This is a genomic window from Pseudomonas sp. MLB6B (genome assembly GCF_054508135.1).
Window position 1 is genome coordinate 1,089,242 of sequence record NZ_CP199313.1, and the last position, 57,671, is coordinate 1,146,912.

Genomic DNA, 57,671 nt, shown 5'->3' on the forward strand with positions numbered 1-57,671 from the left:
CGCATCTTGATCCTGCAAGGCCTCGAGGACGTGATACGAAAATCAACCCTGCCGACCCAACAGCACGCTACCGTGAGAACACAGGTCTACGAGAGGACAGTATAGACCCGCGAAAAAATACGCGTGGGCAGGCGACGATTACAGCGTCCGAAGCCGAGGTTTTGCATGATTTCAATAAAGTGAGTACAAGGACCTTTAGCTACTTAGGTGTTAATAAAAGCCGACTCGCGCGCTTCATCGTTATCGAGGAAAAACTTAGTGGGGGAAATCCATATGAGTCGCTACGTAAGGCGTTCCCTAACATGCCCAACAGAGGAATTGAGCGAATAGCCAACACGATAGGACGTCAATTGGCCCAGATCAGATCGGGGCGGTAACAGTCTGGCATTCTTGGCATGAAACAACTCGGGCCGCGCGGGCTGCCAGACCGTATCGCGACGGCGTACGACCATGCAACACGAGTGAGCGGGCGGCGGGCAATTCCCTGTAACCGGCGGCGCGCCCTGGTGCGGCCGGCTGAATACGCTTCGAACAAGTTTGGCTCGAAACCTGTGAACGCGGTTTCGAGTCGATCGCCAACGTGCCGTGGGATTCTGTGACGCACACTGCTTTGAATGCTTAGCCTGTGTTCGGCCTGAATCAAGAGAACGCACGCACTCATAGGGTGCTACGGAGTATGCAGTGATCCGAGCGTTTAGCTGATTATTCAAAGAGTTTGAAAGATTCAGCCCCTGATCGAACCGGCTCAAGAAAAGCGAGCGTATGAACTCGTCTGGCCTCACCTTATTAAAAGCTTCCGCGCCTTACATCTGAGCTGCTTGCTTGAACGCTGGTGCCAAAAACCTGTAATTCATAAGCGCTTCCAAAGTCGGCAACGTTGTGCGACCGACTGTTATGGAGTTCTTTAAGAGCCTTCGCCGCAAGGTATGAGGGCGGTGCAATAGCTGTTTCGTAGTCGGGTAACGAGTCGAACCGTGCTACTTGAGCAGGTTGTGACGAATGACCAGCGGCTGTTTGAGCATCTTGTATAAGGCTCAATAACCTATTTCTGACTGGGGGTTCAGGTATGCGTGACCCTGTAAGATAGCGACCTAAAGCCTTAGGATGAATCAATCCCCCCACACCCATCAATCCGAGACCTACGCCGAGTAAAATTTTTGCTGCACTTTTCGAGTCCGACGAATAAGCAACCGTCGCTCCAAAAAGTGTTAAAAACCCCACGCCCATCATCGCCGCTGAGGCAATTTTAAGCTGCCGTCTCGGTAGGAGAAAGTGTCCAGACGGATCGGTTCTATTCAGCGGGTCACCCGCACAATAAACATAATTGTTCAAACCGCCTCGTCCGAACGGGCTCAAGCTGTCCGGGCTGCAGAATCGCCTCAGCGCAGGGCTGAACAGGCGATAACCGTTGCCCAGCAAATAGCCTTCGGCAATCAAATCCAGCCGTTGGCCGTTGAATGCCAAAGGCGCCTGCGACGTGTCCTGAGCGACCGGGTACAGGCCATAGGGGTCGTAGGTGCGTTGACCTACGCCGTCTTGATTGTATTCAGCCATGACCGAATCGGTATCGCTTACCGCCATGAGGGTAGATGAATGCAGATCGGCAAAGGTGCCTTGCGCCAATAGGCCATGCTTGTGGCGAAAAACGGAGCGTGCCGTCTGCCCATCGAGCTCGGTGATCAGATGATCGTGTTGGTAAAAGCGACGGGTCCGTACGAAGGTCACCGAGATGCTTCATGAGGGTCGGGATCTGTTGGAGGGAACCGCTTGAGGATCACAATCCTCGACACGTTTCAGTCCAATCTAGTGTGTGACCGATCCTGAACCGACCACAACTGGCAAAAGTGATGGGTACTCGATAGATTCGCTGCCTGTGTCGAATATTCTGGCGGGTTGGCCCCAGGGGCAGCGCGGCCATGTTTATCGAACCTTGAACCGGTGTGGCAGTCGCATGCCACGAATCTTTTGCGCGCAAACAAGGAGCGAGCATGGCGGTGATGCGTCCGTTGCTGGTCGTGTGCCTCGGGCTGGCGTTCACGCTGTCCGGCTGTGAACGGGAACCCGAAACTCCGCAGTTGCCCAGGGTGGGCGTCATGCGCGTCGAGCCGCAGAATTTTGCGGCCTCGGTGGTGCTGACGGGCGACGTGCAGGCACGGGTGCAGACCGACCTGTCGTTCCGCGTAGGCGGCAAGATCGTGTCGCGCAGCGTCGATGTGGGCGACCACGTCAAGGCCGGTCAAGTGCTGGCACGGCTCGACCCCAAAGACCTGAAGAACAACGTCGAGTCGGCCAAGGCCGAGGTCTTCGCCGCCCAGGCACGAGTCGCGCAAAGCTCGGCGGCCTTCGTGCGCCAGGAAAAGCTGCTGCCCAAGGGCTATACCAGCCGCAGCGAATACGATGCCGCGCAGGCGGCCGTGCGCGGCAACCAGAGCGGCCTCAAGGCCGCCCAGGCGCAGTTGGCCAACGCCAACGAGCAACTGAGCTACACCGCTCTGGTGTCGGCGGCCGATGGCGTGATCACTCAGCGCCAGGCCGAAGTCGGCCAGGTGGTGCAGGCCACGCAACCGATGTTCCGCTTGGCCGCCGACGGCGACCGCGATGCGGTGTTCAATGTCTACGAGTCGCTGTTGATGACCCCGGCCAGCAACGCGAACTTGACCGTGCAACTGCTGGAAAACCCCAGCGTGCAGGCCCAGGGCGCCGTGCGCGAAGTCACCCCGACGGTGTCGGCGCAGAGTGGCACGGTACAGGTCAAGGTGGCGCTGCACGACGTGCCCGCCGCCATGCCGCTCGGCGCGCCGGTGACCACCAACGCCAGCGGCCAGGGCCAGTCGAGCATCGAGCTGCCATGGTCGGCGCTGAGCAAGACCTTGCGCGAGCCGGCGGTGTGGATCGTCGGCGAGGGCGACAAGGTCGAACTGCGCCCGGTGCGCATCGCCCGTTATCTGACCGGCAAGGTGATCGTCAGCGCCGGCATCAAGGGTGGCGAAACCGTGGTCATCAACGGTGCGCAACTGTTGCACCCCGGCATGCAGGTCGAACAGGTCGCGGCCAAAGACGGAGGGGCGTTGCCATGAAACGGTTGCTATGCATGTTGGCGGGCGTATGCCTGCTGGCCGGTTGCGGCAAGGACGAAGAAAAGCCCGAGCCCGTGCGCCCGGTGCTCTCCACCGTGGTCGAGGAGCAGTCCCAGGCGCAGCTCGGGCGTTTTGCCGGCACCATCCAGGCGCGCTACGAAAGCACCCTGGGCTTTCGCGTATCGGGCCGTATCGCCCGTCGCTGGGTCGATGTCGGCGCCTCGGTGAAGGCCGGCGAGACCCTGGCCACCCTCGACCCCACCGACCAGCAGAACCAACTGCGCGCCGCTGAAGGCGACCTGGCGCGGGTGCAGGCGCAGCAGATCAATGCCCAGGCCAATGCCGGCCGCCAGCAGCAGCTGTACGACCGCGGCGTCGGCGCTCAGGCCCAGCTGGACATCGCCCAGACCGACTTGAAAACCGCCAACGCTTCCATGGCCCAGGCCCGCGCCTCGGTCAGCCAGGCCCGCGACCAGCTGGCCTACGGCACGTTGAAGGCCGACCACGCCGCAGTGGTCACCGCCTGGCACGTCGAAGCCGGGCAAACGGTAAGCGTCGGCCAGGAAGTGGTGACGCTGGCACGCCCCGACGTGAAAGAGGCGGTCATCGACCTGCCCATCGCCCTGGCCGAACGCTTGACGCCTGCCATGACCCTCACCGTGGCCTCGCAACTCAACCCGGCGCTCAACACCACTGCCAGCCTGCGCGAACTCGAACCCCAGGCCGACGCCACCACACGCACGCGCCGCGCACGCCTGAGCCTCACCTCCACGCCGTCAGGCTTCAACCTCGGTACTTCGGTGAGCGTCAGCCTGACCTCGGCGATCAGCGCCCGCAGCGAGCTGCCGCTGACCGCGCTGCTCGAACGCGACGGCAAAGCTCAGGTGTGGGTGGTCGATACCGAACAAAAAATAGTCAACTTGCGTGATGTGACCGTGCTCGAGCGCGGCGAGAAGTCGGCGGTGCTAGGCGCTGGGGTCAAGCCCGGCGAGCGGGTGGTGATCGCCGGCGTCAACAGTCTCCAGCCAGGCCAGAAGGTCACGTTCGACGAGGAAACACGATGAAAGGCGGCTTCAACCTCTCCGATTGGGCGCTGCGCCATCAGTCGTTCGTCTGGTACCTGATGTTCGTCGGCCTGTTGATGGGCGTGTTCTCCTATTTCAACCTTGGCCGCGAAGAAGACCCGTCGTTCACCATCAAGACCATGGTCATCCAGACCCGCTGGCCCGGCGCGACCCAGGACGAAACCCTGTACCAGGTCACCGACCGCATCGAGAAGAAGCTCGAAGAGCTCGACTCGCTCGACTACGTCAAGAGCTACACCCGCCCCGGCGAGTCGACCATCATGGTGTTCCTGCGCGACACCACCAAAGCCGGCGACATTCCGCAGATCTGGTACCAGGTGCGCAAGAAGGTCCAGGACATCCGCGGCCAGTTCCCCCAAGGCATCCAGGGCCCCTCGTTCAACGACGAGTTCGGCGACGTGTACGGCTCGATCTACGCGTTCACCGCCGACGGCCTGACCATGCGTCAACTGCGCGACTACGTCGAGCAGGTGCGCGCCGAAGTGCGCGAGGTGGAGAACATCGGCAAGGTCGAGGTGGTCGGCACCCAGGACGAGGTGCTCTACCTGAACTTCTCGGTGCGCAAACTGGCGGCCTTGGGCATCGACCAGCGCCAGGTCATGCAAGCCCTGCAAGCGCAGAACAAGGTGACCCCGGCCGGGGTGATCGAGGCCGGACCCGAGCGCATTTCAGTGCGTACCACCGGCCAGTTCGCTTCGGAAAAAGACCTGCAGAACGTCAACCTGCGCATCAACGACCGCTTCTTCCGCCTGGCCGACATCGCCACCATCGAACGCGGCTACGTCGATCCGCCCGCACCCATGTTCCGCTACAACGGCCAGCCCGCCATCGGCCTTGCCATCGGCATGCAGAAGGGCGGCAACGTGCAGACCTTCGGCGAGCAGCTCAAGCTGAAGATGGACGAAGTCACCGGCGAGCTGCCGGTCGGTGTCGGCGTACACAGCGTCTCCGAACAGGCCGAGGTGGTGAAGAAGGCCGTCGGCGGCTTCACCAGTGCGCTGTTCGAGGCGGTGATCATCGTGCTGGTGGTGAGCTTCGTCAGCCTCGGCGTGCGTGCGGGCCTGGTGGTGGCGCTGTCGATTCCGCTGGTGCTGGCGATGGTGTTCGTGTTCATGGAATACAGCGGCATCACCATGCAGCGGATTTCCCTGGGCGCGCTGATCATCGCCCTGGGCCTGCTGGTGGACGACGCCATGATCACCGTGGAAGTGATGGTCACCCGGCTGGAGGCCGGTGACAGCAAGAAAGACGCCGCCACCTTCGCCTACAAGTCCACGGCCTTCCCCATGCTGACCGGCACCCTGGTCACCGTGGCCGGCTTCGTGCCCATCGGCCTCAACGCCAGTTCCGCCGGTGAGTACACCTTCACCCTGTTCGCGGTGATCGCCGTGGCTTTGCTGGTGTCGTGGGTGGTGGCGGTGTTCTTCTCCCCGGTGCTGGGTGTGCACATCCTCAGCGATGCCAAGGGCAAGCAGCACGAGAACAAACCGGGGCGCATCGCTCGTGGTTTCGAGCATGGCCTGCTGTGGTGCATGCGCCATCGCTGGCTGACGATCATCCTCACCATCGTGCTGTTCGCATTGGCAGTGCTGGGCATGCGCTTCGTGCAGAACCAGTTCTTCCCGTCTTCGGACCGGCCGGAAATCCTCGTCGACCTCAACCTGCCGCAGAACGCCTCGATCGAGGAAACCCGCCGCACCGTCGACCGCCTGGAGGCCACGCTCAAGGACGACAAGGACATCGACCACTGGAGCACCTACATCGGCCAGGGTGCAATCCGTTTCTATCTGCCCCTCGACCAGCAGCTGCAGAACCCCTTCTACGCCCAGTTGGTGATCGTCAGCACGGGCCTTGAGCAGCGCGGCGAGCTCATCGCGCGGTTGAAGAAACGCCTGCGCGAAGACTTCGTCGGCATCGGCAGCAACGTGCAGTCGCTGGAGATGGGCCCGCCCGTGGGCCGGCCGATCCAGTACCGGGTCAGCGGCAAGGACATCGACCAGGTGCGCCGCCACGCCATCGAGCTGGCCGCAGTGCTCGACGCCAACCCCAACGTCGGCGACATGATCTACGACTGGAACGAGCCGGGCAAAGTGCTGCGGATCGACATCGCCCAGGACAAGGCGCGGCAATTGGGCCTGTCGTCCGAAGACGTGGCCAACGTGATGAACAGCATCGTCAGCGGCGCACCGGTGACCCAGGTCAACGACGAGATCTACCTGATCGATGTGGTGGCCCGCGCGCAAGACAGCGAACGCGGCTCGCCCGACACCTTGCAGAACCTGCAGATCCTGACACCCAGCGGCACCTCGATCCCGCTGCTGTCCTTCGCCACCGTACGCTACGAGCTGGAACAGCCGCTGGTGTGGCGTCGCGACCGCAAGCCGACCATCACCCTCAAGGCCTCGGTGCACGGCGACATGCAGCCCACGGACCTGGTGGCCGAATTGCAACCGAAGATCGATGAGTTCGCCGGCAAGCTGCCCACCGGCTACGAAGTGGCGGTAGGTGGCACGGTGGAGGAGAGCGGCAAGGCGCAAGGGCCGATCGCGAAAGTGATCCCGCTGATGCTGTTCCTGATGGCGACCTTCCTGATGATCCAGCTGCACAGCGTGCAGAAGCTGTTCCTGGTGATCAGCGTGGCGCCGCTGGGCCTGATCGGTGTGGTGCTGGCGTTGGTGCCGACCGGCACGCCCATGGGCTTCGTGGCGATCCTGGGGATTTTGGCGCTGGTCGGCATCATCATCCGCAACTCGGTGATTCTGGTGACCCAGATCGATGCCTTCGAGGCCGAAGGCTACACGCCGTGGGATGCGGTGGTGGAAGCCACCAACCACCGTCGCCGCCCCATCCTGCTCACTGCCGCTGCGGCCAGCCTGGGCATGATCCCCATCGCCCGCGAAGTGTTCTGGGGCCCGATGGCCTACGCCATGATCGGCGGCATCATCAGCGCCACGCTGCTGACGTTGCTGTTCCTGCCGGCGTTGTATGTGGCTTGGTACAAGATTCGGGAGCCGCAGAAGGCGTGATGTTCGAGGACGGCGGCACGGGTTCGGTGCTGCCATGACCCGCGAGACGGTAGATAGAACTGGAAGAAAAAAGAAGGAGCCGCCTGGCTCCTTCTTTAAAGATGCTGGGCAGTCAGCTTCACGCCCAAAGCATTCACCACTCTGAGCACTGTGTCGTACCTCGGCTTTGCGCCGGGGCCGAGGGCTTTGTAGAGCGACTCGCGGTTAAGACCCGAATCGCGTGCCAACTGGGTCATTCCCCGTACCTTGGCAACTTCCTGCAACGCGCGGAGAAAAACATCAGGGTTGGGATCTTCCAGCGAAATGCTTAAAAATTCGGCGATCTCGGCATCGTTGTTCAAGTAGTCGGAAGCTTCGAAAACCTTCAAATCATTCATTTACCGCCTTCCTTCTCGATCTCGTCGAGGACGGATTTTGCTGGCTTTTCAGCCAGGCGTCGATCTCGTTACAAGCAGTCGCTAGGGACTGAAATGTTTCGACTGGAAAATCTCACTGACCATGGCAGGCGCAGCGAACAAATCTGGGAGCCAACAGAACGGTTATATAAAAATTCTTAAACAGTATTTTTAAGAATAAATCCCGCTCATTACTATAGCCCCCACGCCAGGCGACATTTCCCTACGACACTGCCCGGCATTCACGACTGGAGAACGAGCATGAGTGCCAATCTGCGCAGCATCGACGGACAAGACGAAGCCACCCTTCTGCGGGAGATTCAGAACGCGTTGCGCAACCTGCGCTTCGGCGCGGTGGAGATCACCGTGCACAACGCCCAAGTGGTACAGATCGAGCGCAAGGAGAAATTCCGTTTGCAACAGCCCGGCGGCAAACCGAGCTGATCGCCAGTAGCCCTGCCTAAAACAACATGCACAACATGCCTATCGGGAGCTTCACCATGTCCATCCGCCGTTACGCCCTGGCCGCTCTGGCCAGTGCCGTGTTTGCCGGTTCCGCCGTCGCCAAGGATTACGAACTGCTCAACGTGTCATACGACCCGACCCGTGAGCTGTACCAGCAATACAACGCCGAATTCATCAAGCACTGGCAGCAGAGCCACCCGGACGACAAGGTGAAGATCCAGCAATCCCACGGCGGCTCGGGCAAACAGGCCCGTGCGGTGATCGACGGTCTGCGCGCCGACGTCGTGACCCTGGCCCTGGCCGGCGACATCGACGAAGTCGCCAAGCTCGGCAAGACCCTGCCGGAGAACTGGCAGACCCGCCTGCCGGACGCCAGCACTCCGTACACCTCGACCATCGTGTTCCTGGTGCGCAAGGGCAACCCCAAGGGCATCAAGGACTGGGGCGACCTGATCAAGAAAGACGTATCGGTCATTACCCCGAACCCGAAAACCTCCGGCGGGGCACGCTGGAACTTCCTCGCCGCCTGGGCCTACGGCCTGAAGACCGGCGGCAGCGAAGATAAGGCCAAGGCCTACGTACAGGAGCTGTTCAAGCACGTGCCAGTGCTGGACACCGGCGCCCGCGGCTCGACCATCACCTTCGTCAACAACGGCCAGGGCGATGTCCTGCTGGCCTGGGAGAACGAAGCGTTCCTGGCGCTCAAGGAAGATGGCGGCGCCGACAAGTTCGACATCGTCGTGCCGTCGCTGTCGATCCTGGCCGAGCCACCGGTGGCCGTGGTCGACAAGAACGCCGAGAAGAAGGGCAACACCGAGATCGCCACCGAGTACCTCAAGCACCTGTACAGCCCGGCCGGGCAGAAGATCGCCGCAGAAAACTTCTACCGCCCGCGTGATGAGAAGGTCGCGGCCGAGTTCGGCAAGCAGTTCCCGAAACTCGATCTGGTGACCATCGACAAGGATTTCGGCGGCTGGAAAACCGCCCAGCCGAAGTTCTTCAACGACGGTGGTGTGTTCGATCAGATCTACCAGGCGCAGTGATCGGCTGATCCAAGCCCACACCCTCCAGTAGCCTGCACCGGCCCGGGATCGTCCCCGGGCTTGGTGCGTTCAACCAGGGACTTTTATGTCGCGACGTATTTCCCCCGTCATACCCGGCTTCGGGCTGACGCTGGGCTACACCTTGGTGTACCTCAGTCTGATCGTGCTGATACCGCTGGCCGCCATGTTCATCCATGCCTCGCAGCTGACCTGGGAGCAGTTCTGGGCCATCGTCACCGCGCCGCGGGTCATCGCCGCGCTCAAGCTGAGCTTCGGCACTGCGTTGCTCGCCGCCATCCTCAACGGTCTGATCGGCACCCTGCTGGCCTGGGTGCTGGTGCGTTACACCTTCCCCGGACGTAAGATCATCGATGCGATGATCGACCTGCCGTTCGCCCTGCCCACTGCGGTGGCCGGCATCGCCCTGACGGCGCTCTATGCGCCGGCCGGCTGGGTCGGCCAGTTCGCCACCGACCTGGGCTTCAAGATCGCCTACACCCCGCTGGGCATCACCCTGGCGCTGACCTTCGTCACGCTGCCGTTCGTGGTGCGCACGGTGCAGCCCGTGCTGGCGGACATCCCGCGTGAAGTGGAAGAGGCCGCCGCCTGCCTGGGCGCCAAACCCTTGCAGGTGTTCCGCCACGTGCTGGCGCCGGCGTTGTTGCCAGCCTGGCTGACCGGTTTCGCCCTGGCTTTCGCCCGCGGCGTGGGCGAATACGGTTCGGTGATCTTCATCGCCGGCAACATGCCGATGAAGACCGAGATCCTGCCGCTGCTGATCATGGTCAAGCTCGACCAATACGACTACACCGGCGCCACCGCCATCGGCGTGCTGATGCTGGTGGTTTCCTTCATCCTGCTGCTGCTGATCAACCTGTTGCAGCGGCGCATCGAAACCCCGTGAAGGAGGCTTGCCCATGTCCGCTTCGTCCTTAGGCCACGGCGCCTCCGTCAACGCCAATGCCGCCCGCCGCGGCAGTGCCACCGCCCGCCGCGTGCTCATCGTCTCGGCCTGGCTGGTGTTCGCCCTGTTCCTCCTGTTGCCACTGTTCATCGTGGTGTCGCAAGCGCTGAAAAACGGCTTCGGCACTTTCTTCGAGGCGATCTTCGAGCCCGACGCCCTGGCTGCTCTGCGTCTGACCTTGCTGGCGGTGGCGATCTCCGTACCGCTGAACCTGGTGTTCGGCCTGAGCGCCGCCTGGTGCGTGAGCAAGTACGATTTTCGCGGCAAGAGCATTCTGGTCACGCTGATCGACCTGCCGTTTTCGGTGTCGCCGGTAATCGCCGGTCTGGTCTACGTGCTGATGTTCGGCGCTCAGGGCCTGATCGGGCCGTGGCTGCAGGACCACGACATCCAGATCGTCTTCGCCCTGCCGGGCATCGTGCTGGCGACCATCTTCGTCACCGTGCCGTTCGTGGCCCGTGAGCTGATCCCGCTGATGCAAGAGCAGGGCACCCAGGAAGAGGAGGCCGCGCGCCTGCTGGGCGCCAACGGCTGGCAGATGTTCTGGCACGTGACCCTGCCGAACATCAAATGGGGCCTGATCTACGGTGTGGTGCTCTGCACCGCGCGGGCGATGGGCGAGTTCGGTGCGGTGTCGGTGGTGTCCGGCCACATCCGCGGCGTGACCAACACCTTGCCGCTGCACGTCGAGATCCTCTACAACGAGTACAACCATGTCGCGGCCTTCAGCGTTGCCAGCTTGCTGCTGATCCTGGCGCTGTTCATCCTGCTGCTCAAGCAGTGGAGCGAATCCCGCATTAACCGTCTGCGCCATAACGCAGCGGAGGACTAATTCATGTCGATCGAAGTTCGCAACGTCAGCAAGCGTTTCAACAGTTTCCAGGCCTTGAACGCCATCAACCTGGACATCCACAGCGGCGAGCTGGTGGCGCTGCTCGGCCCGTCCGGCTGCGGCAAGACCACCCTGCTGCGCATCATCGCCGGGCTGGAAACCCCGGACGACGGCAACATCGTGTTCCACGGCGAGGACGTCTCGGGGCACGACGTGCGCGATCGCAACGTCGGCTTCGTGTTTCAGCACTACGCGCTGTTCCGCCACATGAGCGTGTTCGACAACGTCGCCTTCGGCCTGCGCATGAAGCCCAAGGGCGAGCGCCCCAACGAAAGCCAGATCAAGGCCAAGGTGCATGAGCTGTTGAGCATGGTGCAGCTCGACTGGCTCGCCGACCGCTACCCGGAGCAATTGTCCGGGGGGCAGCGCCAGCGCATCGCCCTGGCCCGCGCCCTGGCGGTGGAACCCAAGGTGCTGCTGCTCGACGAGCCGTTCGGCGCGCTCGACGCCAAAGTGCGCAAGGAGCTGCGCCGCTGGTTGGCGCGGCTGCACGAGGACATCAACCTGACCTCGGTGTTCGTCACCCACGACCAGGAGGAAGCCATGGAAGTGGCCGACCGCATCGTGGTGATGAACAAGGGTGTGATCGAGCAGATCGGCTCGCCGGGCGAGGTGTACGAGAAGCCGGCCAACGACTTCGTCTACCACTTCCTCGGCGACTCCAACCGACTGAGCCTCAGCGAGGGCCAGCACGTGCTGTTCCGTCCGCACGAGGTGTCGCTGTCGCGACACGAAACCGAGGGCCACCATGCCGCAGAGGTGCGCGACATCCGCCCGCTGGGCGCGACCACGCGCATCACGCTGAAGGTGGAAGGGCAGAGCGAGCTGATCGAGGCCGAAGTGGTCAAGGACCATGACAGCCTAACCGGCCTGGCGCGCGGCGAGACGCTGTTCTTCCGGCCCAAGGTGTGGCAGCAGGTGCAGGACGTCTGAGGCGGTCGAGCACCCAGTGCCGAGCGGCGGACTACCGAGTCGAACGCAGGTCAGGTGCTACCTGCGCTAGCGCGTAAGTCAGGGGCGGCCAACGTGAGGTTGCCTGTGCGGGGCTCGCCCGGTCGTCGCCAGCGACGGGACGTCGACTCGGTTGAAGCGTTACCGCAGCCATGAATACCAACGCCGGGGCCGCTCACACCGCCCTGGCGTTGGTGCGTTTGGGGTAGGTTCAGTCAGCAGGGGTTTTCGCAACGCTGCGGATTCTGCTTCACTTGACGGCTCATCGCCCACGGACGACAGCCATCATGACCACTGCCCTGCAGCGCATCCACTTCAACCATTCCCATCCGATCCTCACCCGCCCGCACGACCACGACCTGCACGGCCATGTGTCCGGCGCCTCGGTGCATGCCTATTTCGAAACCGCCTTGCAGGCCTTCCTGTTGCAGGAGGCCGAACTCGACCTGCGCGAAGGGCCGCTGGCGGCGTTCGTGGTCAGCTCGTCGGCGGATTTCTTCGCGCTGCCGGGCTTTCCCGATGTGCTGGAAGTGGCGTTGGGGGTGAGTCGATTGGCGGGGAGCACGGTGGAGTACCGTCTGGGCCTGTTCCGCCCAAGTGAGCCGGAGCCCTGTGCGGTAGGGCGGGTGGTGCAAGTGTTCGTCGAACGCGCCAGTGGCCGGCCGGCCAACTTGCCTGAGGCGTTGCAGCAGTTGTTGGCGGGTCTGCAGTTGCCCGAGCCCCTGTAAAAAGGCCCCGTCCGTGGGACAGGGCCTGATGGGTACGGCAATCGCCTTCGATCAGCGGTGATGGCGATGGTGCTTGGGGCCATGGTGCTTGCGATGGCCATAATGGCGACCCCGGTCGTGGCGGCGGTCGTCGTAACCGCGGCGGGCCTCGCGATCGTTGCGGTCGGCCCGATTGCCCATGTAGTTGCCCAGTGCACCGCCCGCGCCGCCGCCTGCCGCTGCGCCGATCAAGCTGCCAGTGCTGCCGCCTACGGTGCGGCCGATGACGTTGCCGCCGGCTGCGCCCAGGCCACCGCCGATGGCGGCTTCGCCGCGTTGGCGCTTGTCCGCGCCCACGGCGCTACCGGCGGCGCCGCCCAGGCCTGCGCCGATGGCCGAGCCCGTACTGCCGCCAACGGACTGGCCTACTACCGAGCCCAGTACGCCACCCAGTGCGCCGCCGATGCCGGCTTCGGTGTTTCCGCCAGCTGAGGCGGTACCGCTGAGCAGGCCCAAGGACAACAGGAGCATTACGCAGGACTTTTTCATCGATCTTGTCTCATAGGGATGACGGGGCCGAATGTGCCGCCGGCATCGACCCTTGGCAATGCAATTCCGACGAATAGCACGCAAGCTAACGATTTAGCTAAGTGTTTGTTTTTGCTATGAAACTTTGTTAGAGAAATGCTGTCATACGCTACTTGGGGAAAAGCCCTGGCCATTGCGGTCGGGGCTTTTTTGCAACCAGGCCAAAAGGCTCCCCTGGTAACGTCCAACGCTTCGGTTCGCGGCTCGCCTGCAGGCGCTCCATTGGAACCTTCCTCTGCAATCGACACAGCAGGTGCCAAAGCGGTCGCCCGGCTCCGTCGCAAGCAGAAAAAGGCCCCGCGATGCGGGGCTTCGTCATACAGCGACGGTACGTTATCCGATCAGAGAATCCGCCCGTTGTCCCGCGCCCGCTCCAGCTTGATCGCCACGAATTTCGAAGTCGGCGTATGGCTGCCGTCGCCCACGCTGTCCAGCGGCACCAGAGGGTTCACCTCCGGGTAGTAGGCCGCCGCCTGTCCCGCTGGAATGTCGAACGCCAGTAGGGTGAAGCCGTGCACACGGCGCACATGCTCGTCGCCCCACAACGACACGATGTCGACCTTCTGCCCCGGCTGGAAGCCCAGGCGGACGATGTCGGCTTCGTTGACGAACAGCACGTCGCGCTGGCCGCGCACGCCGCGGTAGCGGTCGTCCATGCCGTAGATGGTGGTGTTGTACTGGTCGTGCGAGCGCATCGACTGCATCACCAGGTCCGGTACTTGGCCGCTGGCCAGCACCCGTGGGTCGATCAGCGTGTCCGGCAGCAGGTTGGCCTTGAAGTTGGCGCGGCCGTTGGTCGTCGCCCAGGCTCGGCGCGCGGCGCTGTTGCCCAGATAGAAGCCGCCAGGGTTTTGCAGGCGCAGGTTGAAGTCGGTGAAGCCCGGAATGGTGTCGGCGATCAGCTCGCGGATGCGGTCGTAATCGGCCACCAGCCAGTGCCAGTCGACCGGCTTCTTGCCCAGGGTCGCGGCGGCGATGCCGGCGACGATGGCAGGCTCGGAGCGCATCTGCTTGGACAGTGCCTTGAGCTGGCCGTTGGAGGCGTGGACCATGCTGAACGAGTCTTCCACAGTCACCGCCTGCGGGCCGTCGGCCTGCAAGTCGATGTCGGTGCGGCCCAGGCACGGCAGGATCAACGCGTTCTTGCCGTGCAGCAGGTGGCTGCGGTTGAGCTTGGTGCTGATCTGCACGGTCAGGTCGCAGTTGAGCAGGGCCTGCGCGGTGCGCTCGGTGTCGGGCGTGGCCTGGGCGAAGTTGCCGCCCAGGGCGATGAACACCTTGGCGCGACCGTCGAGCATGGCCTGGATCGCTTCGACCACGTTGTGGCCATTGTGGCGCGGCACCTGGAAGCCGAAGCGCTGTTCGATGGCATTGAGCAGCGCCACCGGTGGGCGCTCGTTGATGCCCATGGTGCGGTCGCCCTGCACGTTGCTGTGGCCGCGCACCGGGCACAGGCCGGCACCTGGTACGCCGATGTTGCCGCGCAGCATCTGCAGGTTGACCAGTTCCTGGATGGTCGGCACCGAGTGGCGGTGCTGGGTGATGCCCATGGCCCAGCACATGATCACGCGCTTGCCTTTGCAGTACATGCGCGCGGCCAGTTCGATGTCTTCCAGGCTCAGGCCGGACTGTTCCTGAATGTGCGCCCAAGGCGTGGCGTCGACCACTGCCAGGTACTCGTCGATGCCGTGGCCGTGCTCGGCGATGAAGGCGTGGTCGAACACCGCCGGCTCGCCCTTGGCCTGGGCGTCGCGCTCCCATTGCAGGGTGAACTTGGCCATGCCGCGCATCAGCGCCATGTCGCCGCCCAGGGCCGGGCGCAGGAAGGCGGTATTGGTCGGCTTGTCGCTGTTGGTGAGCATTTCCAGCATGTGTTGCGGGTGCTGGAAGCGCTCCAGGCCACGCTCCTTGAGCGGGTTGATGCACACCACCTGAGCCCCGCGTTTCACCGCGTCGCGCAGCGGGTCGAGCATGCGCGGGTGGTTGGTGCCGGGGTTCTGGCCCCAGACGAAGATCGCATCGGAGTGCTCGAAATCGTCGTAGGTGACCGTACCCTTGCCGACGCCGACGCTCTGGCCCAAGGCCACGCCGCTGGCTTCATGGCACATGTTCGAACAGTCGGGGAAGTTGTTGGTGCCGAAGGCGCGCACGAACAGCTGGTACAGGTATGCCGCCTCGTTGCTGGCCCGGCCCGAGGTGTAGAACTCGGCCTGGTCGGGGCTTTCCAGGGCATTGAGGTGCTGGGCGATGAGGGCGAATGCGCCGTCCCAGTCGATGGGCTTGTAGCGGTCGCTGCCGGCGTCGTAGACCATCGGCTCGGTCAGGCGGCCCTGGTATTCGAGCCAGTAGTCGCTCTGCTCGCGCAGCGAGCTGACGCTGTAGCGGGCGAAGAAGGCCGCATCGACGCGGCGCTTGGTGGCTTCCCAGTTGACCGCCTTGGCGCCGTTCTCGCAGAACTTGACCATGCCGCTCTCGGGCGAATCGCCCCACGCGCAGCCGGGGCAGTCGAAGCCGCCATTCTGGTTGGTCTTGAGCATCGCGCGCAGGTTCTTCAGCGCGTTGTCGCTGCCGATCCAGGCCTTGGTCACGCTGATCAGCGCGCCCCAACCGCCGGCAGGGCCGGGGTAGGGCTTGTAGCGCGGGCTGGACGCAGGGGCGTTGTCGGGAATCTTTTGATGCGAGTTCACGATGGCTACTCCGACGCGGGGCTGTAGACCCGCGGTGCGCTGTGTTTGGGCAAATGGATCAGGTTGAGGTTGTGCTTGCGTGCCCATTGCAGGGCAAGGCCGGTGGGCGCCGAAAGGCTGACCAGGGTCTGGATGCCGGCGCGCAGCACCTTCTGGATCAGTTCCAGGCTGCAGCGGCTGGTGACGATGGCAAGGCCGCCGGCGGTGTCTAGGCGCTGGCGCAGCAGGGCGCCGATCAGCTTGTCGAGGGCGTTGTGCCGACCGATGTCTTCGCGGCCCATCAGCAGCTCGCCGTGGCGGTCCATGAACAGTGCAGCATGCACCGCGCCGCAGTGTTGGCCCAAGGGTTGGAAGGCGTCGATGCGCTTGCGCAGGTCGGCCAGCCAGGCCGCTGGCGGCAAGGGCGCGCCGGGCAGTACGTGCAGGTCGGGCAGCGCCTGCTCCAGGGCCTCGACCCCGCATAGGCCACAGCCGCTGGTGCCGGCCAATTGACGGCGTTGGTCCTTGAGCTGCCAGAAGGCGCGGCTGGCGATCTCGACGTCGGCATACAGCGCCGAGCCTGTGCCCGACAGCTTAATGTCGTAGATGTCGTCGGTACTGGTGACCAGCCCGCTGCCGATGCTGAAACCGACCACGAAGTCGTCGAGATCGGTGGGGCTGACCAGCATCACCGCCTGGTTCAGGCCGTTATAGGCGATGGCCAGGGCCACTTCTTCGGCCAGAGGCGTGGCGGCGCGGGTGCCGTCGTCGAGCTGGACGTAATCGTAGCCGTTGCTGGCGGAAGGCAAGGTGAGCGAGATGGATGCCGCGCAGACCGGAGGCTTGCTGTTCATCGAGGCGGATCACCGAGGGGATAGGCTTCCCAGCCTATGCCCATGGGCAGGAAGCGTCTAATCGCTAGATTCGATACCTTGATAGACCGCGTCGATCGGTCGCACCCCCTCGTCCAGATCGCTGCCTAAAGAGCCTCCACCAGCGTGCGGATCTGTTCCTGGCGCTCGCGCTGGTCCAGCCGTGGCTTGGGGTTGAGGATCGACCATTGCGGGTGGGCGCGAGCCTTGTGCAGGGCGGCGGGCAGCTTGCCTTCGCGCCAGGTGCGCTCGGCCGGCGCCGATAGCGCGATGCTGCCCTGCGCGGCGTGGCCGCGGCTGTCGAGGGCTTGCATCAGTTGCTGCTGACGCAAGGCCAGAAGGCGTAGCACGGTGTCGTCCACGGTCAGCTCGCGCTGGCCCTTGAGTTTGCCCATCAACCGCCCGCCGTAGCTGCGCGCGGTCTGCAACGCGCCGCCGGCGATGGCGCCGGCCAGGGCAGCGGCGCCCAGGGTCAGGCCGCCCATCAGCAGGTCGACGCCAGCACCGGCAGCGGCACCCGCGGCGACGCCGCCGCCTACACGCACGCCCAGTTGACGCAGGGTTTCGGGGTTGAACAGGTCGTCGCGCCAACGCCCGTCCAGCAGCGGCACTTCGTCGGCCGCCGCGTCTTCCCGGCGGAAGGCATACAACGCCAGCAGGGCTTCGACGCACTGCTGCTCGCGCTGGCGCACCGCCTGGCGCAGGGCGGTGGTCGCGGCCGCCTGCGCGGCGGGCTCGCTATCCACGCTGCGCCGGCACGCCGCACAGTCGATGAGCAGCTCGGCGATCAGCCGCTTGCCGTTGGCCTGACGCGCCAGGCGCTGGGCCTGCTGGTCGGCGACCAGCCGCTGCAAGGCAGGGCGGGCGTTTTCCAGCAGCAGGGCCAGGCTGTCGTAGAGACGCTGCTCGCCGTCCTGCGGCGGTGCCACGCTGTCGAAACGTACCAAGGCGTGCAGACCGAGGCGGGCCAGGGCCTCGCGCCACTGCGGCTCGCGGTGTTGTTCGCTGGCCACGAAGTTGAGCACCGGTAGCAAGGGTTTGCCGCAACTGGCCAGCACCTCTAACTCGTCGCGGTATTTGGCCAGTACCGGCTCGCGGGCGTCGATCACGTACAGCCCGGCATCGCTGGCCAGCAGTTGGCGCAACACCTTGGCTTCCTGTTCGAAACGCTGGCGCGCCTCGCTGCCCTGCAGGAAACGTTGCAGCCTCGCTGGGCCGTCGAGGCGCTCGCCGGGGCGCTCCAGACGTTCCAGGTGTTCGAGCAGGGCGATGGCGTCTTCCAGGCCAGGCGTATCGTACAGCTCCAGCAAGGGCTCGCCGTCCACCGACAGGCGCGCGCCTTCCACATGACGGGTGGTGCTGGGGCGGTGCGAGACCTCACCGAAGGTCACGTCGCGGGTAAGGGTGCGCAGCAGCGAGGTCTTGCCGACGTTGGTATGGCCCACCAGAGCGAGCTTCAGGGGTTCGGTCATGGGTAGGCTCCTGCGGGGCCATGGTCGGCGGCGGCGAGTTCGCGCCCAGGTCGGCGCAACCCGGAAAGAACAGTGGTGGGCCTGCTTTCGCCAGGTGGAAGGCCGCGCTGCGGCGGGCTCGATGTCGGTCGCTCAGTCATGGCCATGCTCCAGCCAGGCGAGCGGCAAGCGTTCGCTGTGGGCCAGGCCCAGCCGCTCGAGCGCTTCGTGCCAGTCGCCCAGGCGCGTGGCGTCCAGGGTTTCGCCGGCGACGGCCGGCAGCAGCCAGATGCGCGTGGCGCCTGCATTGCGCGCCAGTTCCGCGAGCAGCGCCAGGCTGCCACGGTCGGGCGAGCGTTGCGGGTCGCAGGCGATCAGCAGGCGCTCGGGCGGAAACCGCCCGAGCTGCTCGAGCAGGTGGTTGCGCGAAGCACGGTTGTCGAGCAGGCCGGCATCGCTGACCGTGGCGGGCAGCGTAGGTGGCCAGGCGCGTCGGTCATCCAGCTCCAGGCCGACCAGCAGGACGCCATGGCTGCCCAACTCGGGTGTGGACAACTCGGCCTGGGGCAGCGCTGCGGGGGCCGGGTCCTGTACGCCCAAGCGCTCGCTGCTGGGCATCAGCACGTCGCGCAACTGGCGGTAGGCGGGCAGTTCGAGGTCCAGTCCCAGGTGCGCGCGGCCCTGGCGCCAGCGCCACAGGCACAGCATCGCCAGCAGCAGGCGCGGCACCAGGCCGTACACCAGCACCACGCCCAGCAGCCAGCTGGCCCAGGCCTGGCGCGCCACTTCCAGCGCCGGCTGGGTCGCGCCGCTGGCGCGGATCATCGCCTCACTGGGAAGGCCGAAGCCAAGCAGGGCGGGCAGGGCGCCGAGGGTCTGGGTCAGTTCGATGAACGGCTCGGCGGCCAGCAGCGTCGTCTCCCAGACGAAGCCATAGCGTCGCCCGGCCAGCAGGACCAGCAGCATGCCCAGCGCGCTGAGCATCGCCAGCAGCCACAGGCCATGCACCCACAGCCCGAGCAGCCAGCGCGACAAGCGCCGCCGCTCCAGCATCACCAGCAGCGCCGGCGCCAATTGCGCGGCCTGGGCGTCGCGCGCCAGGCGCTCGGCGAGCCACAGCCACAGGCGGCCAAGCCCCGCGCCGTGCTCGCCCGACAGCCAGGAGCCCACGGCCCAGCCCAGCAGCATCAGCAGGTTCAGCCCCAGCAGGCTGCCCAGCGCCCAGAACACGTTGACCGGGCGCATGCCATCGCCTAATGCGGCAAAGGCAAGGCCTGCGCCACTGAGCACGGCGAACAGCATCAACCCCAGCAGCGCCAGGCGCGCGCCCTGCTTCCAGTGGCGCAGCGCCGTGACCATGCCGTCGCGCTCGGCCAGCCACAGGGCGCGGCGTTCGATGCGCTGGGCCAGGTCGCCGCCTTGCTGGCGGGCCTGGCGGTTGGCCGCTTGATCGTCCAGCAGGCCGGCGTGTTCCTCGCGCAGACGCACCACCTCGGTGAGCCAGCGCGTGTCGAATCGGGTCAGTCCAGTCACAGGCTCTTCCAGTGCGCGATTGAGGGGTGGAAGCATAACCCAGGCAGGGTTTGCTATCCTCGCCGGCATGACCACACCACTCCCCCTCAGCCTGATCGCGGCCCTCGCCGAGAACCGCGTCATCGGCATCGACAATTCCATGCCCTGGCACCTGCCGGGGGACTTCAAGTACTTCAAGGCCACCACCCTGGGCAAGCCGATCATCATGGGCCGCAAGACCTGGGATTCGCTCGGCCGACCGCTGCCGGGGCGGCTCAACCTGGTGGTCAGCCGCCAGGCGGGTTTGCAACTCGATGGCGCCGAAGTGTTCGCCTCGCTGGAGCAGGCGCAGCGGCGCGCCGAGCAGTGGGCACGCGAGCAGGGCGTCGACGAAGTGATGTTGATTGGCGGTGCGCAGCTTTATACCCAGGCGTTGGAGGAGGGGCTGGTCAGCCGCATGTACCTGACCCAGGTCGAACTGAGCCCGCTCGGCGACGCGTGGTTCCCGGCGTTCGACGAGAGCCGCTGGCAACTGACGTCCAGCGCGCCGCAGCCCAGCGACGGGCCGGGATATCGTTTCGAGGTGTGGGACAAGCGCTAGGTGGCTGTGTGAAGACGGCGGCGGTCGCACCTGGCCGATGCAGGGCGGGGACCGTATTCGATCACTACCGTTTAAGCGCGTGCGGCAGCCAGATGTATTCACACCGCTATTCAGCAAACATTGGTTACAGGATCGCCAACGGCGTATCCCGTAACCGGTGACTCGCCACAGGCCGTAGTTTCTGTAGGCATCGGCTGAAAAAAACGTATGCCAGAGGTATCGAGCTGAAATCGCTTCGCTGCCCCGACGCTAGTAATGCAACAAACCCCGCCACATACTCGATCCCTCGTTGACAGAGGGAGGGCTTTCCATGCGGCGCGCGGTGTTCAATCAAAAAGGTGGCGTGGGCAAATCCAGCATCGCTTGCAACCTGGCGGCCGTCAGTGCCCATGAAGGATATCGGACCCTGTTGATCGACCTGGACGCCCAGGCCAACTCCACCCAGTACCTCACGGGCCTGACCGGCGACGACATTCCCCTCGGCATCGCCGACTTCTTCAAGCAGAGCCTGGCCGGCGGCCCGGCCGCCAAGAAGCACAAGGTGGACATCTACCACACCCCCTATGGCAACCTGCACCTGATCACCGCCAACGCGGAACTGGCCGACCTGCAACCCAAGCTCGAGGCCAAACACAAGATCAACAAGCTGCGCAAACTGCTCGACGCGCTCGACGAAGACTACGAGCGCATCTACATCGACACCCCGCCCGCCCTGAACTTCTACGCCGTCTCGGCCCTGATCGCCGCCGACCGCGTGCTCATTCCTTTCGACTGCGACAGCTTTTCGCGCCAGGCGCTGTACGGCCTGTTGGCGGAAATCGAAGAGCTCAAGGAAGACCACAACTCGGGCCTGGTCGTCGAAGGCATCGTGGTCAACCAGTTCCAGGCCCGCGCCAGCCTGCCGCAACAGATGCTCGACGAACTGCTCGGCGAAGGCCTGCCGGTGCTACCGGTGTACCTGGCCAGCTCGGTGAAGATGCGCGAGTCGCACCACGCCAACCAGCCGTTGATCCATTTCGATCCCAAGCACAAGCTGAGCCGGCAGTTCGTCGAGTTGCATGATGTTTTGGAGCAGCACAGCTGATTAGCACACAACCACTTGCGAGGAAGACACGCGACATCTAGTATCTCCCGAGATGGGAGATTTTGATGGATGCGAGTCATAGCAAAAAGCACGTTGGTGAAATTTTGCCAGATACCTGGGAACGAAGATGCTTACGCTTCCTTACAAAGCTGGCATGACCTCCTGCTCAAAGCGAGTTGGACGACCCCTCAAGAGCTGAAGGCTCAGGTGAGAAACGCCAGCATTTGCGGGAATAACCGGGTGGTTTTCAACATCGCAGGCAATAAATATCGTCTTGTCGTCGAGATGCAATACCGATCTGGAATTGCTTGGGTGAAATTCATCGGTACTCATAAGCGCTATGACGAAATAGATGTGGAGACAATCAATGAATGTTAAGCCTATCCGTAACAACGTTGATCTGCAGCTAGCCTTCGAACGGCTAGAGCAGATTTTTCAGGCCGAAGCGGGAACACCGGAGGCCGATGAAATGGAGGTTTTGGTCACGCTCATAGAAGTGTATGAGTCCAAACATTATCCGATTCCTCCTGCGGATCCAGTCGATGCAATCAGGTTTTGCATGGATCAGCAGGGCCTTACACCTCGCGATCTTGAGCTTTTCATTGGCCCTAGTGGGCGAGTTTCAGAGGTTTTAAATCGCAAGAGGCGACTCACCTTGGGCATGATTAGACGCTTGCACGACGGGTTGCAAATTCCTTATGAGTCTCTGTTAGCAGGCGTATAGAGGGTCATGAGCTTAAACCCCCTCACTTCTCAGCCACTGGATCAACGCCTGCAACGGAAACGCCCCCGCCTGCCGCGCCGTTTCGCGGCCGTTCCTGAACAGGACCAGGCTGGGGATGGAGCGGATGCCCAGTTGCGCCGACAGCGTGCGGTTGGCTTCGCTGTCGAGCTTGGCCAGGCGGCAGCGGCTGTGCAGTTGCTGTGCAGCCTGGGCGAAGACCGGGGCAAAGGCCTTGCACGGGCCGCACCAGTCGGCCCAGACGTCGACCAGCAACGGCAGGTCGCCTTTGATCTGGCTGGAGTAGCTCTGCTCGCTCAGGTCGAACGGCGTGGCCAGCAGCACCGACTGCTTGCAGCGGCCGCATTTGGGCGCGTCTGCAAGGCGTTCGGCGGGCAGGCGGTTCAGGCCGTTGCAGTGGGGGCAGGGGATCAGTAGTAGGTCTGGCATGTTTAGTCTCCGGAGGCTGCGTGAGACGCCCCGATCGTTATTGACATACAGTGAAAGCCGCTGAAAAGCTGGTTCGAATGCTCTTTTGGGGTACCTCATGTGAAGCCCAGCGGCACACGCAGGTTTCCTCGCTGCGACAGCGTAGACATCTATCCGCCGCTCATCTATGCCAGGCAAGTAGAAATAATGATGCGTAGCCGGTTAAATGAAAAACTCTCGGGAGTCACGATTTTCTGATCGCCGATACCGTGGTTTTGGACGACGTACCCATGCCCGGAGGTGCATAAATTTTGATGAGGTCGTGATAGACGCTGTCGTGCGGAGCAAATGAATAAGTCCAGACAGAATCATCGTAACCTGAAACCTGCTTGCCTGTAATGCGCGCCAGATCCTGAATGAATGACCGGCCTGTTTTTGGATCAGGCACAGCGGACTGGCAAGCGAGTACATGCACATTTCTGTTTTTTAGAGAAATACCCTTTCGTTTTATTTTCCGATTGACGGTCGTTGCATCGAAAGCATGTTTCCCTTTGTAGATGACGCCCGGACTGCCGTGCGCATCGATGTACAACGTATCAGTGCCTGTAGGATCTCCGCTTCGGCTGAAGACGGTAAAATCATCACCCCCCATGAGAATACGTCCTTGATAGGACTTCTTTGTAACTGGCCACATCAGTGTCTTGAGGGTGTGGGTAAAAATTTTTTTGACGGTCGTTACGATTAAATCGATAGGTTGAGTGAATCTACCTGTCGGATCCCAGTGATTGACTGGATCGTTACCGGCAAATGCATAAGCGTTCACGCCACCTTCGAGAAAAGGGCTGAATCTGTCTGCCTGAAGAAAACGCGCCAGAGAAGGACAGTAAACTCGGTATCCATTGCCTAGATGATAACTCTGCAGCAGAACATCTCGTCGTTCCCCTTTGAATCCTTTTGTACAAAGTCCGGTGTCATGCCCGAACGGTTGAAATTTGAGAGTTGTATTGGATTGGGTAGATCGTATGGAGACGGGCGAGTGCTGACTGTCGCAGGCGTACAGCGCATGATGTCCTGACTCTTTTACACAGAGGGTATTTCTGTCGACGGCAACGTACGTGATGTCGATACCGTTACCCATGAGACTCACGAGGTTTTCACCTTTATAAAAGATAAGCATGTTTTTGGTGCCCCAAGCAGGATATTCATCCAATTTTTCAATCAAGGGGGTGTGTGGGTCAACTGTCAAAATTCTCAGTAGCGGTTTCACCAGTTGTGTGCTGATGCTCTAGCGCGCCTCTCGCTCGACAGTTTGCTAAGGGTGATTTGAAATGCGCATTGGTGCTCATGCCCACCCCATTATTTTTATAGGATCAAGATGGTATTCGTTCATCCGTATCCCGTGGGTCTGATAGTTAGGTCTGGATTTCGCGTTTTTGAGAGGCTTACTTTTTAGATGGACGTAATGATTACGACGTGATCGAGATCGCCGTGATGGTACCGACGTGCTTGGGCATCACGAAAGCGTGTCCAAATTGCGCTAGCGGTCCGAAGATTCAGGATAGGAAGTTTGAGCTGTAACGGTTCGCTGCGCTGAGGGCACAGGCGTTTACCCGGCAAGGTAGCTACGACGTTGCCAGACAATCGGTGATTGCGAGGAGCGACTGCTCACGACGAACAACTGATTTCCAGATGCTTGCCCCAATCCGGTGGCCGCTGCGCATAGGCCTGCATTCCGGGCTGCTCCTCGAAGGGGCGACTGAGCACCTGGTGCAGTTCGCGCACCACGCTGTAGTCGCCGGCCTCGGCCGCCTCGATGGCCTGCTGCGCCAGGTAGTTGCGCAAGATATAGAGCGGGTTGACCGCATGCATACGGTAACGCCGACCTTCGGCATTGTTCGGTTCGCGCGCGCAACGGGCGCTATACGCCTCGGCCCACTGGTCGAACGCCGCCAGGTCGACGAACTCGTCGCGTACCACCTGCAAGGCCGCTTCCACCGGCTGCTCGCCCAGGTGGCGGAAGAACAGTGTGTAATCGACCCCGCCGCGCTGCATGCATTGCAACAATTGCTCGACCAGCGCCATGTCGTCGTCTTCGGCCGTGGTCAGCCCCAGGCGGCGACGCATCAGGTCGAGGTAATGGGCCTGGTACAGCGGCAGGAACAGGCTCAGCGCCTCCTGCAAGGCTTCCACCTCGATGAAGGGTGTCAGTGCCTGGGCCAGCGCACTCAGGTTCCAGTGCGCAATGGGCACCTGGTTGCTGTAGCTGTAGCGGCCACGGTCGTCGGAGTGGTTGCAGACGAAGTTGGCGTCGAAGTCGTCGAGGAACGCGAAGGGGCCGAAGTCGAAGGTGATGCCCAGGATCGACATGTTGTCGGTGTTCATCACGCCGTGGCAAAAGCCGTAGGCCTGCCAGTGGGCGATCAGCTCGGCGTTGCGCTCGACGATGCTGCGGAACATCGCCAGGTACGGTAGCGAGTCCTCCTGGCAGTCGGGGTAGTAGTGTTCCAGCACGAAGTCGAGCAACTGCTGCGCCTGCTCCGGCTGCTTGGTGTAGTAGAAATATTCGAAGTGGCCGAAGCGCACATGGCTCTGCGCCAGGCGCAGGAGCATGGCGGCGCGCTCCTGGGTTTCGCGCCAGACCACGGTGCTGGAGCCGATCACGCACAGCGCGCGGCTGCTGGGAATGCCCAACGCATGCAGCGCTTCGGAACCGAGGAATTCGCGGATCGAGGAACGCAGCACCGCGCGGCCGTCGCCCATGCGCGAGAACGGCGTCTGCCCGGCGCCCTTGAGGTGCAGGTCCCAATGCTCGCCAGCCTCGTTGACCACCTCGCCGAGCAGCAGCCCACGGCCGTCGCCCAGGCGCGGGGTGTAGCCGCCGAACTGGTGGCCGGAATACACCATGGCCCGCGGCTCGGCTCCTTCCCAGAGCTTATGGCCGCTGAACAGCTCGGCGAACAGCGGCTGTTCGGCGACCGCCGGGTCCAGGTCGAGCAGGGCCATGGCGGCGGGGCTGGCCACCACTAGGCGCGGGTCGGCGATGGGGTCGGGCAGCACTTCGACCGAGAACGCATCGCCCAGGCGGGCGAAGCGGGTGTCGAAGTGGATTTCAGTAAGCGCGTGCACGCGGCGTCTCCTAGGTAGCGGAATCGGCATTCTGGCGTTGCTGTTCCTTGGAGTCTACCGAGCTCAGGGAGTGCTATAGCAAGTCGAGGTCACGTTACCCTCCTCTTTTTGCTGACTGTACGTACGGTCCATGGCTTATTTGAATGCATCGAGTTATCTGGAAATGGCGCCGGGAAACGCGACGCCGAAAAAGATAGGGGTTGGCCTACCACACACTGAATCAAGGACATCAACGTCGGTAATTTCAAACACACGCGATCCTCAGCGAGCCTGCGTATAAACGGGCAGTACTTAAATATCATCACTGGGGGGCGGGCTTTGTGATCCAATAGCCAAATGGCAGCTGGCTAGATCCTGGTTGGGGTTTCGGTTCTCTGATGAGCTGTACGAAATTCCTGTAGGGGCCAAGTTCATGCGCAACCTGATGCCTCAATGACTGCGGGTCTGGATATGCATGAATGGGAAAGAGAACGCCAAACGCGTCGTCTAGAGACATGTGATGGACTTGAGCATATTTCGCCATATTCGCAAACGCCTGCGCTTCGGGTGAAAGTTCGTTCCATGCGGCTTTGATGAGCGCTGATGCGTTCGACTGAGTTTGCGTTGGCAAAGAGGAACTGCTTGCCGCCATAGGTTGCGAAGGGCTAGGCGATAGGCGCGCAGGACGGGCAGGCGTATTTTGGCCACTAGTTCCTGGCCTGGGTGAATGCTCAGGTGGAACCGATCGAGGGCTGGCGGTGGGTCTTGGCCGAATACGGGGCAGCCGACGCAGTGTCAAATTCTTCGATTTTTTATTGATAAGAATGTTAGGGCGCTTCATCGCGCCGCTAGGGTCGGTAAAGTTGATGGGGTCATTATTGCAGTAAGCATAAGCGTTCAAGCCGCCCTGTGCAAAAGGGCTCAATCTGTCGGCCGTGGTGAATCGCATCAGGACAGCGCTGTAGTGTCGGTATCCGTGACCCAAGACATACGTCTGGGTCAAAGCATGCCACGCGTATCCTTTGAATGCGGCGAGGTGCTGTTCGTATAGGCACGCGCGATGAAAGGCGCCATAGGCTGTGAAAACGAGGCTGTGGTGAGCGCGTACTTGCATGAGCCTGGGTTCCGAAAAGAACGGTGAAGGTCGAGTTTCACAAGTGGCCAGTCAGACTGCAACTCTCAAAATTGCCAGTTGCTTGTGGTGGGATGCCGGATTCACCTGGCATGGAAGTTTTCATGTACCCACCTAATTGCTTTGGAACGCCGGAGCTGGACGAAGCCTGACCCATATGCGTGCAAAGCGTCCTGTGCAGGACATACCGACACGCTACGCATGTCGATATGTTCAAGTAGGCCCGATTTGCCCGACGTCGCCACCTCGTGCGATTAGCTGCTGCCGTGTGCCTTGTGTGTCCATCAGGAACACCTCCACCTGGCGCACGGAGATCTTGATGCCGTGCTCGCGGAACGCCTTGTCGATGTAACGGTTGACCTCGTCCAGCGTCGGGTTGCGGTCGCCCAGGTCGCGCACGTGCATGCGCAGCTCGTGCTCAAGGGTTTCGCCGAAGTTGAGGAAGTACACCAAGGGCTCCGGGTCCTTGAGCACCCGCGGGTTCTCTTCGGCGCCCTTGAGCAGCAGTTCGCGCACCAGATCCAGGTCCGAGCCGTAGTCGATGCCCAGCTTGAGGGTGACGCGGGTGATGGTGTCGGTCAGCGACCAGTTGATCAGCTGGCCAGTGATGAAGGTCTTGTTCGGGACGATGATGTCCTTGCGGTCGAAGTCGGTGATGGTGGTGGCGCGGATGCGGATCTTGCTCACCGTGCCGGACAGGTTGCCGATGGTGATCGTGTCGCCGATGCGCACCGGGCGCTCGAAGAGGATCATGATGCCCGAGATGAAGTTGGCGAAGATTTCCTGCATGCCGAAGCCCAAGCCCAGCGACAGCGCGGCCACCAGCCATTGCAGCTTGTCCCAGCTCACCCCCAGGGTGGCCAGGGTGCTGACGATGCCGACCCCGACGATCACGTACGACAGTAACGTGGTGATGGCATAGGCGCTGCCTTGGGCCAGGTTCAGCCGCGACAGCACCAGCACTTCCAGCAGGCCCGGCAGGTTGCTGGCCAGGGCGATGGTGATGCCGCCGATCACCAGCGCGCCGAGCAGATCGCCCAGGCTGATCGGCACCATGCTGGCGGCCGCGCCCGTGCCGCTGCTGTATTCGTAGAGAGTGAAGTTGTTGAGGTAGGCGAACACGCTGAGCAGGTCCGACCATACCCAGTACAGCGCAGCCATGAAGCCGCCGAGCAGCGCCAGGCGGATCAGGCGCAGCGACTGCTGGTTGACCTGTTCGATGTCCAGGGCCGGCTCTTCGATCACCACCTCGCCGTCGAGTCCTTCCTTGCTGGCCTGGCGCTTGCTGATCGCGCGTTGGTAGGCAAGGCGCCGCGCCGCCACCGACAGGCCACGCATGAACGCCGCTTCGATCACCAGCCAGAACAGCAGCAGGTAGAGGGTGTAGATCAAGCGGTCGGTGAGCTTCAGCGCGGTGTAGTAGTAGCCGAAGCACACCGCCACGAACAGGGCGATGGGCAGCGCGGTGAAGGCCACGCCCACGGCCTTGCGGAACAGCGAGGTGTCGCGGTGCGCCGGGCTGCTCAGCAGCAGGCGGCTGAGCAGCAGCGCCATCAGCGCGTAGCAGGCCAGGACCACGGCGATGCCGAACACGTCGTCGGCCAGCGCCGAGGGTTGGTGCTCGGCCACCGCCACCACGCCGACCAGGGCCAGCACCACCGTGCCCAGACGCCGCACCCAGCCGCGCAGGAACTGCACTTGCGGCTTGTACCAGCGGAAATGCACCTCGGCCACGCCGCCGGGGGAGAGGATGCGGTAGGCGGTATAGAACACCAGCCAGGCCTGCGCCAGTTGCCACAGGGCTGCGCCGAGGTTGCCGTTCTGTCCGCGGGCGTCGATCTGCAAGGCGTAGCTGCACAGCGCCAGGGCCAGGCTCAGCGGCATAGCCAACAGAATGTTGATCAGGATCGCCTGGGGCGTATGCCACTGGCTGTCGCGCTTGAAGTGGCCGATGTCCTGATGGACCTTGTTCAGCTGCTCGTACAGGTAGGTGCGCCGCCACAGCAGTGCGCCGATGGCCAGCAGCAGTGGCAGGAACAGCAGCGGGTGCTGGGCCAGGCCACTGCCCAGCTCGGTCACGCCGGAGGCCCAGGGCAGGCCGCCGATCTGTTCGACCAGGCGTTCGGGCGCATAGCGCAGCCATTCCAGGTCGAGCGCCTTGTTGCTGGGAATCCAGAACATCTGCTCTTCGAGGGTGGTGCGCAGGTTCTGCGCCGTGCTGAACAGTTGTTTCTGGTTGAGCTGCAGGGTGATCGATTCGTTGAGCACCGCCGACAGCTCGCGGTTGAGCCGTTCGAGCAGGTCGCTGCGGGTGATGGCCACTTCCAGCAGTGCTTTGCGCAGGGCGGGCGTGACGTTTTCCTGCGGCTGGTCGGCCAGCAGTTTCTCCACGTAGGCACCCGGTGTGCTCATCTGCTCGCGCTGCTGGTTAACCTCGAACTGGTACAGACGGATATCGGCGATCTGGTCGGCCAGGTCGCGGTCGAGCTTCAGGTGCGGCAGCGCCTGCTTCTGTTTGTAGAGGATCTTGGACAGCAGCAGGCTGCCCTTGAGCACGTTGATCTGCTCGTCCAAGGCCTGGTCGGCTTGGGTGACGTTGTCGAGCTGCTGTTTGACGCGCAGGTTCTGCTGGGTCAACTCGTTGAGGCGGTCGGTGCTCTTGAGCAGGTAGTCGGACAGCTCCAGGTTGTCGGCGCTCTCGCTGGCGAGCAGGGTACTGCCGCCGGCCTTTTGCGCTTCCAGGGACTGTTGGGTGACGGCCTGTTGCGACTGGGCCAGGCGCTTACCGTTGATCAGGGTTTGCAGGTCCTGGATTTCCTGCTCCAGGCGCGCGGCCTTTTCGATCAGCAGGTCGTGCTGGGCGTTGCCCAGGTCTTGCAGCAGGCCGTTGCCGGCCAGCTCCCGGCGACGCAACTGGGTCAGGGCATTGAGCGAAGCCAGCTCTGCGTTGAGCTGGTTGCGCTGGTCGGCGCTCAGGGTCTTGCCGTTGTCCTTGCCCTGCTTGAGCAGGTTGTTGATCTGCTGGGTGCGGCTTTGCGCGTTGCTGATTTCGGCCTGGGCGCGCTCGGGGCGGGTCTGCGAGTTGATGATCAGGCTATTGGCTTCGGACAGCGCCTTTTGCAGGTCACCCTGCTGAGTGCTGCGCTCGCTGAGCAGCTGTTCGAGCTGCGGCACGTCGAGCTTGCTGTAGCGCTGGGCCACCGGCGCCGGCTGGCTGGCCTTGAGCTGGTTGAGCTGCTGCTGGCTGTCGTTGATTTCCTTGGGCGCGTCGGCCAACTGCACGCGCAGGGCGTCGAGCTTCTGCTGGCTGTCGTCGCGGCTGTCGAGCCAGGAAAGGGTCTTTTCCAACAGCTGTTGCAGCGCTTTCTGATCGGCCTCGGGCAGTTTACGCTCGGCGATCTTGTCGAGGCTTTGCTGGACGCTGTCACTGGTGGGCGCTTCGGCGGCCACGCCAGCCAGGGGAAGGAGCAGGCACAGCCCGAGCAGGGCTGTGCGGAGTACGAGCGGGAACATAGGCAGAATTCTTGAAATGCCGGGGGCAATGGCGAAGGTTTAGAGGAACAACCCAGGACCGGGTCGGGCGCCCTCGGGGAATTTGACGCCGACTTTCATGATCTTGTTCCCCTCCATCAGGGCAATGGTCCATAGCGTGCTGTGCCATTCGATCTGGTCGCCCACCACCGGGGCGCCGCCGACCTTCTGGCGAATGAACTGGGCCAGCGGCATGCGGCTGTCCAGACCATCCAGTTGCAGGCCATACAGCGCGGCGACCGCGCCCAGCTCGGCATCGCCTTCGAGCACGAAGTCGCCGAAGAAGCGCAGATCCAGCCCGCGCTGCGGCGCCTGGCTGAACAGTTTGCCCAAGGCCGGCAGGTCGTGTTCATGGCCGATCACGCAGAGCATGTCGTCGACCTGCAGCACGGTGCTGCCCGAGGGGTGCAGCAGTTCCTCGCCACGGAACAGCGCGGCGATGCGCGTGCCCGGTGGCATCTTCAGCTCGCGCAGGGCCGCGCCGATGCACCACTTTTCCTGGCCCAAGCGGTAGACGAACAGCTCCCACTCGCTGGTGATGTGCACCTCCAGCGCGGAACGCGAGATCGGCGCCGGATCGGGCGGGACGGTGACTTTCAGCAGCTTGGCCATCCACGGCAGGCTGGTGCCCTGCACCAGCAGCGAGATGAGCACGATGAAGAACGCCAGGTTGAAGAACAGCTGCGCCTGCGGCAGCCCGGCCATCAGCGGGAACACCGCGAGAATGATCGGCACCGCGCCGCGCAGGCCGACCCAGGCGATGAAGGCCTTTTCGCGGTCGTGGAAGGCTTTGAACGGCAGCAGCGCGGCGAACACCGACAGCGGCCGCGCCACCACGATCATCCACAGCGCCAGGCCCAGGGCCGGTACGGCGATGGGCAGCAGGTCGTGCGGGGTGACCAGCAGCCCCAGCACCAGGAACATGCCGATCTGCGCCAGCCAGGCCATGCCGTCGAGCATGTGCAGGATGCCGTGGCGGCTACGGATCGGCCGATTGCCCAGCACCAGGCCGCACAGGTACACCGCCAGGAAGCCGCTGCCGTGCAGGGCGTTGGTCAGGGAAAACACCACCAGGCCGCCGGCGATCACCAGGATCGGATACAGGGCGCTGGCCAGGTTGATGCGATTGACCGCTTGCAGCATCAGCCAGCCGCCGCCCAGGCCCAACAGGCCGCCGATGCCGAATTCGCGCAGCAGATGGCCGAGCAGGCTCCAGTGCAGGCCGGTCTGGTTGCTGGCGATCATCTCGATCAGGGTGACGGTGAGAAATACCGCCATAGGGTCGTTGCTGCCCGATTCGATCTCCAGCGTGGCAGTGACCCGCTCGTTCAGGCCTTTGCCACCCAGCAGCGAGAACACCGCTGCGGCGTCGGTGGAACCGACGATGGCGCCGATCAACAGGCCCTGGATCAGACTCAGGTCGAACAGCCAGGCGGCGACCATGCCGGTCAACGCCGTGGTGATCAGCACCCCGACCGTAGCCAGCGACAGCGCCGGCCACAAAGCCACGCGGAAACTCGCCACCCGCGTGCGCAGGCCACCGTCGAGCAGAATCACCGCCAGGGCCAGGTTGCCCACCAAATACGCGGTCGGGTAGTTGTTGAAGATGATGCCGCCACCGTCGACGCCAGCGACCATGCCTACGGCCAGAATGATGACCAGAATCGGGATGCCCAAGCGCGACGACAGCGAGCTGACCAGAATGCTCGCACCCACCAGCAAGGCGCCGATCAGGAACAGGCTGTTGATGGTGCTTGCATCCAAGGGCGTGTACTCCAGCGTGTTGCGGGGAAAGGCAGACCTTGAGTGGGCTTTGGCTAGCAGGTCGCGTGCCAATCGATTCTAACCTGATGAATTGACAGCATGTAAAGCGTTTCTGGAGATGAAGAAATGCGTCCTCCAGGCGGTGGGGCGCTAAGTTGCGGGTGGGGCAACCGCCGGGTCGCTCCCCCCCAATTCGACCGGCGGCCGTTTCCCCGACCCATACCCGCATACGCGCAACCTCCCTTGGGCGGGGTTCTTCGCGTTGGGCGGTCGGTCTTCAGGCACAATCCGCAACGCGCTGCAAAAGGGCGCGGGTCTGATTCCAGCCAAGACAGCCGTCGGTGATCGATACGCCATACTGCAACGGGTCCGCTATATCCTGGCGACCCGGATTCAGGTTGCTTTCCAGCATCACACCGAATACATCCCGGTTACCCATCTGGCGTTGTGCCAATACGTCCTCGAGGACGCCGGGCTGACGGGTATGATCCTTGGCGCTGTTGGCATGGCTACAGTCCACCAGCAAGCGCGGAGCGATCCCTGCGGCCCGGAGTTGCTCCTGTGCGTCGGCAACGGCCTGAGCATGGTAGTTGGGGCCATTGCGGCCGCCGCGTAATACCAGGTGACCGTCCGCATTGCCGGCACTGCTGAGCAGGGCTGGCCGACCGTGCGGATCGATACCGAAGTAGCGGTGTGGGTGGGCTGCGCTGCGTATGGCGTCGCAGGCGACGCCCAGGCTGCCATCGGTCCCGTTCTTGAAACCCGCGGGCATGTGCAGGCTGCTGACCAGTTCGCGATGAATTTGCGATTCGCAGGTTCTGGCGCCTACCGCCACCCAACTGAGCAAATCGCTGAAATAGTGTGCGGCCAGCGGCTGCAGCATTTCACAGGCCAGCGGCAAGCCAAGGCCGACCAGTTCGAGCATCAGCGATCTGGACACCTCCAGGCCCGCTTGCAGATCGTCACTGCCGTCGAGGCCAGGGTCGTACATCAGGCCTTTCCAGCCGACAGTGGTTCGCGGCTTTTCCACGTAGGCACGCATGACGATCAGTAGGCGGTCGCCCAATGCGCTGGCCAGCTCCGCCAGTCTGCCGCCGTACTCGACTGCGGCCGGACCATGGTGCAACGAGCAGGGACCGACGATGACCAACAAGCGAGGATCGGTGCCCTGGACGATCTGACGAACCTGCTGGCGTTGTCGGTCGACCTGCCGTGCCAGAGATTCGTGCAGCGGCAGCACCGTCCTGAGTGCATGAGCGCTGGGCAGCGTCTGGATGACACCGTGCATGACGGTGTCGTCAGCGGCCTTCTGGGACGCGGGTGAGTGCAAGGTGACGGCTGTATTCATGGTTTGACATCCTGGTTGTCGTAGCGCGAATTCGCAGCAGGTTGCTGGGTGTCTCGCCGGCGCTCGGGCACGACGCGGCCTCGCGCACATCTGTGCGGTCGTCGTCGAGCGAAGTCAGGCGATTGCGTTTTATTCGGTGGGGTCGTGCAAGGACGCTGTTTCTCGGCTGCGCGGTTGGCCGACCCAGGCCAGGCCTGGATCGGACCTGGGCTTCGCGACGGCGAAGCCCGGTCAAGCGTCAGTCCACCTGAATGTCCTGGGTCAGCAGGTCGGCGAACGCGTCGATGCTGAGCGTACCGAGATCCTCGCCTGCGCGGCTGCGCACAGCGAGCGTGCCGCTGTCTTTCTCGCGATCGCCGATAACCAGCAGATATGGCACGCGCTGCAGGGTGCTTTCGCGGATCTTGTAGCCGATCTTTTCGTTGCGCAGATCGGCCTCGACCCGCAGCCCGCGCGCTCGTAGACGCTCGCGCACCTGCTCGGCATAGGCGTTCTGCGCATCGGTCACCGTGAGCAAAGTGGCTTGGACAGGCGCCAGCCAGGTGGGGAATACCCCGGCATGGTGCTCGATGAGAATGCCGATGAAGCGTTCGAGCGAGCCGACGATCGCCCGATGCAGCATGACAGGGCGGCGACGCTGCGAATGTTCGTCGACATATTCGGCGCCCAGGCGGTCGGGCATGTGGTAGTCGACCTGGATGGTGCCGACCTGCCACTCCCGGCCGATGGCGTCGCGCAGGTGGTATTCGATTTTCGGGCTATAGAAGGCGCCTTCGCCTGGCAGCTCCTCCCAGCTCACACCGCAGGCCGAAAGCGCCGAACGCAGCTGGTTTTCAGCCTTGTCCCAGACTTCGTCGCTGCCCAGGCGCTTACCAGGCTCGGGGCGCAAGGCGATCTTCACTGCCACGTCTTCGAAGCCGAACGCTTTGTAGACCTTCTGCGCCTGATGGTGGAAGGTTCGGATTTCCGCTTCGATCTGTTGCTCGGTGCAGAAAATATGGCCATCGTCCTGCGTGAACGCGCGCACCCGCATGATGCCGTGCAGTGCTCCGGAAGGCTCGTTGCGGTGGCAGCCCCCGAACTCGCCGTAACGAATCGGTAGTTCGCGGTGGCTGCGCAGGCCGAACTTGAAGATCTGGATATGTCCTGGGCAGTTCATCGGCTTGAGCGCGTACTGGCGATTCTCCGACTCGGTGACGAACATGTTTTCCTTGTAGTTGTCCCAGTGCCCGGAACGACGCCACAGCGCACTGTCCACGACCTGTGGCGAACGCACTTCCTGATAACCGCTGTCGCGGTACACCTTGCGCATGTACTGCTCCACGGTTTGCCAGATAGCCCAACCCTTGGGATGCCAGAACACCATACCTGGCGCTTCCTCCTGCTGGTGGAACAGGTCGTACTGCTTGGCCAGCTTGCGGTGGTCGCGCTTCTCGGCTTCTTCCAGCCGCGTCAGATAAGCCTTGAGCTGTTTGTCGTTCAGCCAGGCGGTGCCGTAGATGCGACTGAGCATGGCGTTGTCGGAGTCGCCGCGCCAATAGGCACCCGCCACCTTCATGAGTTTGAAGGCGCCAAGCTTGCCCGTATCGGGCACATGTGGCCCGCGGCACAGGTCGGTGAACTCCCCCTGGCTGTACACAGAAAGGGTTTCATCCACCGGAATGTCTTCGATGATCTTTACCTTGTAGGACTCACCCAAGGTCTCGAACAGGTCGATGCCCTGGTCACGCGACAGCTCCCGGCGCGTGATGGTGAAGCCGGCTTCGACGATCCGGTGCATTTCGGCTTCGATCAGCGGCAGATCGTCCTGGTTGAAAGGCCGTTCGGCCACGAAGTCGTAATAGAAGCCATTGTCGATCACCGGACCGATGGTGACCTGAGTCCCCGGGTACAGGCGCTGTACGGCTTGTGCCATCAAGTGCGCGGTGGAGTGGCGGACGAGCCCGAGGGCATCCTCGCTTTTGCTTGTCACGATCTCGACCGTGGTGTCACCCGTCAGCTCATGCGAGGCATCGACCAGGCGGTTGTTGACCTTCGCCGCGAGTGTCGCAGCGGCCAGACCGCTGCCGATGGACTGTGCCAGTTGCTGAACGGTGAGCGGCTCCGGGAATTCCCTGCGACTGCCATCCGGTAGAGCGATAGAGATCATGTTGTTCGCTGTCCTTTAATTTGACGTTGGCGTTCGAACGCCGGTGTTGAAAGCCTTGCGCGATCCTGCACAGGGCTTTGCAACGTTATCACCCTTCAAATGACCAAGTGCCATTTTGCAAATAAGGTTTCATCTTGTTGCTGGTTTCCAACCATTCACGATAAGGATCGCTTCCCTTGACGATGCCGCTGCCGGCGAACACGTGCACGTGGGTATCCGTGACCTTGGCCGTTCTGATCGCGAGCGCGAAGTTGCACCGCCCTTCCAGTGTCAGATAGCCCAGGCCACCGGTGAAGAATTCGCGATCGATGTATTCGAAACGACGGATGCGCGCTTCACTGAGTGCAAGGGGTTTGCCCCAGATGGTGGCCGGAGGATAGACGGCAGCCAGGGCGTCGAACGCATTCGCTCCGGATGCCAGTTCGCCTTCGATACGGCTTCTCAGGTGCTGTACGTAACCCAGGTCGATGACGTTTCGGGATTCGCGTACATCCAGCGAGCCAGGTCGACACACCTGCTGCAATTGCTCGATGAACAACTGGGCAGCGGTCTCGTGTTCTTCCAGTTCCTTGCTGTCCGACAGCAGTTCCTGGCGATAGCGATCGCGCTTGGAGGTCTCGTTCGAGCCCTTGCGTGTACCGGCCAGTGGCTCGACAACGACTTTGCTGCCATGGGTGCGAATCAGCGTTTCAGGTGAGATACCGATCCAGGCCGGTCCCTGGTCCCAACGGAACAGGTATTCGTAATGGGGGTTGGGCCGCGGCGCCACTTGTCCAAGCAACTGCAGCGGGTCGACCTTGTCGTGCATGCTCAGGCGTACCTCGCGGCCAATGACGACCTTGTCCGCTTCGCTATCGGCCATTTCAACCAGCAGATCGAGTAGGTTTCCCACATAGTCGATGCATGGCGGAATGAGTTCGCAACCGCTGACAGCAGGTAGGCAGGCAGGCGCTCGTGGTGCCAGGCAGAGGATCGCTGCTTCGATCAGAGGGGTCAGTTCGGCGGCGAACGTCGCGCCGCTGATGCGTCCCTGCTCGATCCACAGGAACACACTGGGCACGGTCATGATCAGCGGCTCATCGAGGCGCTCGGGGTGGGTTGCGCAACGCCAGCCTCCCAGCAACGGCACGTCGCCGGGCAGGTTGGCGAGGGTCGGCGAGGTGACGCTCAGGGTTTTCCAGAATTGCGCCACGCCTTGGAACAGTTGTGCGTGAAATGACCGTTGGCTGTCCACATGCAGTGTGTCGTGGTACAGCACACGCGTTTCATCGAGCCAATCTATGAGTAAGGTCTGCTCCCTGCGCGTCACGCGCAGATGGTATTGACTGCCGAGTCCGACCAGCGAGCGGGCGTGCCCGTCGGTATGCTCGCTGAATACGCAACTGAACTGCTCGGCGAGCGACTGCAGCACGTTGCTCAGCTCGGCCAGCAGTGCAGTACCGCTTTCGTGTACGTCAGGCGCCATCGTTGGCAGCGAGAAGTCTAAAGGGCTGATCATGGGTAATCGGGTTCCTTGAGTGCCTGGGCCAAATGGCTGCAGAGCTGCAGTCCGCGCTCGAAATCCGTTTGCGCAGGCAGTGGTGAGCGATTTGTACGGCTTGCGCCCTGCCAGTGATGGATTAGGCCATGGGGACGGCCATTCGGCGTCTCGGCGTAACCTGGCCGCCGCAGGTCGCGACGCGGGTTGAAAAGCCGGAGTTCGTTGTCGGACCGTGGCGTCCCGCCGCCCAGCCGCGCGAGGACGAGCAGGGTGTGCTGCGGATGGCTACCGCACGTGCGCAGAGTTACGGATACCGAGTCGAGCCCCGACATGGTCAAGGACAGCGACCGTGCCTGGTGCGACTCGCCTTCGAGCGAGTCGGGGTGGCCAGTCAGGCTGGGCGCGATCGCTGTGCCAACCGCCAGGCAGGTATTGGCAAGGCCTTGCAGGGCACCGGCCTGGCCAGGCGTGGCGTGCACGATGGTCAATACCGGCTCGCCGATCATCCACTGCAGGTAGTGGCGCAACCGCTGGTTGGTCAGCTCGAGGATGGGACGGTCTACGTGCGCATCGGTCGGCAGCTCGACCCAGTGGATGAAACCTTCGCCCTCCAGCGCCTTGTGCAAAAATCGATGCAAGGAGCCGTTCGCGGACTGCGCCAGCAGTGCCGGCGAATGGTCCAGGTCTTCACCGGAAGGGATCGAAATCGTCGAATTCATGGCAGTCTGCCTCGCATAGTCATGATGAGCGCTTAGCCAAAGGTGGCACCGCCATCCATGACCAGGTTTTGCAAGGTGATGTGGTTGGCGTCGTCCGACAGCAGAAAGACGATGCCGGCCGCGATATCCTGAGGCTCGGCGATCTTGCCCAGTGGAATGCCGATGCGGTGCAGCGCGAGATCACCCCGGACCACACGCTGCTCCAGGCCGTCGTCGTCGCCGGACAGTTGGTGCAACATGGCCGTACGGGTGGAACCGGGCGACACCACGTTGCAGCGCACGCCCTGCGCGCCGAGCTCGAGGCCTATGCAACGCGTCAGCATCGCTACGGCGGCTTTGGAGGCACAGTAGCCGCTCAGATTGACGCGCGGAGTGGTCGCCGCGTTGGACGCCACGTTGACGATCGCACCTCGACCCCGCAGCAGCATGCAGCGGGCGACCGCTTGGCAGACATGAAACGTCCCGTGCACATTGACTTCGAACAGCCGTCGCCAGGCCTGGGCGCTCAACTGCGCGAACGGCGCCGCGTCGAGAATGCCGGCGGCATTCACCAGGCCGTCGAGCGGATACTGCCGATCCATGCGGTCGATCAAGCTGGCGACCTGTTGCTGTTCGGTGATGTCGACGACGCAAGGCTTGAACGCTTGCGAGCCAAGGACTTGGGCAATGGCTTCCAGGCCGGCGCCATCCTGGTCCAGCGCGATGACCGTAGCGCCCTCGGCGAGCAGGCGCTCGGCTACCGCGGCGCCGATGCCGCGCGCAGCACCGGTGACCGCTATGGTTTTGCCGATGAAACGCTTCATGCCAGCGCTCCGGCAGCATGGGCATGCAGGCGCTGGTCGACCAGCGCTACCCAAGCACGCACGCTGCGACGCTCGAGCAGTTCCAGGAAGGTCACAGGCACCCCCGCTTGCTGCCATTGTTCGAAGAGCATCAGCAAACGCACCGAGTCCAGCCCCAGTTGCAGCGGGTCGTCCACTTCGTTCACCTGTGCCACTGGCAATTCCAGGCAGCGGGCGACATCCGCAGGCAGGTCGTGGGCTTTGCGAGCTGGAGCGAGCATGTCGAGCAGTCGCTCGGTCGACAGCACCACACTCGAACAATGCGCCATGTGCTCGAGAGCCAGTTGATGCCGCGCCAAGGAAAAATCACCCAGTGCATCGGCCACCACGAACGGCTGGATGTCCGCCATGAAGGCATCGGTGGCGGTGGTCAGGCAACCGATGTGCGCGTACACACCGCAGATGATCAGTTGGTCACGCCCGGTCGCCTGCAGCCGCTCGCGCAGATCGGAGCGGGCGAAGGCGCTGTAACGGTGCTTGACCAGTACCACGTCGCGCCGCGTATCAGGTTCCAGGCCGCCGACGATAGCCGGACTGACGCCATCCTCCGCCAGTCCCGGCCCCCAGAGGTCGCACAGCAGGCCACGTGAATCGGTCGGTTGGTCGCCAGGTTGGGCGGTATAGAAAACCGGAATGCCCAGGGTATGGCAGGCGGCGCGCAGCGATTGGATGCGCCCTACCAGCGAATCGACGAACGCCTGCGACGCATAGGGTTTGAGGAAGTGGTTCTGCATGTCATGGATCAACAGTGCGGCCCGCTCGGGCGTGGGCGTCCAGGGCAGAGGCGGCCGGTCCAGCGTTACGTGGTCGGGAATCGGATAGTGCGGAATCTGTGGGATTGCCATTGAAATGTCCTTGGAAGCTGTACGGTCGGATCACGCTGCGAATTGCTGACGCAGTACCTTTTTGTCGATCTTGCCCAAGGTGGTCTTGGGTAGATTGGGCAGCCATTGGAACTGGTCGGGAATACGTTGCAAGGCAATGCCACGCGCTTGCAGGTCGCGCTTGAGGTCCGCGGTGTCGCAGCGCATGCCGGGGGCAAGTACCAGCAAGGCGCAGGTGCGCTCGCCCAGGTGCGGGTCGGCAATGCCGATCACTGCCGCCTCCAGCACGCCGGGGTGGGCCAGCAGGTAGCCTTCGATCTCCTCGGCAGCGATCTTTTCGCCGCCACGGTTGACCTGGTCCTTGTGGCGACCGGTGACGACCAGATTGCCGTCCTCGCGTTGGCACACCACGTCTCCCGTGCGATAGAAACCATCGGCGGTGAAGGCCCGCGCGTTCTGTTGGGGCGCGTCGAGGTAGCCGCGAATGGTGTAGGGCCCACGTACCAGCAGATGCCCCGGTTGCCCGGTAGCGACCGGCTGATCGTCATCGTCGACGACCAGCACTTCATCCAGCGGGCTCATGGGCCGCCCCTGCGTGTGCAGCCTCTGGTCGAGGTCGCCGGTCAGATCGGTGTAGCAGACCAGCCCTTCGGACATGCCGTAGACCTGCTGCAGGGTGAACGTGAAACTATCGCTCAGGCGAGCGGCCACTTCGTCGCTCAAGCGGGCACCGCCGACCTGCAGGAAACGTAGGCTGCTCAGGTCGTGCTGACGTGGCGCGTGCAGCCAGGCTTGAGCCAGGCTCGGCACCAAGGCCGTGAAGGTCACCCCTTCGCGGGCGATGCTGGCGAAGCAGGCCGAGCCGCTGGGGTCGGCCTGCATCACGACCTGTCCGCCTGCCAGCAGCGTGCCGATGAAACCCGGTGAACTGAGGGTGAAATTGTGTCCTGCCGGCAGCACGCACAGGTACACGCTGTCCGGATCCAGTTGGCAGATTTCGGCACTGATTCGGATGCTGTACAGATAGTCGTCATGCCGGCGCAAGATCAACTTGGGCAGGGCGGTGCTGCCGCCGGACAGCGTGATCAGCGCCGGCGCTCGGCTGCTGACGGCGGGCACGGGCAGGTTCTGGCCGTACAGGTGGGCATAAGGCACGAACTCCGCCGCCTCGCCCAGAACGATCACATGCTCGATCGCCGTAGGCAGGGTTTGCAGTTCACGGGCAATGTCGCGGTAGTCGAAGCCCAGGGCATGGTCCTTGATCAGGTACGCCTTGGCCTTGCTGGCCTGCACGATGTGCGCGATCTCGTTGCGCCGGTCGGTCGGCAGCGCGAACACCGGAACCACGCCCAGGCGCAGCAGCGCAAAGGTGCACTCGACGAACTCCAGCACGTTGGGCAGTTGCACCACGATTCGATCGCCCGGGCGCAGGCCCAGATCAACGAAGCCGTTCGCCAGCTGGTTGCAGCGGCGGTCGAGCTCGGCATAGCTGAGGCGGCGCTCCCCCTCTACCACCGCTACCCGATCCGGCGTCTGGCGGGCATGCCGCTCGATGCAGGCGTCGAGGGTTTCGCCTGTCCACGCGCCCTGTTGGCGGTAGTAACGTTCGAAGCGCTCGGGCCAGTAAGGCGCATCCAGATCCGGCAGTTGCGCAGGTGCCGGGTGCGGATGGGCATGCAAGTGGTCCAGGCAGTCCTGGCGCGAGGCTGGACCGAACGCCACATTCCAGCCGTTCGGCAGCGGGCTGAAGCTAGGCCACAGCGAAGGCTGCAAGCGCTCGTTGCGCAACAGCACGAAACGGCCATGCACGGCATCGAACGGGTTGTTGAAATCGCGCAGCACCGGCTGCACGCGTCGTGCCTGGGGCTTGGCCAGCACCGCGTTGTGGCGCAACAGTATCTGCGCGAGGACGTCGGGTTGCTCGCTCACGAAGTAGTGGCCGCCACCGTCGATCACATCGAGCGTGACCTGCTCGCTATAGGCCTGCCAGTCGAGGTAGCGGCTGGCATATTCCGGTGTCAGCGGGTCGGCGCTGCCGACGATGACGTGGATCGGCGCCCGCAGCGTGCCGCGACGCTCGGCTTCATTGCTGAAGAATGCGGCGGTTTGCCCGGCATCGTGTTTGGTCATGCGGGCGATGGCAGCCAGACTTTGCGCATCCGGAACCTCTTTGAAGCCGCCCAGCTCCTGCAAGAACTCGATGATCTGCTCGCCCGAGCGCTGCGCTACCTGTTGTTCTACCGCGAGAGGCTCCTGATCGAGCAGCATGCCGCCAATGGTCAAGCCGCGCAGGTCAGCGCCGGCCTGTTCCAGGCGTCGGCTGATGTCCAACGCCAGCGCGTTGCCCGCGCAGTGCCCGTACACCAACAACGGTCCCTGCACATGGGACAGTACGTGCTCGACCACGCCAGCGGCGACGGTGGGGTTGTCGGCGAACGGCTCGTCGGCATTCACCACATCGTGGCCCGGCAGACGAACGCACAGGTAGTTGAAGGCGCTGCCCAGCTGTTCCACCAATTGCCGATAGGCGAACACGTTGCCGCCGGCGAAAGGCACCAGTAGCAGTGTGGCGCGATCGGCACGGGCGGCTGCACCCATGATCTGCAGCCAACCGCTGGCGGCCGCGTCAGTGCCGCTGGTACGCAGGTAGTCGGCGCAACTGCGTGGGGTAGGCTGTTCGAACAGTTGCAGGACCGGCAATCCCATGTCGCGGCACAAACCGATGGCTTTGATCGAATCGCCGCCGATTTCGAAGAAATCGTCGTCGATACCGATGTGCTGCTGGTCCAGATGCGTAGCCCATTGAGCCAGTACCTGCTCGTCGAGCGCATCACGGGCGGGTTCCAGATGCCGTGCGGCATGGGTTTCGATCGCCGGCAGGGCGCGCCGATCGAGCTTGCCGTTTGCGGTAATGGCGAATGCCTGCTGCACACCGATGGCTGCTGGCACCATGTAGGCCGGCAGGTGGTCGCGCAAGTGCGCGCGCAAGGCCTCAGTATCCACATCGCCTGGCGCATAGCCTGGCGCTGGCACCACATGAGCGATCAACCTGGGGTCGTTGGCCCGATCGCTGACCACCAGGGCCACGGCATTGGATACCGAGGCATGGACGCGCAGACAGCTTTCGATTTCACCCAGCTCGATACGGTAACCGCGTAGTTTGACCTGCTGGTCGGCACGGCCGATGTATTCGAGTTCGCCGTCGGCCAATCGAATCGCCACGTCGCCACTGCGGTACATACGTTGTCCCGGCGCGCCGAAAGGGTCGGCGACGAAGCGTGTCGCGTCCAGCTCGGGACGGGCGAGGTAGCCTTGGGCCAAGCCCTCGCCCCGCACATACATTTCACCCTGTGCGCCTTCGGCTACAGGCTGCAGGGCATCGTCCAGCACTAGGATGTCCATGTCGGCATAAGGCCGCCCGATCAGACTGCCGGCATTGGCCAGCACCTGTTCGCGGGTGATGAAGCGATGACAGGTGTTGATGGTCGTTTCGGTGATGCCGTACAGGTTGAGCAACTGCGTGTGGGCCGGCCTGGGCAGTTCGAACCAGGGCGCCAGGCGGCCCAGGTCGAGCGGCTCGCCGCCAAAGCACTGGTAGCGCAGCTTCATGCGCGCCACCAGTTCGGGGTGGTCGGCTTCGGCTTCCATAAAGCGGTAGAACGCCGACGGAATCTGTCCGAAGACGGTCACTTGTTCACGCACCACCAGCTCCAGCAGGGCAACCGGGTCGCGGGTGGTGGCCACTGGCACCACGACCAGGCGGCCGCCATGCAGCAGCGCGCCCCACATCTCCCAGACCGAGGCATCGAACATGTAGGCGTGGCAGGCAGTCCAGACATCGCTGGCGCGGTAGTCGAACCAGTGGTGGGTACTGTCGAACAGGCGCACCACGTTGTGGTGGCTGATGCACACACCCTTGGGCTTGCCAGTCGAACCCGAGGTGTAGATGACGTAGGCCATGTCCTGGGGCTGCGGACCAGACTCGGGCGCATGGGTCGCAGACCCATGCAGCGCCTGCTGAGTGGCCGGCGCGTCGATGCTCAGCAGTTGTCCCTGGCACTGGAGGGCGCGGGCTGTTTCCAAGGTCGCTTCGCAGCACAACAGATAGTCGGCCTCGCATTCGTCGAAAATACCGGCCAGGCGCTCCTGTGGAGCATCCGGATCCAGCGGCACATAGGCGGCACCGCACTTGAGTACGGCCAGGATGCTCACGATGGTTTCCAGCGATCGTTCCAGCAGCAGGGCGATGGTGCGTTGAGGCGAAGTGGCGCGTGGCGGCAGACGGGTCTGCAGCAAGTGGGCCAGACGATTGGCCTGGGTATCGAGCTCGCGATAGTTCAGCGAGCGCTCGCCCAATGTCAGCGCGATCGCGTCCGGTGTGTCGTTCACCCAGTGGGCAAAACCGTCGAGCAGCGTCGCCTGGCCCGGTTGGGCAGGTGGTAGCGGCGGGCAGACCAACTGCGGGTATGCGCTCAGCTGACCCAGCGGCCGCCCCGCATCAGTGGCGAAGGTTTCTACGAAGGCGATAAAGCGCTGCACATGGGCGGCAAGCACCTCAGGGTCATAGAGGTCGGGGTTGGCCATGCCGCACACCCGCAAACCTTGCCCGGGCACCGGTTGCACCAGTATGGACAAGTCGTCGGCCGCGCCGGCGCTGAGCACTTCGACTTCGGCGCCGAACGTGCCGAACGCCAGCGAAGGCGAATAGATATCGATGTTGATCTGCGGGCCGGTCAGGCGTCGGCCTTCACCTACCAGGTTGCAGTCGCGCCGAATGTCTTCTGCCCGATAGCGCTGGTGCCGACTCATGCGGGCAAGGGCGCTGGCGGTGTCTGCGACCAGTTCGCCAACGCTCGTCCAGGGATCGATCCGCGCTTGCATCGGCAGCACGTTGGCCAGGGTACAAGGGACATCGTGGGCCTGGGTGTCCAGGCGGTTCATCATCGGGATGCCGACCACCACGTCGCGCTGACCAGTGCTACGGCCGATGAAGGCGGCGAAGGCGCCAATCACCACGTGCAGCCAATGGCTTTGCGTTTGGCCGGCGCACTGGCGCAGGTGCGCAAAGGCCGTCTCGGACAATTGTCCACGGTGCAACAGGGCCTGGCGTGTGGGCAGTTTGGTCTGTGGGTTGAGGCTGGCCACGGTCAGACTGCTGTCGACCTGCCGCTGCCAGTAGTCGCGGTCCTGGGCAAAGTGCGAAGACGTCCGATAGACCTGTTCGGCGTCGAGCACCTTGGCCAGTTCGCCCAACGCCTCGCTGCCATGGTGTTCGCTGGAGCCCTGCGTGTAGAGCGTCGCCCAGCGTTTGAGGAACAGGCCAAGGCCCACACCGTCCAGGGCGATGTGATGGCTTTTCACATATAAACGATCAGGCTGCTCGGCGATGCGGATCAGGCTGGCTTGCAGCAAAGGGCCTTGCCCCAGGTCGATCGGAATCGCCAAATCGTTGGCCATCCACCGGCGTGCCTGGCTTTCGCTGGCAAAGGCATGCTCGGCCAGTGGCTGCGCCGCTACCTTGACGATGTGCTGGGCCAGCTGACCTTGCACTTCGGTGAAGCGTGCGCGCAGGCAACTGCTTTCTTGCACGGCCTGGGTCAGTGCGAGCGCCAGACGGTGCGGGTCCAACTGGCCCTGTACGTGCAGCAGACTGGCAATGTTGTAGGCAGCGCTGTCGCTGGCCAGTTGCTGCCCCAACCAGATCGAGTGCTGGGCGGCGGTGAGCGGGAGTGAAGTAACGACTTCCATTTCTAACGACTCCATTGAGTGGCCGGGTCACGGTTGCTCAGGCCTTGGGCAGGTGCTGCTGTTTCTGTACCGCGTCGAAGAACCGCTCACAGAGATAGGAGCGGGAGTCCGGCGCGACGCGGGCGTCGATCAGTACGGGACGGTCCATGGCCAGGGCTTCGGCGAGATGGACACGCAACTGTTCGGATGTGCGCGCAGTGAAGCCCTGTACTTTGTGGAAGCGCGCGATGTCGACGAAGTCCAGGTCGGGTTGCTCGGTCAGCGGGCGGTCCTGGGGTTTGCCCGAAAGCGAGGTCCAGCGCTGGTTGTTGAGGATCACTACGACCGGGCTGGTGCCGAAGCGGGCGGCATGCATCAGCTCGTTGCCGGTCATGTGGAAGGCACCGTCGCCCACCAGCACCAGCGGGCGCTTGCCGCTCGCCAACTGGTAACCGATCGCGCCAGGCACGGCCAGGCCCATGCTCATATAGAGGGACGAGGCCAGGACATCGCGGGGAAACATGCCGAGGGACATGAAGAAGGCGTCGCCACAGTCGGCGATGAGGTCGAGCTCGGGGTAGGCGCTGAAGACCCTGTTCAACTCATCGATGATCTCGTACGGGGTCAGGGGCGAGTCGGCGCACAGCAACTGCTCCGGCGCACTGGGACGAATGAAGGCAGCCTGCTCTGCATCCAGTGGCGCCAGGGTCTGTCCGTGGCGTCCGGCGCCGGCAGCCAGGCCAAGCAGCGCCCGCAGGAAGGCTTCGGTGCTCAGCGCATAGCGCTGCCGGCCCACCATCACCGAGCCGTCGTTGGCATGGATCAGCCTGCCGCTGGCGATCTGGCTGGCGATCCCCATGTTCACGTCGGAATTGGGTTCGCCCAAGAGCACCAGAACATCGCAGCCATCGACCAGCGCCTGGGTCATGCGCGAGGGGGAAGCCGGCCCGGCGTAGATGCCCCGATAATGGGCGTGCGTGGTCGGCAAGCCGCCGCGTGACATCGGTGTCTCCACCCATGGCAGACCCAGTGCCTCGCACAGCGCGAGGGCCTGGCTACCCAAATGTCCGCGCTTTACGTCCAGGCCCGGCACCAGTACCGGTTGACTGGCCTGATCGAGCAGTTTCAACGCCTGTTCGGCGGCTTGCAGCGCGTGCTCGTCGAACAGTGCGGGCTGGCGCTGCAACGGTGTGCGGCGTGGGGTGTGGCGGACCTTGTGCAAGAACAGATCGCGAGGGATTTCGATATAGACCGGGCGCGACTCGCGCAGGGCGATGGCGACGGCCTCACGTAACTGGTCCTGCGCCTGGTGAGGATCTTCGATGCAGGTCTGATGGACGGTCACTTCCTTCATCAGGCGCAGTTGCGTGCCATGGTCGACGATGGTGTGGTGGGCGAACATCGATCCCTGGCGTTCCTTGTGACCGGGCGAACCGGAAATCACCAGCAGTGGCAGACGCTCGACGTATGCCTGGGCGATGCCGTTGATGGCGTTCAGCGCACCTACCCCATAGGTGAAACAAACGGCGCCAGGTGCCTGCCCGCCGAGCGCGTAGCCCAAGGCCGTCAGGGTCGTGCTGTACTCGTGCGACATGGTGCGCAACGTCAGACCGGGCGTGCCGAGCATTTCCCGGGACAGCTGCATGGTGAAGTCGCCAGGAATGCAGAACAGGTCGCTGATATCGCTTTCCACCAGCACATGGCCGACGAGCTGCCCAAGGGTCATTTCCCGGGAGGTGGTAAACAATCGGGTCAGTACGTTCACCGTTGAATGCCCCGCTCGATGAGGTGGCGACGCGCTTCGTCGATCTGACCGTCGAACGAATAGGCAAGCGGTGCCAAGGGGAAATTGTCCAGCAGTGCCTTGACCCTGGCTGCAACGCGCGTAGGTTCGGTGCGCTTGAAGTAGAGGTCGGCAATAAGGTTCGCCACCTGGGCGAAGTCGTCTTCGCGCAGACCTCGGCGGGTCATGGCCTGCACACCCAGTCGGATGCCATGCACGCCGGGCTTGCCGGGAATCTCGATGTTGGTCGAACGGATGCCACCGGCATGCAGGCTGTCGACGCACAGGGTCAATGCCTGTTGCAGGGTGCCGACGGCAAAGTGCACCTGATGGGTTTCGGTGAAGCCGAAGGATTCGCCGGAGACCTCCAGGCCCAGCTCGTGCAGATGCGTGGCCAGGGCTTTGGCGTTGCGCACCATCTGCTGGGCGTAGGCCACGCCGAATACGTCCATTTCCTTGAAGGCTGCCCACATCGAGGGCAACAGTTCAGCATGGCAATTGCTTTGCAGGTGCGGACAGACCCACATCGAAGTCTCGACCAACAGAGGATGCTGGGCGGACTTGAAGGCGATATAGCCCTTCTGCGGCCCTGGAATGGTCTTGTGGGTGTTGCCGTGCACGACATCGGCGCCACAGGCCAGCGGCGAGTCGAATATGCCGCCGAGGATAAGCCCGCCATCGTGGCTCATGTCGTACGTCAGTGTGCAGGATTCGGGCAGGACGGCACGGATGTCGGCCAGCGGCTGCCAGCGCAACTTGAACGACTGATCGAGAATGACGATGCGGATGTGTGGGTTGCGCCGCACCATGTCATCGAGCTTGGCCACATCGATCAGCAGGCTGTGAGGGTCTACCGGCAAATGGAAAATCTCGATGCCCATCTTGCTTGCCAGTTGCTCAAGCGCGAAATGCCCGCCATCGCAGTGGGCGAAATGTACGAAACCCTCGCCCGGCTTGCAGGCCGCCAGCATCAAGGCCTGCTCTGCGGGCGATCCGCCATTGGGCCGCCAGTCGAACGCCTGAGCGCCCAGCATGCGTTTGGCCAGGCTGCGCAGGTCGTCGGCGATGGCGTTCATGTGTCCCGGTTCGGGAAAGTGCCATTCGCCCAGGGGTATCTCGAAGGGGAACGAGCAGTGGTAGAAAGCGCCGGCGGTGCTACCGGAGGTCAGGCGTACCAGCTCGCTCGGGTAGTTTTCGTTGGCGGTCAGGCTGAGCGTGTCTTGGCGGTATTGGTAGTCCTGGTCCATGGTCTGGGCCAGCCATTCGATGAGTGGACCGGGGTTTTGCTTATCCTGGTGCATGTTCAGCGGACTCCTGTCTGGGAAAACACTTCCGGTGTGACGGCCAGCAATGTCTCGCGCGGGCCGCCGATGACGTCGTACTCGATTTGGCAGGACTGCTCGATGATGGCGTGGTACAGCTGCTCGATCAGCTCCGCCGGTACGTCGAGGGGCGCTCCGCGCGCTGTGCAGCGCGCGACCACCTGCCTGACCCGGTCGGGCTGCATCACGGCGGTAGCGCTGCCCTTCTTGGCGTTGGCCACCTCGCGAACGATGTCCAGCCGCTGGGCGAGCAAATCGATCAATCGATCGTCGATACGATCGATGCGCGCACGTTGGCTGACCAACGCGGTGTCCTTGGGCGGTGCCTCGCTCGTGGAGGTCTGAACCACCTCGAACAGCTGTCGGCAGTGGGCCGCCAATTGGGGTTGGACGGGGTCGAGGTAGCCGCGCAAGGTGTTCGTGGCAGCCAGGAATTCGTCATGGGCCTGGGCGGCGGCCTGCTGCTCCAGATGCTGCAATTGCGCACGTGCCTGCTCGCGCGCCGCACTCGAGGCGTGATTGCCGGCCTGTATCTCCCAGTACACATCCGGGTGGTTGCTCATCATGCGCGCCACCAGGCAGAGCATGACCTTGAAAGGCGGTGGCGCCAGTTCGAGCAGTTGCGTCAATGGCACCGCACTGGCTGCCAGCGTGTGACCGAAGGCGAGCACCAGCGAATGGCCGACGGTTTGCAAGAGCGCCATGGTCTCGTCGTGCTGCTGTGCCGTCAGTGTGAACAGGCGCATGCCGCAGCCAGCAAGGCGCTCGGTCAGCTCGTCGAGTGCCGGGCTGGTCTGGTAGGGCACCACCACCACGGGGCGTCCCTGGGGCGACAGATCGCCGGAGAACATCGGATTGAGCCCGGCCACGCTCTGTGGCAGCGCAACGTCGCGCACCAGGGTGGCGAAGTTGCTCTTGATCGAGAGCGTCTCGACCAGCAGACAGTCCAGCGGCAGGTGCGGCATCAGGGCCGGCAGCGCCTCGAAAAGCACCTGCTCGGAGACAGCCAGTATCAGTGACTGTGCGCTTGCCAGACGCTGGCACAACTCCATGGAAGGCGTACAGATATCACCTTGCCAGGCTTCGTAACGGTAAGGTGCCTGAGCCTGGACCGGTGCCAGGTCGATGCCCAGCACATCCAGACCGGTAGCGCTCAATTGCTCGCACAGCATGCGCCCGATCGATCCGGCCGCACCGACGATGATCGTTTCTCGGGTCTGCAGGTCGGCACGGCCACTCATGCGCCCACCTCGTTGAGCAAAGCGATTGCCTCGACGACACCGCTTGCCTTGACCACCGTTTCTAGGTACTCGCTTTCCGGATCGGACAGGGCGGTGATGGCGCCACCGACCCCGAAGCGGGCACAGGCGTCGTGCACCGAGACACTGCGGATCAGAATGTTCAGATCGCAGGCGCCGCCGAGCGACAACCATCCCAGCGAGCCGGAGTAGGCCCCACGCGCGCCTTGCTCGAGCTCACCGATGATCTGCATGGTGCGTTTTTTCGGCGCGCCGGTCATCGAACCGCCGGGGAAGCTGGACTCGATGCAATCGAGCGCCTGCAGACCCGGCTTGAGCTGGCCCTGAATCGTCGAAACCAGCTGATGCGCGTGGGAGTAGCTCTCCACGACAAACAGGCCCGGCACGCTGACCGAGCCGATCTGGCAGACCCGGCCTAGATCGTTGCGCAGCAGGTCGACGATCATCAGGTTCTCGGCGAGGTCCTTTTCGTCGTGGCGCAGCTCATCGCGTTGGCGCTGGTCTTCGACGGCATCGTCGCTGCGGGGGCGGGTGCCTTTGATGGGCTTGGCTTCGACCTGCCCCTGGCGATCCACTTTGAGGAAGCGTTCGGGAGATGAGCTGGCCATCTCGAACCCTGGAATCGCGAAATAGGCCGCGTGTGGCGCCGGGCTCAGCTCGCGCATGATCCGGTAGAGCGCGTAGGCACAATGCTCGAATGGCATCTCGACCAGGTTGGTCAGACACACTTCATAGGTTTCGCCATCGACGATCTGACGCTGCGCTTGAAGAATCTTCTCGATGTAGGCCGGCTTTGCGTGACGTGCGGTAGCATTGGCCTGTATCCAGTCTTCCACCTGGGCCAGCGACATGCGGCGCGCACGTCTGGACAACGGCTGGGCTGTGGGGAGCGCCAGCAGGCGATCGCTGGTGCGATCGAGCCAGGTTGCAGCCAGCGCTTGATCGTCTTCGTCCTTGATCAGGTAAAGCAGGTAGCTGCGCTGCTCCAGGTGGTCGATGACCAGCATGCGCGTGGCGAGCATGAAGCAGGCATCTGGCGCCGAGGACGACCACGCCGGGTCGGCCAGGGACGCGACCTTCAATTCGTAACCCAGAACACCGACGTAGCCGAGGTTGAAGTCGAAAGGCAATTGCGCGGGGCAGGGGGTGTGCTGCGTACGCATGCGTTCGCCTAGCCAGGCGAGAAAGTCATCGGTAGGCGCTTGTACGGTGTCCTGCGCGCGGCAGATCTCGACACTGGCGCTTGACTGCTTGTAACGCAGCACCTCGGCCCAGCGGCCTTGCGAGTCACCCATGAAGGTAAAACGAGAAAATCCCGGTATCACTACGCTGCTTTCCAGCAGGAAGCGTGCCGGCGACTGGGCAAATTCCTGCTCGAAGGCCGCCAGGGTATCGGGCACATGGTCGAAGGCCCGGTATGCGACACGATTGTCGTTCATCTGAAATCTCCGGAAAGGCGGGCGCGAGGTTCAGCGCAGGCCGCGCTGATGGTGCCGCGCGAGGTCGCGGAAGTTGCCGAGCATGTGCAGGCCTGCCTCGGTACAGATGGACTCGGGGTGGAACTGGATGCCATGCAACGGCCGATCCGTGTGGCGGATCCCGTGGATCATGCCGCTCTGGTCCCAGGCGCTGACAACGAAGGGCGATTTGATCTGACGCACCACCAGAGAGTGGTAGCGGACCACGTCCAGCTCGCTGGATAACCCTGCGAACACGCCTTGGCCGTCATGCTGAATGCGGCTCAGGCGTCCGTGCATCGGTTCGGGCGCATGCACGACCTCCATCCCGTGCAGGTGAGCCATGCACTGGTGCCCCAGGCAGACACCCAGCACAGGCACCTGGGCGTCGCGGATGACGTCTTCGCTCAGCCCGACATCGGCCTTGCACGCAGGGGTTCCAGGGCCGGGTGAGATGATGATGGCCGCGTAGCGATTGAGGTCGATGTCTGCTGGCAATACGTCATTGGTGAAGACGTCAGGCTCTTCGCCACAGACCTGACCCATGAATTGGAAAAGGTTGTAGGTAAACGAATCGAAGTTGTCGATGATCAGGGTTTTCACAGGCGTTGAACTCCACTCAGGCGCTGACGTAATCGCGGTCGGCGAAGGCTTCCCTGACCTGTGGTAAGTCGAGAATGCCCATCTGCCGCAACAGTCGGTACAGGCGTTGCAGAATGGATTTCTTCATGCGTGCGTGGTCGGCATGGAAGGTCGGGTCGGACTCGTGTATCACCTGTTCGGCCTGCTCTGGGGTCAGCCCGCAATGCGCGAGCATGCGGCGCTCGAAGCGTCGTTCGGGGTCCAGGTCGAGGAAGTCGTCAAGGTAGGCGGGCAGCATCAGGCCGAAGCGTTCCCGGGTGCTTTCCGGCAGCGTGGGCCAGCGCTTTTTCATTACATCGGCAAAGAAGCGCGAGTGTCGGCCTTCATCCCGCACATGATCGACCATCAGGGTAGTGAACGACTTGCTCAGTTCGCGCTCGCGGCCCAGATTGGCCACTTCGTCGGTCAGCACGTTTTCTGCAATGGTCACGGCCAACAGTTGAAACTCGGTACGCAGCGATTCGGGCAACTGGGCATATGCACGGGCCGTGGCGTCGAGCTTCTGGTTGGTCTGCGGCACTTCGATAGCGTCGATGCCACTCTTTTCGTTCATCTGCGTCAGGTAATCCAACGCCACATGGGCGTGGTAGCCCTCGTCGATGATCACGGTGAGCGCTTGCAGTTTTTCGGACTCTCCAATACCGGGAAATTTGTCATGCAGCATGTCCAGGCAACACTGGATAATGAACTTGGTCTCGAGCAATCCGACGTTATAAAGAAATTGATAAGCGGCTTGCGTCAGAAGGTAGTTTTTAATGCTTTTGCCGTGCATTTGAATCAACGGGTGTTCGCACATCGCGCAGCGGGACACCGGGTAGATAAGTTGCTCTCCATCGTACTCCGGTACGATGATTCGTGGCGTACCGCGCACGGTCGCTTTCGCGTACCAATGATCATTGATCTGGTTCAGGCCCATGTTATTTCCAGTCAGGTAAGAGGAAGAAAATAGCGACGTGCTCGCCCATCAACTCACGGCAATCCACGAGGCATACAGCGGTTGACCGTATTTACTGCAGACCTTGCCTGCACGTGAAGCGTCTATGCCGACCTTGCGCAACAGGCGTTCGATACCCAGCGGCGACACCGTTATGAGTTTGCGCGCTCCGTATTGCGCAGCGCAGCGCAGAGTTTCACGCATCAGGGCGATCGCATTGGGCGAGGAGATCTGCCGCTTCTCTCGGCAGGGCGAATCGCCTGCCGCCGCGAAGCGGGACAGTTCCCAGACCTGTTCGCTCGCCGGCATCGGCTGGCCCGCCATCAGTTCGGGAAAGACTTCGCTGAGCAAATAAGGCGTGGCAGTACTTAATAATCTTGCTACGCCAATGACGTGTCTGTCTTCGTCCAGGGCAATGATATAGACCGTGTCGTCTCGATCGAATTGATCGAATTCCGAATCTTCTTCACAGTCCAGCTCCCATCCTAACTGACGGACGAATACCTGATACCGATACTGCGCCATGGCGGCACGCACGCTGGGGTCCAGCATGCCCAGCGTTCCTGTAACGAATTCCATTCCTTGAACTCCGCAGACTGTCCTTAGCGGCGCTATTAGATACACGTGTTGCTAAATGTGTAACCTACTAAAATAGGTAGTTGATGGTGCGTCTGTTTGTCAAACGTACAGCGTTGCACTGTTCATCGTCCCGCCAAATAGAGCAGGACGATCTTTTGACGTCCGGAAGATAAACCTTGTTTTAGAACAATAGTCCCAACATGGCCGCTCGCACGACGGCGGCTGTTTTGTTGGCGGTTCCAAGTTTGCGCACAGCATTCTTTATGTGGAAATCGACGGTATTCTTGGACAATCCCAGCACATCGGAAATCTCGCTAGCGGACTTGCCGTCTGCGGTCCATTTGAGCACTTCCCGTTCGCGTTCGGTCAGCTCCGGGGCGACTGCGCTTCTATGTTGTGTGCTGAGTATCGGGCTCAGTGAGGCGTGAGCGATATGGGCGAGCCAGCGTAACTTTTCGCCCTTCTGGCACAGCTCGCGCGCACTGATGTCGGTGCCGTTTCGAGCCACGGTGAGCATTGCGCAACTACCGCCTTTGTTGAGCATCGATTGCGACAGGCCACTACGCAAACCGTGCGCCTGCGCTTCTTCCCACAGTTCGGGCGTATCGGCATAGAGCCGATCGTTCCAAAGGATGGGCTGCTCGGACTTGCGCCCGTGCAGGATCGTGGGATCGGTTTCCAGGTATCTGGCCTGCGTGTAACGCTCCTTCCACGAGGCGGAGTAGTTGTTCATCACGATGGCTTTGGGACTGGATAGCGGATACGGCATCTGCAGGCCATAGGCGCAGTAATCGAAATCCAGAGTCAGGCTGGCGCCTAGGATGAGTGCGAATACGGTATTTTCATCGCCAGCACGTTCAAGTGCTTGCAAGAGCTCGAGTTGCCAAACGTCCATGTATGTTCTCGTTATCGTCTGCATAGGCTATCACAGGGACCACGCTGGCCTCCTGCAGGCGAAGAGTATGGCATTCGCTACAAGGGGCCAAATTAAACATGGATGATACGTTTGTAACCCAAGACAGGGCATGCGCACGCTGTCGTTGTGTAAGGGATTTGTCGTGAACCAGGGGGGCGGGAGAACGACTGCGGCCTCAGGCAGTGCGTTCTGGCATCGCGGCGATGGCGATAGCGATACGGTTACGGCAATCGGCAGGTCAGCCGGCAGTACGCCAGCCGACCTGCACGAAGGGGAGGTTTAGCTTTGCTTGACCTCACGCATCGCTTTACCTTTGACCGGCGCGCCATTGGCCACGTGGTAGGTCGCGGTGCTGCGCGGCAGCGGGGCGCGGTTGCGGATCTTGTCGGCGATTTTCTCAGCGATCATGATCGTGGTGGCGTTGAGGTTGCCGGTGATGATGATCGGCATGATCGACGCATCCACCACGCGCAACCCTTGCATGCCATGCACGCGGCCCTGGCCGTCGACCACCGCCATGTCGTCGTCGCCCATCTTGCACGAGCAGGACGGGTGGTAGGCCGTTTCGGCGTGTTCGCGGATGAACTTGTCCAGCTCTTCGTCGGTTTGCACGTGCTCGCCCGGGCTGATTTCGCGGCCGCGGTACTGGTCCAGCGCAGGCTGGGCCATGATCTCGCGGGTCAGGCGGATGCCGTCGCGGAATTCCTGCCAATCCTGCTCGGTGGCCATGTAGTTGAACAGGATGCTCGGGTGCTGGCGCGGGTCTTTGGATTTGACCTGCACGCGACCGCGGCTAGGGGAGCGCATCGAGCCCATATGCGCCTGGAAGCCATGCTCCTTCACGCCCTTGCTGCCGTTGTAATTGATCGCCACCGGCAGGAAGTGGTACTGGATGTTCGGCCACTCGAACTCAGGACGGCTGCGGATGAAACCGCCCGCTTCGAACTGGTTGCTCGCGCCGATACCGGTGCCGTTGAACAGCCATTCGGCGCCGATGGCCGGCTGGTTCCACCACAGCAGCGACGGGTACAGCGAGACCGGCTGGGTGCAGGCGTATTGCAGGTACAGCTCCAGGTGATCCTGCAGGTTCTCGCCGACGCCCGGCAGGTCGTGCACCACAGGGATGTCGTGGCTTTCGAGCAGCGCGCGCGGGCCGACGCCGGAGCGTTGCAGCAATTGCGGGGTGGCGATGGCGCCGGAGCTGACGATCACTTCCTTGCGCGCGCGCACTTCGATGCGCTCTTCGCTGTCGCCGTGCAGGTAGGTCACGCCTACGGCACGCTTGCCGTCGAACAGGATGCGGTCACTCAGGGCATGGGTGACGATGGTCAGGTTCGGGCGCTTCTTGGCCTGGTCCAGATAGCCACGGGCGGTGCTGGAACGGCGGCCGTTCTTGGTCACCGAGCGGTCCATCGGGCCGAAGCCTTCCTGCTGGTAGCCGTTGAGGTCGTCGGTGCGCGGGTAGCCAGCCTGCACGCCGGCTTCGACCATGGCGTTGAACAGCGGGTTGTTGCCGGGCTTGGGCGTGGCCACGCTCAGCGGGCCGTCGCCGCCGTGGTAGTCGTTCGGGCCGATGTCACGGGTTTCGGCCTTGCGGAAGTACGGCAGGCAGTCGAGGTAGGCCCAGTCTTCGAGGCCGGGCAGCTTGGCCCAACCGTCGAAGTCCATGGCGTTGCCGCGGATGTAGCACATGCCGTTGATCAGCGACGAGCCGCCCAGGCCTTTGCCGCGGCCACATTCCATGCGGCGGTTGTCCATGTGCGGCTCTGGATCGGTCTCGTAGGCCCAGTTGTAGCGACGGCCTTGCAGCGGGAAGGCCAGCGCGGCCGGCATCTGCGTGCGGAAGTCGAAACGGTAGTCCGGGCCGCCGGCTTCGAGCAGCAGCACGGTGGTGCCGGCGTCTTCGGTCAGGCGGGTGGCGAGGGTGTTACCAGCCGAGCCGGCACCGACGATGATGTAGTCGTATTCCATGAACAAGCTTCCTCCGGAAGCGATGGCGGGCTTCGCGCTTCAAGCTTCCCGTGGAAGCGGCGCGAAGCTCGCGCAATGAATAGGGATCAGGCGGGTTGCAGGCTTTGAGCGGTGCGCAGAGAGGTCGGTTCGAAACCTTCGCGCCCCAGAGCGCGCACTGCTCGACAGCCGTTACGCACGCCCTGCAAGGGCCGGCGGCAATACGCCGCCGGCGCGCGCTTGCAGGTGGCGATCGGTCAGAACACCGACGCGTAGTCGCCCAGTTCGACCTGCACCGACTTGATACGGGTGTACTGCGCCAGGGAACTGATGCCGTTCTCGCGGCCCACGCCCGACTGCTTGTAGCCGCCGACCGGCATTTCCGCCGCCGACTCGCCCCAGGCGTTGATCCAGCAGATGCCGGCTTCGAGCTGGTGGATGATGCGGTGCGCGCGGCTCAGATCGTTGGTGCACACGCCTGCGGCCAGGCCGTAGTCGGTGTCGTTGGCGCGGCGGATCGCTTCTTCTTCGGTTTCGTAGCTGAGGATGCTCATGACCGGGCCGAAGATTTCTTCCTGGACGATGGTCATGTCGTCGCGGCAGTCGGTGAACACGGTCGGGGCCACGAACGCGCCCTTGGCCAGGTCGCCGTCCTGCAGACGCTCGCCGCCGCAGAGCAGGCGCGCGCCTTGCTCTTTGCCCTTGGCGATGTAGCCCAGCACGCTTTCCATGTGGGCGAAGCTGACCAGCGGGCCGAAGTTGGTGTTCTCGTCTTCGGGGTTGCCGACGCGGATGCGCGCCACACGCTCCAGAATCTTGGCTTCGAAGGCCTGCTTGAGCGCAGCCGGCACGAACACGCGGGTGCCGTTGGTGCACACCTGACCGGAGCTGTAGAAGTTGGCCATCATGGCGATGTCGGCGGCGCGGTCGAGGTCGGCGTCTTCGCAGACGATCAGCGGCGACTTGCCGCCCAGCTCCATGGTGACTTCCTTGAGCGAAGAGCTCGAGGCGCTGGCCATGACCTTCTTGCCGGTGGTGGTGCCGCCGGTGAAGGAGATCTTCTCGATGCCGGGGTGCTCGGTGAGCAGGCCGCCGACGTCGCGGCCGCTGCCGGTCAGCACGTTGAACACGCCAGCCGGCACACCGGCTTCGGTGTAGATTTCGGCCAGTTTGAGGGTGGTCAGCGAGGTGACTTCGCTCGGCTTGAAAATCATCGCGTTGCCGGCTGCCAGTGCAGGTGCGGACTTCCACAGGGCGATCTGGATCGGGTAGTTCCACGCGCCGATACCGGCGGTGACGCCCAGCGGCTCGCGGCGGGTGTAGACGAAGGAACTGTCGCGCAGCGGAATCTGCTCGCCTTCGATGGCCGGCACCAGGCCTGCGTAGTACTCGAGCACGTCGGCGCCGGTGACGATGTCGACGTAGCGGGTTTCGGAGTACGCCTTGCCGGTATCGAGGGTTTCCAGCATGGCCAGTTCGTCGTTGCGCTCGCGCAGGATGTCCACGGCGCGGCGCAGGATGCGCGAACGCTGCATGGCGGTCATGGCGGCCCAGACTTTCTGGCCGCGGGCGGCGCTTTCAACCGCTTTCTCGACGTCGGCGCCGTTGGCGCGCTGTACGTGGGCGAGCACTTCGCCGTTCGCCGGGTTGACGGCTTCGAAGGTTTCACCGGAGCTGGC

The 57,671-nt window shown here is 62.9% G+C and carries 44 protein-coding genes and 1 pseudogene (2 of these 45 running past the window's edge); 14 read left to right on the forward strand and 31 right to left on the reverse strand.

Features of this window, described 5'->3' with window-relative positions; all coding sequences use genetic code 11:
• Positions 1 to 377, forward strand: partial view of an RHS repeat-associated core domain-containing protein gene (locus ACSMEV_RS04630; protein WP_459207441.1) — the final stretch only. The gene continues 409 nt to the left of window position 1, outside the view; 377 of the gene's 786 nt are visible here — the last part of the coding sequence; its start codon lies beyond the left edge, outside the window; its stop codon occupies positions 375 to 377.
• 409 nt (positions 378 to 786) lie between these two features.
• Here ACSMEV_RS04630 and ACSMEV_RS04635 read toward each other — a convergent pair whose 3' ends face one another.
• On the reverse strand, positions 787 to 1,725 hold the full coding sequence (locus ACSMEV_RS04635; RefSeq protein WP_459207442.1) for an RHS repeat-associated core domain-containing protein: 939 nt from the start codon (positions 1,723 to 1,725) through the stop codon (positions 787 to 789).
• A gap of 263 nt (positions 1,726 to 1,988) precedes the next feature.
• Between ACSMEV_RS04635 and ACSMEV_RS04640 the strand changes: the two genes are divergently transcribed.
• From ACSMEV_RS04640 to ACSMEV_RS04650, 3 genes are read left to right on the forward strand one after another with little or no spacing between them, the layout of a single operon-like run.
• Entirely contained in the window at positions 1,989 to 3,077 is a 1,089-nt protein-coding gene (locus ACSMEV_RS04640; protein ID WP_459207443.1) for an efflux RND transporter periplasmic adaptor subunit, read from the forward strand.
• Positions 3,074 to 4,141: an efflux RND transporter periplasmic adaptor subunit gene (locus ACSMEV_RS04645; protein WP_459207444.1), complete on the forward strand. Its 1,068-nt coding sequence runs from the start codon at positions 3,074 to 3,076 to the stop codon at positions 4,139 to 4,141. The genes ACSMEV_RS04640 and ACSMEV_RS04645 overlap by 4 nt, the downstream gene beginning before the upstream one ends.
• Positions 4,138 to 7,188 (forward strand): efflux RND transporter permease subunit, encoded by a 3,051-nt coding sequence (locus ACSMEV_RS04650; RefSeq protein WP_459207445.1) that lies wholly within the window; start codon positions 4,138 to 4,140, stop codon positions 7,186 to 7,188. Before ACSMEV_RS04645 ends, ACSMEV_RS04650 begins: the two co-directional genes overlap by 4 nt.
• Positions 7,189 to 7,283: 95 nt before the next feature.
• Here the strand turns inward: ACSMEV_RS04650 and ACSMEV_RS04655 are convergent, their stop codons facing one another.
• Entirely contained in the window at positions 7,284 to 7,565 is a 282-nt protein-coding gene (locus ACSMEV_RS04655; RefSeq protein WP_296269126.1) for an addiction module antidote protein, read from the reverse strand.
• A gap of 279 nt (positions 7,566 to 7,844) precedes the next feature.
• Here ACSMEV_RS04655 and oscA point away from each other — a divergent pair, with 279 nt between their 5' ends.
• The 6 genes from oscA (at position 7,845) to ACSMEV_RS04685 (ending at position 12,626) form a co-directional block, all read left to right on the forward strand.
• Positions 7,845 to 8,027 (forward strand): sulfur starvation response protein OscA, encoded by a 183-nt coding sequence (oscA, locus tag ACSMEV_RS04660; RefSeq protein ID WP_296269125.1) that lies wholly within the window; start codon positions 7,845 to 7,847, stop codon positions 8,025 to 8,027.
• A gap of 56 nt (positions 8,028 to 8,083) precedes the next feature.
• A complete protein-coding gene (locus tag ACSMEV_RS04665; protein ID WP_459207446.1) occupies positions 8,084 to 9,091 on the forward strand; it encodes a sulfate ABC transporter substrate-binding protein in 1,008 nt (335 codons plus the stop codon).
• 85 nt (positions 9,092 to 9,176) lie between these two features.
• Positions 9,177 to 9,995 (forward strand): sulfate ABC transporter permease subunit CysT, encoded by an 819-nt coding sequence (cysT, locus tag ACSMEV_RS04670; RefSeq protein WP_296269123.1) that lies wholly within the window; start codon positions 9,177 to 9,179, stop codon positions 9,993 to 9,995.
• A gap of 13 nt (positions 9,996 to 10,008) precedes the next feature.
• Complete coding sequence (gene cysW, locus ACSMEV_RS04675) at positions 10,009 to 10,887, forward strand: sulfate ABC transporter permease subunit CysW (RefSeq protein ID WP_459207447.1); 879 nt, start codon at positions 10,009 to 10,011, stop codon at positions 10,885 to 10,887.
• Positions 10,888 to 10,890: 3 nt separating this feature from the next.
• Entirely contained in the window at positions 10,891 to 11,880 is a 990-nt protein-coding gene (locus ACSMEV_RS04680) for a sulfate/molybdate ABC transporter ATP-binding protein (RefSeq protein ID WP_459207448.1), read from the forward strand.
• Positions 11,881 to 12,185: 305 nt separating this feature from the next.
• Positions 12,186 to 12,626: an acyl-CoA thioesterase gene (locus ACSMEV_RS04685; RefSeq protein ID WP_296269120.1), complete on the forward strand. Its 441-nt coding sequence runs from the start codon at positions 12,186 to 12,188 to the stop codon at positions 12,624 to 12,626.
• A 51-nt stretch (positions 12,627 to 12,677) separates the two neighbouring features.
• Here ACSMEV_RS04685 and ACSMEV_RS04690 read toward each other — a convergent pair whose 3' ends face one another.
• The 5 genes from ACSMEV_RS04690 to ACSMEV_RS04710 all read right to left on the reverse strand — a co-directional run bounded on the left by ACSMEV_RS04690 (position 12,678) and on the right by ACSMEV_RS04710 (position 19,727).
• Positions 12,678 to 13,154 carry a glycine zipper domain-containing protein gene (locus tag ACSMEV_RS04690; RefSeq protein ID WP_296269119.1) on the reverse strand — a complete coding sequence of 159 codons (477 nt, stop codon included), beginning with the start codon at positions 13,152 to 13,154 and terminating at the stop codon, positions 12,678 to 12,680.
• Positions 13,155 to 13,534: 380 nt separating this feature from the next.
• Entirely contained in the window at positions 13,535 to 15,862 is a 2,328-nt protein-coding gene (locus tag ACSMEV_RS04695; RefSeq protein WP_459208289.1) for an FdhF/YdeP family oxidoreductase, read from the reverse strand.
• Positions 15,863 to 15,885: 23 nt separating this feature from the next.
• Positions 15,886 to 16,713, reverse strand: coding sequence for a formate dehydrogenase accessory sulfurtransferase FdhD (fdhD, locus tag ACSMEV_RS04700; RefSeq protein WP_459207449.1), 828 nt, complete (start codon positions 16,711 to 16,713; stop codon positions 15,886 to 15,888).
• 125 nt (positions 16,714 to 16,838) lie between these two features.
• On the reverse strand, positions 16,839 to 18,203 hold the full coding sequence (locus ACSMEV_RS04705; protein ID WP_459207450.1) for a GTPase/DUF3482 domain-containing protein: 1,365 nt from the start codon (positions 18,201 to 18,203) through the stop codon (positions 16,839 to 16,841).
• A gap of 132 nt (positions 18,204 to 18,335) precedes the next feature.
• Complete coding sequence (locus ACSMEV_RS04710) at positions 18,336 to 19,727, reverse strand: DUF2868 domain-containing protein (protein ID WP_459208290.1); 1,392 nt, start codon at positions 19,725 to 19,727, stop codon at positions 18,336 to 18,338.
• A 55-nt stretch (positions 19,728 to 19,782) separates the two neighbouring features.
• Here ACSMEV_RS04710 and ACSMEV_RS04715 point away from each other — a divergent pair, with 55 nt between their 5' ends.
• The 4 genes from ACSMEV_RS04715 to ACSMEV_RS04730 all read left to right on the forward strand — a co-directional run bounded on the left by ACSMEV_RS04715 (position 19,783) and on the right by ACSMEV_RS04730 (position 22,103).
• Complete coding sequence (locus tag ACSMEV_RS04715; RefSeq protein WP_459207451.1) at positions 19,783 to 20,295, forward strand: dihydrofolate reductase; 513 nt, start codon at positions 19,783 to 19,785, stop codon at positions 20,293 to 20,295.
• A gap of 310 nt (positions 20,296 to 20,605) precedes the next feature.
• Positions 20,606 to 21,379 carry a ParA family protein gene (locus tag ACSMEV_RS04720; protein ID WP_459207452.1) on the forward strand — a complete coding sequence of 258 codons (774 nt, stop codon included), beginning with the start codon at positions 20,606 to 20,608 and terminating at the stop codon, positions 21,377 to 21,379.
• Between the two features lie 69 nt (positions 21,380 to 21,448).
• Positions 21,449 to 21,757, forward strand: coding sequence for a type II toxin-antitoxin system HigB family toxin (locus tag ACSMEV_RS04725; protein ID WP_459207453.1), 309 nt, complete (start codon positions 21,449 to 21,451; stop codon positions 21,755 to 21,757).
• Positions 21,747 to 22,103 carry a helix-turn-helix domain-containing protein gene (locus tag ACSMEV_RS04730; RefSeq protein ID WP_459207454.1) on the forward strand — a complete coding sequence of 119 codons (357 nt, stop codon included), beginning with the start codon at positions 21,747 to 21,749 and terminating at the stop codon, positions 22,101 to 22,103. Before ACSMEV_RS04725 ends, ACSMEV_RS04730 begins: the two co-directional genes overlap by 11 nt.
• Before the next feature lie 12 nt (positions 22,104 to 22,115).
• On the opposite strand, the gene trxC is transcribed toward ACSMEV_RS04730, so the two are convergent.
• From trxC to betB, 24 genes and pseudogenes are all read right to left on the reverse strand, one after another.
• Positions 22,116 to 22,550 (reverse strand): thioredoxin TrxC, encoded by a 435-nt coding sequence (gene trxC / locus ACSMEV_RS04735; protein ID WP_459207455.1) that lies wholly within the window; start codon positions 22,548 to 22,550, stop codon positions 22,116 to 22,118.
• Between the two features lie 223 nt (positions 22,551 to 22,773).
• Complete coding sequence (locus tag ACSMEV_RS04740; protein WP_459207456.1) at positions 22,774 to 23,796, reverse strand: RHS repeat-associated core domain-containing protein; 1,023 nt, start codon at positions 23,794 to 23,796, stop codon at positions 22,774 to 22,776.
• A gap of 398 nt (positions 23,797 to 24,194) precedes the next feature.
• Positions 24,195 to 25,655 (reverse strand): protein adenylyltransferase SelO, encoded by a 1,461-nt coding sequence (selO, locus tag ACSMEV_RS04745; protein ID WP_459207457.1) that lies wholly within the window; start codon positions 25,653 to 25,655, stop codon positions 24,195 to 24,197.
• A 301-nt stretch (positions 25,656 to 25,956) separates the two neighbouring features.
• Positions 25,957 to 26,748: an RHS repeat-associated core domain-containing protein gene (locus tag ACSMEV_RS04750; protein ID WP_459207458.1), complete on the reverse strand. Its 792-nt coding sequence runs from the start codon at positions 26,746 to 26,748 to the stop codon at positions 25,957 to 25,959.
• Between the two features lie 231 nt (positions 26,749 to 26,979).
• A complete protein-coding gene (gene mscK / locus ACSMEV_RS04755; RefSeq protein WP_459207459.1) occupies positions 26,980 to 30,279 on the reverse strand; it encodes a mechanosensitive channel MscK in 3,300 nt (1,099 codons plus the stop codon).
• A gap of 39 nt (positions 30,280 to 30,318) precedes the next feature.
• Positions 30,319 to 32,061 (reverse strand): potassium/proton antiporter, encoded by a 1,743-nt coding sequence (locus ACSMEV_RS04760; protein WP_459207460.1) that lies wholly within the window; start codon positions 32,059 to 32,061, stop codon positions 30,319 to 30,321.
• 277 nt (positions 32,062 to 32,338) lie between these two features.
• A complete protein-coding gene (locus ACSMEV_RS04765; protein WP_459207461.1) occupies positions 32,339 to 33,409 on the reverse strand; it encodes a 3-deoxy-7-phosphoheptulonate synthase in 1,071 nt (356 codons plus the stop codon).
• A gap of 238 nt (positions 33,410 to 33,647) precedes the next feature.
• Positions 33,648 to 35,558: a threonine--tRNA ligase gene (gene thrS / locus ACSMEV_RS04770; RefSeq protein ID WP_459207462.1), complete on the reverse strand. Its 1,911-nt coding sequence runs from the start codon at positions 35,556 to 35,558 to the stop codon at positions 33,648 to 33,650.
• An 88-nt stretch (positions 35,559 to 35,646) separates the two neighbouring features.
• A complete protein-coding gene (locus ACSMEV_RS04775) occupies positions 35,647 to 37,056 on the reverse strand; it encodes a chorismate-binding protein (protein ID WP_459207463.1) in 1,410 nt (469 codons plus the stop codon).
• Positions 37,053 to 37,757, reverse strand: coding sequence for a hypothetical protein (locus ACSMEV_RS04780; protein ID WP_459207464.1), 705 nt, complete (start codon positions 37,755 to 37,757; stop codon positions 37,053 to 37,055). Before ACSMEV_RS04780 ends, ACSMEV_RS04775 begins: the two co-directional genes overlap by 4 nt.
• Before the next feature lie 32 nt (positions 37,758 to 37,789).
• Positions 37,790 to 38,560 (reverse strand): 2,3-dihydro-2,3-dihydroxybenzoate dehydrogenase, encoded by a 771-nt coding sequence (locus ACSMEV_RS04785; RefSeq protein ID WP_459207465.1) that lies wholly within the window; start codon positions 38,558 to 38,560, stop codon positions 37,790 to 37,792.
• Positions 38,557 to 39,444 carry an isochorismatase family protein gene (locus ACSMEV_RS04790; protein WP_459207466.1) on the reverse strand — a complete coding sequence of 296 codons (888 nt, stop codon included), beginning with the start codon at positions 39,442 to 39,444 and terminating at the stop codon, positions 38,557 to 38,559. The genes ACSMEV_RS04785 and ACSMEV_RS04790 overlap by 4 nt, the downstream gene beginning before the upstream one ends.
• 30 nt (positions 39,445 to 39,474) lie before the next feature.
• On the reverse strand, positions 39,475 to 41,070 hold the full coding sequence (locus ACSMEV_RS04795) for a (2,3-dihydroxybenzoyl)adenylate synthase (RefSeq protein WP_459208291.1): 1,596 nt from the start codon (positions 41,068 to 41,070) through the stop codon (positions 39,475 to 39,477).
• Between the two features lie 42 nt (positions 41,071 to 41,112).
• A pseudogene (locus tag ACSMEV_RS04800) lies at positions 41,113 to 45,186 on the reverse strand (amino acid adenylation domain-containing protein); the annotation flags it as partial.
• Between the two features lie 22 nt (positions 45,187 to 45,208).
• Positions 45,209 to 46,915 carry a thiamine pyrophosphate-dependent enzyme gene (locus ACSMEV_RS04805; protein ID WP_459207467.1) on the reverse strand — a complete coding sequence of 569 codons (1,707 nt, stop codon included), beginning with the start codon at positions 46,913 to 46,915 and terminating at the stop codon, positions 45,209 to 45,211.
• Entirely contained in the window at positions 46,912 to 48,234 is a 1,323-nt protein-coding gene (locus tag ACSMEV_RS04810; RefSeq protein WP_459207468.1) for a PLP-dependent aminotransferase family protein, read from the reverse strand. The genes ACSMEV_RS04805 and ACSMEV_RS04810 overlap by 4 nt, the downstream gene beginning before the upstream one ends.
• Positions 48,235 to 48,236: 2 nt before the next feature.
• Entirely contained in the window at positions 48,237 to 49,496 is a 1,260-nt protein-coding gene (locus ACSMEV_RS04815) for a chorismate mutase (protein WP_459207469.1), read from the reverse strand.
• Entirely contained in the window at positions 49,493 to 50,953 is a 1,461-nt protein-coding gene (pabB, locus tag ACSMEV_RS04820) for an aminodeoxychorismate synthase component I (protein ID WP_459207470.1), read from the reverse strand. Before pabB ends, ACSMEV_RS04815 begins: the two co-directional genes overlap by 4 nt.
• A gap of 30 nt (positions 50,954 to 50,983) precedes the next feature.
• Complete coding sequence (locus ACSMEV_RS04825) at positions 50,984 to 51,574, reverse strand: anthranilate synthase component II (RefSeq protein ID WP_459207471.1); 591 nt, start codon at positions 51,572 to 51,574, stop codon at positions 50,984 to 50,986.
• A 16-nt stretch (positions 51,575 to 51,590) separates the two neighbouring features.
• On the reverse strand, positions 51,591 to 52,529 hold the full coding sequence (locus ACSMEV_RS04830) for a diiron oxygenase (RefSeq protein ID WP_459207472.1): 939 nt from the start codon (positions 52,527 to 52,529) through the stop codon (positions 51,591 to 51,593).
• 48 nt (positions 52,530 to 52,577) lie between these two features.
• Positions 52,578 to 53,126: an acyl-homoserine-lactone synthase gene (locus ACSMEV_RS04835; RefSeq protein ID WP_459207473.1), complete on the reverse strand. Its 549-nt coding sequence runs from the start codon at positions 53,124 to 53,126 to the stop codon at positions 52,578 to 52,580.
• A gap of 181 nt (positions 53,127 to 53,307) precedes the next feature.
• Positions 53,308 to 54,021, reverse strand: coding sequence for an autoinducer binding domain-containing protein (locus ACSMEV_RS04840; protein WP_459207474.1), 714 nt, complete (start codon positions 54,019 to 54,021; stop codon positions 53,308 to 53,310).
• Positions 54,022 to 54,321: 300 nt separating this feature from the next.
• Positions 54,322 to 56,019, reverse strand: a complete 1,698-nt coding sequence (betA, locus tag ACSMEV_RS04845) for a choline dehydrogenase (protein ID WP_459207475.1) — start codon at positions 56,017 to 56,019, stop codon at positions 54,322 to 54,324.
• A 230-nt stretch (positions 56,020 to 56,249) separates the two neighbouring features.
• Positions 56,250 to 57,671, reverse strand: partial view of a betaine-aldehyde dehydrogenase gene (gene betB, locus ACSMEV_RS04850; protein WP_459207476.1) — the 3' portion only. The gene runs 51 nt beyond the window's last position; 1,422 of the gene's 1,473 nt are visible here — the last part of the coding sequence; its start codon lies off the right edge, out of view — the gene reads right to left on this strand; it ends in the stop codon at positions 56,250 to 56,252.

Coding starts and splice junctions, on each gene's coding strand:
- ACSMEV_RS04640 (WP_459207443.1), top strand. CDS start 1,989: ATGGCGGTGATGCGTCCGTTGCTGGTCGTGTGCCTCGGGCTGGCGTTC.
- ACSMEV_RS04645 (WP_459207444.1), top strand. CDS start 3,074: ATGAAACGGTTGCTATGCATGTTGGCGGGCGTATGCCTGCTGGCCGGT.
- ACSMEV_RS04650 (WP_459207445.1), top strand. CDS start 4,138: ATGAAAGGCGGCTTCAACCTCTCCGATTGGGCGCTGCGCCATCAGTCG.
- ACSMEV_RS04655 (WP_296269126.1), bottom strand. CDS start 7,565: ATGAATGATTTGAAGGTTTTCGAAGCTTCCGACTACTTGAACAACGAT.
- oscA (WP_296269125.1), top strand. CDS start 7,845: ATGAGTGCCAATCTGCGCAGCATCGACGGACAAGACGAAGCCACCCTT.
- ACSMEV_RS04665 (WP_459207446.1), top strand. CDS start 8,084: ATGTCCATCCGCCGTTACGCCCTGGCCGCTCTGGCCAGTGCCGTGTTT.
- cysT (WP_296269123.1), top strand. CDS start 9,177: ATGTCGCGACGTATTTCCCCCGTCATACCCGGCTTCGGGCTGACGCTG.
- cysW (WP_459207447.1), top strand. CDS start 10,009: ATGTCCGCTTCGTCCTTAGGCCACGGCGCCTCCGTCAACGCCAATGCC.
- ACSMEV_RS04680 (WP_459207448.1), top strand. CDS start 10,891: ATGTCGATCGAAGTTCGCAACGTCAGCAAGCGTTTCAACAGTTTCCAG.
- ACSMEV_RS04685 (WP_296269120.1), top strand. CDS start 12,186: ATGACCACTGCCCTGCAGCGCATCCACTTCAACCATTCCCATCCGATC.
- ACSMEV_RS04690 (WP_296269119.1), bottom strand. CDS start 13,154: ATGAAAAAGTCCTGCGTAATGCTCCTGTTGTCCTTGGGCCTGCTCAGC.
- fdhD (WP_459207449.1), bottom strand. CDS start 16,713: ATGAACAGCAAGCCTCCGGTCTGCGCGGCATCCATCTCGCTCACCTTG.
- ACSMEV_RS04705 (WP_459207450.1), bottom strand. CDS start 18,203: ATGACCGAACCCCTGAAGCTCGCTCTGGTGGGCCATACCAACGTCGGC.
- ACSMEV_RS04715 (WP_459207451.1), top strand. CDS start 19,783: ATGACCACACCACTCCCCCTCAGCCTGATCGCGGCCCTCGCCGAGAAC.
- ACSMEV_RS04720 (WP_459207452.1), top strand. CDS start 20,606: ATGCGGCGCGCGGTGTTCAATCAAAAAGGTGGCGTGGGCAAATCCAGC.
- ACSMEV_RS04725 (WP_459207453.1), top strand. CDS start 21,449: ATGCGAGTCATAGCAAAAAGCACGTTGGTGAAATTTTGCCAGATACCT.
- ACSMEV_RS04730 (WP_459207454.1), top strand. CDS start 21,747: ATGAATGTTAAGCCTATCCGTAACAACGTTGATCTGCAGCTAGCCTTC.
- trxC (WP_459207455.1), bottom strand. CDS start 22,550: ATGCCAGACCTACTACTGATCCCCTGCCCCCACTGCAACGGCCTGAAC.
- ACSMEV_RS04750 (WP_459207458.1), bottom strand. CDS start 26,748: ATGCAAGTACGCGCTCACCACAGCCTCGTTTTCACAGCCTATGGCGCC.
- mscK (WP_459207459.1), bottom strand. CDS start 30,279: ATGTTCCCGCTCGTACTCCGCACAGCCCTGCTCGGGCTGTGCCTGCTC.
- ACSMEV_RS04765 (WP_459207461.1), bottom strand. CDS start 33,409: ATGAATACAGCCGTCACCTTGCACTCACCCGCGTCCCAGAAGGCCGCT.
- thrS (WP_459207462.1), bottom strand. CDS start 35,558: ATGATCTCTATCGCTCTACCGGATGGCAGTCGCAGGGAATTCCCGGAG.
- ACSMEV_RS04775 (WP_459207463.1), bottom strand. CDS start 37,056: ATGATCAGCCCTTTAGACTTCTCGCTGCCAACGATGGCGCCTGACGTA.
- ACSMEV_RS04780 (WP_459207464.1), bottom strand. CDS start 37,757: ATGAATTCGACGATTTCGATCCCTTCCGGTGAAGACCTGGACCATTCG.
- ACSMEV_RS04785 (WP_459207465.1), bottom strand. CDS start 38,560: ATGAAGCGTTTCATCGGCAAAACCATAGCGGTCACCGGTGCTGCGCGC.
- ACSMEV_RS04790 (WP_459207466.1), bottom strand. CDS start 39,444: ATGGCAATCCCACAGATTCCGCACTATCCGATTCCCGACCACGTAACG.
- ACSMEV_RS04810 (WP_459207468.1), bottom strand. CDS start 48,234: ATGCACCAGGATAAGCAAAACCCCGGTCCACTCATCGAATGGCTGGCC.
- ACSMEV_RS04815 (WP_459207469.1), bottom strand. CDS start 49,496: ATGAGTGGCCGTGCCGACCTGCAGACCCGAGAAACGATCATCGTCGGT.
- pabB (WP_459207470.1), bottom strand. CDS start 50,953: ATGAACGACAATCGTGTCGCATACCGGGCCTTCGACCATGTGCCCGAT.
- ACSMEV_RS04830 (WP_459207472.1), bottom strand. CDS start 52,529: ATGGGCCTGAACCAGATCAATGATCATTGGTACGCGAAAGCGACCGTG.
- ACSMEV_RS04835 (WP_459207473.1), bottom strand. CDS start 53,126: ATGGAATTCGTTACAGGAACGCTGGGCATGCTGGACCCCAGCGTGCGT.
- ACSMEV_RS04840 (WP_459207474.1), bottom strand. CDS start 54,021: ATGGACGTTTGGCAACTCGAGCTCTTGCAAGCACTTGAACGTGCTGGC.